Source organism: Streptomyces sp. NPDC029041 (genome assembly GCF_040637515.1).
In the GTDB taxonomy this organism is placed as follows: domain Bacteria; phylum Actinomycetota; class Actinomycetes; order Streptomycetales; family Streptomycetaceae; genus Streptomyces.
In genome coordinates this window covers 1-55,540 of the sequence record NZ_JBEZWO010000026.1, presented here as the reverse complement: position 1 = coordinate 55,540, position 55,540 = coordinate 1, and the positions used below count along the sequence as shown (strand labels likewise).

Annotated in this window: 53 protein-coding genes and 2 pseudogenes (1 of these 55 cut by a window edge); 32 read left to right on the top strand and 23 right to left on the bottom strand. The window is 72.4% G+C overall.

Translation table 11 applies throughout. The features are described 5' to 3' along the window. The 9 genes from AB0F04_RS37395 to AB0F04_RS37355 all read left to right on the top strand — a co-directional run. Positions 1-1,589: the 3' portion of an MFS transporter gene (locus AB0F04_RS37395; RefSeq protein WP_362050772.1), read on the top strand. 40 nt of this gene lie to the left of the window's left edge; 1,589 of the gene's 1,629 nt are visible here — the last part of the coding sequence; the start codon falls outside the window, past its left edge; it ends in the stop codon at positions 1,587-1,589. An 18-nt stretch (positions 1,590-1,607) separates the two neighbouring features. Continuing rightward, entirely contained in the window at positions 1,608-2,132 is a 525-nt protein-coding gene (locus tag AB0F04_RS37390) for a hypothetical protein (RefSeq protein WP_362050769.1), read from the top strand. Between the two features lie 121 nt (positions 2,133-2,253). After that, complete coding sequence (locus tag AB0F04_RS37385) at positions 2,254-2,451, top strand: hypothetical protein (RefSeq protein WP_053669428.1); 198 nt, start codon at positions 2,254-2,256, stop codon at positions 2,449-2,451. A 406-nt stretch (positions 2,452-2,857) separates the two neighbouring features. Next, positions 2,858-3,394: a DUF308 domain-containing protein gene (locus AB0F04_RS37380; RefSeq protein WP_362050826.1), complete on the top strand. Its 537-nt coding sequence runs from the start codon at positions 2,858-2,860 to the stop codon at positions 3,392-3,394. A 122-nt stretch (positions 3,395-3,516) separates the two neighbouring features. Then, complete coding sequence (locus tag AB0F04_RS37375) at positions 3,517-4,875, top strand: hypothetical protein (RefSeq protein WP_362050766.1); 1,359 nt, start codon at positions 3,517-3,519, stop codon at positions 4,873-4,875. Positions 4,876-4,878: 3 nt separating this feature from the next. Further along, positions 4,879-5,811, top strand: coding sequence for a ribonuclease BN (locus AB0F04_RS37370; protein WP_362050763.1), 933 nt, complete (start codon positions 4,879-4,881; stop codon positions 5,809-5,811). Beyond that, positions 5,808-6,275, top strand: coding sequence for an SHOCT domain-containing protein (locus tag AB0F04_RS37365; RefSeq protein ID WP_362050760.1), 468 nt, complete (start codon positions 5,808-5,810; stop codon positions 6,273-6,275). Before AB0F04_RS37370 ends, AB0F04_RS37365 begins: the two co-directional genes overlap by 4 nt. 153 nt (positions 6,276-6,428) lie before the next feature. Continuing rightward, positions 6,429-6,992: a dihydrofolate reductase family protein gene (locus AB0F04_RS37360; RefSeq protein ID WP_362050757.1), complete on the top strand. Its 564-nt coding sequence runs from the start codon at positions 6,429-6,431 to the stop codon at positions 6,990-6,992. A 128-nt stretch (positions 6,993-7,120) separates the two neighbouring features. Then, positions 7,121-7,309 (top strand): hypothetical protein, encoded by a 189-nt coding sequence (locus AB0F04_RS37355; RefSeq protein WP_362050754.1) that lies wholly within the window; start codon positions 7,121-7,123, stop codon positions 7,307-7,309. Positions 7,310-7,440: 131 nt separating this feature from the next. Here AB0F04_RS37355 and AB0F04_RS37350 read toward each other — a convergent pair whose 3' ends face one another. Beyond that, a complete protein-coding gene (locus AB0F04_RS37350; RefSeq protein ID WP_362050751.1) occupies positions 7,441-9,258 on the bottom strand; it encodes a thiamine pyrophosphate-requiring protein in 1,818 nt (605 codons plus the stop codon). Between the two features lie 402 nt (positions 9,259-9,660). Continuing rightward, positions 9,661-10,176, bottom strand: a complete 516-nt coding sequence (locus AB0F04_RS37345) for a hypothetical protein (protein WP_362050748.1) — start codon at positions 10,174-10,176, stop codon at positions 9,661-9,663. Between the two features lie 171 nt (positions 10,177-10,347). Between AB0F04_RS37345 and AB0F04_RS37340 the strand changes: the two genes are divergently transcribed. Further along, the gene (locus AB0F04_RS37340) at positions 10,348-10,734 is read left to right on the top strand and encodes a VOC family protein (protein ID WP_362050745.1); all 387 of its coding nucleotides are present in this window, start codon (positions 10,348-10,350) and stop codon (positions 10,732-10,734) included. 385 nt (positions 10,735-11,119) lie between these two features. On the opposite strand, the gene AB0F04_RS37335 is transcribed toward AB0F04_RS37340, so the two are convergent. Further along, positions 11,120-11,683, bottom strand: a complete 564-nt coding sequence (locus AB0F04_RS37335; protein WP_362050742.1) for a snapalysin family zinc-dependent metalloprotease — start codon at positions 11,681-11,683, stop codon at positions 11,120-11,122. 80 nt (positions 11,684-11,763) lie between these two features. Further along, entirely contained in the window at positions 11,764-12,414 is a 651-nt protein-coding gene (locus AB0F04_RS37330) for a LysE family translocator (protein WP_362050739.1), read from the bottom strand. 225 nt (positions 12,415-12,639) lie between these two features. On the opposite strand from AB0F04_RS37330, the gene AB0F04_RS37325 reads away from it, so the two are divergent. Continuing rightward, positions 12,640-14,034: a hypothetical protein gene (locus AB0F04_RS37325; protein ID WP_362050736.1), complete on the top strand. Its 1,395-nt coding sequence runs from the start codon at positions 12,640-12,642 to the stop codon at positions 14,032-14,034. A gap of 54 nt (positions 14,035-14,088) precedes the next feature. On the opposite strand, the gene AB0F04_RS37320 is transcribed toward AB0F04_RS37325, so the two are convergent. The 4 genes from AB0F04_RS37320 to AB0F04_RS37305 all read right to left on the bottom strand — a co-directional run bounded on the left by AB0F04_RS37320 (position 14,089) and on the right by AB0F04_RS37305 (position 16,334). Beyond that, positions 14,089-14,715: a hypothetical protein gene (locus tag AB0F04_RS37320; protein ID WP_362050733.1), complete on the bottom strand. Its 627-nt coding sequence runs from the start codon at positions 14,713-14,715 to the stop codon at positions 14,089-14,091. Between the two features lie 65 nt (positions 14,716-14,780). Continuing rightward, positions 14,781-15,605 (bottom strand): rod shape-determining protein, encoded by an 825-nt coding sequence (locus tag AB0F04_RS37315; protein WP_362050730.1) that lies wholly within the window; start codon positions 15,603-15,605, stop codon positions 14,781-14,783. Then, positions 15,602-15,976 (bottom strand): TraR/DksA C4-type zinc finger protein, encoded by a 375-nt coding sequence (locus AB0F04_RS37310; protein WP_362050727.1) that lies wholly within the window; start codon positions 15,974-15,976, stop codon positions 15,602-15,604. Before AB0F04_RS37310 ends, AB0F04_RS37315 begins: the two co-directional genes overlap by 4 nt. Before the next feature lie 46 nt (positions 15,977-16,022). After that, entirely contained in the window at positions 16,023-16,334 is a 312-nt protein-coding gene (locus AB0F04_RS37305; RefSeq protein ID WP_362050724.1) for a TraR/DksA C4-type zinc finger protein, read from the bottom strand. Positions 16,335-16,690: 356 nt separating this feature from the next. Between AB0F04_RS37305 and AB0F04_RS37300 the strand changes: the two genes are divergently transcribed. The 4 genes from AB0F04_RS37300 (at position 16,691) to secD (ending at position 21,254) form a co-directional block, all read left to right on the top strand. Continuing rightward, positions 16,691-17,644 carry a HAMP domain-containing sensor histidine kinase gene (locus AB0F04_RS37300; protein ID WP_362050721.1) on the top strand — a complete coding sequence of 318 codons (954 nt, stop codon included), beginning with the start codon at positions 16,691-16,693 and terminating at the stop codon, positions 17,642-17,644. 2 nt (positions 17,645-17,646) lie between these two features. Continuing rightward, complete coding sequence (locus AB0F04_RS37295; protein ID WP_362050718.1) at positions 17,647-18,330, top strand: response regulator transcription factor; 684 nt, start codon at positions 17,647-17,649, stop codon at positions 18,328-18,330. 44 nt (positions 18,331-18,374) lie between these two features. Then, positions 18,375-18,908 (top strand): hypothetical protein, encoded by a 534-nt coding sequence (locus AB0F04_RS37290; protein ID WP_362050716.1) that lies wholly within the window; start codon positions 18,375-18,377, stop codon positions 18,906-18,908. 78 nt (positions 18,909-18,986) lie between these two features. Further along, positions 18,987-21,254: a protein translocase subunit SecD gene (gene secD / locus AB0F04_RS37285; protein ID WP_362050713.1), complete on the top strand. Its 2,268-nt coding sequence runs from the start codon at positions 18,987-18,989 to the stop codon at positions 21,252-21,254. Here secD and AB0F04_RS37280 read toward each other — a convergent pair. From AB0F04_RS37280 to AB0F04_RS37255, 6 genes are all read right to left on the bottom strand, one after another. Further along, positions 21,244-22,488 carry a glycosyltransferase gene (locus tag AB0F04_RS37280; protein WP_362050710.1) on the bottom strand — a complete coding sequence of 415 codons (1,245 nt, stop codon included), beginning with the start codon at positions 22,486-22,488 and terminating at the stop codon, positions 21,244-21,246. The genes secD and AB0F04_RS37280 overlap by 11 nt on opposite strands. A gap of 611 nt (positions 22,489-23,099) precedes the next feature. Continuing rightward, the gene (locus AB0F04_RS37275; RefSeq protein ID WP_362050707.1) at positions 23,100-24,107 is read right to left on the bottom strand and encodes a peptidase; all 1,008 of its coding nucleotides are present in this window, start codon (positions 24,105-24,107) and stop codon (positions 23,100-23,102) included. Between the two features lie 250 nt (positions 24,108-24,357). Next, the gene (locus AB0F04_RS37270) at positions 24,358-24,843 is read right to left on the bottom strand and encodes an SRPBCC family protein (protein ID WP_053669491.1); all 486 of its coding nucleotides are present in this window, start codon (positions 24,841-24,843) and stop codon (positions 24,358-24,360) included. 159 nt (positions 24,844-25,002) lie between these two features. Then, positions 25,003-25,290 carry a zinc-ribbon domain-containing protein gene (locus AB0F04_RS37265; protein ID WP_053669450.1) on the bottom strand — a complete coding sequence of 96 codons (288 nt, stop codon included), beginning with the start codon at positions 25,288-25,290 and terminating at the stop codon, positions 25,003-25,005. A gap of 233 nt (positions 25,291-25,523) precedes the next feature. After that, positions 25,524-27,164, bottom strand: a complete 1,641-nt coding sequence (gene pgm, locus AB0F04_RS37260) for a phosphoglucomutase (alpha-D-glucose-1,6-bisphosphate-dependent) (protein ID WP_362050704.1) — start codon at positions 27,162-27,164, stop codon at positions 25,524-25,526. Positions 27,165-27,394: 230 nt separating this feature from the next. Further along, positions 27,395-27,823, bottom strand: a complete 429-nt coding sequence (locus tag AB0F04_RS37255; protein WP_362050701.1) for a hypothetical protein — start codon at positions 27,821-27,823, stop codon at positions 27,395-27,397. Positions 27,824-27,961: 138 nt separating this feature from the next. Here AB0F04_RS37255 and AB0F04_RS37250 point away from each other — a divergent pair, with 138 nt between their 5' ends. The 3 genes from AB0F04_RS37250 (at position 27,962) to AB0F04_RS37240 (ending at position 29,548) form a co-directional block, all read left to right on the top strand. Next, positions 27,962-28,111, top strand: a complete 150-nt coding sequence (locus tag AB0F04_RS37250; RefSeq protein ID WP_362050698.1) for a hypothetical protein — start codon at positions 27,962-27,964, stop codon at positions 28,109-28,111. Between the two features lie 105 nt (positions 28,112-28,216). Continuing rightward, complete coding sequence (locus AB0F04_RS37245; protein WP_362050695.1) at positions 28,217-29,089, top strand: hypothetical protein; 873 nt, start codon at positions 28,217-28,219, stop codon at positions 29,087-29,089. Positions 29,090-29,221: 132 nt separating this feature from the next. Further along, positions 29,222-29,548: an antibiotic biosynthesis monooxygenase gene (locus AB0F04_RS37240; RefSeq protein WP_031113632.1), complete on the top strand. Its 327-nt coding sequence runs from the start codon at positions 29,222-29,224 to the stop codon at positions 29,546-29,548. 67 nt (positions 29,549-29,615) lie between these two features. Here the strand turns inward: AB0F04_RS37240 and AB0F04_RS37235 are convergent, their stop codons facing one another. After that, entirely contained in the window at positions 29,616-30,968 is a 1,353-nt protein-coding gene (locus tag AB0F04_RS37235) for a diacylglycerol kinase family protein (protein WP_362050691.1), read from the bottom strand. 308 nt (positions 30,969-31,276) lie between these two features. On the opposite strand from AB0F04_RS37235, the gene AB0F04_RS37230 reads away from it, so the two are divergent. The 3 genes from AB0F04_RS37230 to AB0F04_RS37220 all read left to right on the top strand — a co-directional run bounded on the left by AB0F04_RS37230 (position 31,277) and on the right by AB0F04_RS37220 (position 34,819). Then, on the top strand, positions 31,277-31,783 hold the full coding sequence (locus AB0F04_RS37230) for an SRPBCC family protein (protein WP_362050689.1): 507 nt from the start codon (positions 31,277-31,279) through the stop codon (positions 31,781-31,783). Next, positions 31,783-32,850 (top strand): LLM class flavin-dependent oxidoreductase, encoded by a 1,068-nt coding sequence (locus AB0F04_RS37225; RefSeq protein WP_362050686.1) that lies wholly within the window; start codon positions 31,783-31,785, stop codon positions 32,848-32,850. The genes AB0F04_RS37230 and AB0F04_RS37225 overlap by 1 nt, the downstream gene beginning before the upstream one ends. 865 nt (positions 32,851-33,715) lie before the next feature. Continuing rightward, positions 33,716-34,819, top strand: a complete 1,104-nt coding sequence (locus AB0F04_RS37220; protein WP_362050824.1) for a GNAT family N-acetyltransferase — start codon at positions 33,716-33,718, stop codon at positions 34,817-34,819. Positions 34,820-34,888: 69 nt separating this feature from the next. On the opposite strand, the gene AB0F04_RS37215 is transcribed toward AB0F04_RS37220, so the two are convergent. Next, positions 34,889-35,479 (bottom strand): hypothetical protein, encoded by a 591-nt coding sequence (locus AB0F04_RS37215; protein WP_362050683.1) that lies wholly within the window; start codon positions 35,477-35,479, stop codon positions 34,889-34,891. Between the two features lie 149 nt (positions 35,480-35,628). Here AB0F04_RS37215 and AB0F04_RS37210 point away from each other — a divergent pair, with 149 nt between their 5' ends. After that, positions 35,629-38,172, top strand: coding sequence for a SpoIIE family protein phosphatase (locus tag AB0F04_RS37210; RefSeq protein ID WP_362050680.1), 2,544 nt, complete (start codon positions 35,629-35,631; stop codon positions 38,170-38,172). 63 nt (positions 38,173-38,235) lie between these two features. Further along, positions 38,236-38,979: a GAF and ANTAR domain-containing protein gene (locus AB0F04_RS37205; RefSeq protein WP_362050677.1), complete on the top strand. Its 744-nt coding sequence runs from the start codon at positions 38,236-38,238 to the stop codon at positions 38,977-38,979. Here the strand turns inward: AB0F04_RS37205 and AB0F04_RS37200 are convergent. Next, complete coding sequence (locus AB0F04_RS37200) at positions 38,951-41,116, bottom strand: SpoIIE family protein phosphatase (protein WP_362050674.1); 2,166 nt, start codon at positions 41,114-41,116, stop codon at positions 38,951-38,953. The two genes, AB0F04_RS37205 and AB0F04_RS37200, sit on opposite strands and share 29 nt — an antisense overlap. Positions 41,117-41,302: 186 nt before the next feature. Here AB0F04_RS37200 and AB0F04_RS37195 point away from each other — a divergent pair, with 186 nt between their 5' ends. Beyond that, on the top strand, positions 41,303-42,028 hold the full coding sequence (locus AB0F04_RS37195) for an ankyrin repeat domain-containing protein (RefSeq protein WP_362050671.1): 726 nt from the start codon (positions 41,303-41,305) through the stop codon (positions 42,026-42,028). Between the two features lie 22 nt (positions 42,029-42,050). On the opposite strand, the gene AB0F04_RS37190 is transcribed toward AB0F04_RS37195, so the two are convergent. Then, positions 42,051-42,233, bottom strand: a complete 183-nt coding sequence (locus AB0F04_RS37190) for a hypothetical protein (protein WP_352100185.1) — start codon at positions 42,231-42,233, stop codon at positions 42,051-42,053. 282 nt (positions 42,234-42,515) lie between these two features. On the opposite strand from AB0F04_RS37190, the pseudogene AB0F04_RS37185 reads away from it, so the two are divergent. The 7 genes and pseudogenes from AB0F04_RS37185 to AB0F04_RS37155 form a co-directional block, all read left to right on the top strand. Then, positions 42,516-43,082, top strand: a pseudogene (locus tag AB0F04_RS37185) (chitosanase); the annotation flags it as partial. Positions 43,083-43,176: 94 nt separating this feature from the next. After that, positions 43,177-44,139: a DMT family transporter gene (locus AB0F04_RS37180; protein WP_362050668.1), complete on the top strand. Its 963-nt coding sequence runs from the start codon at positions 43,177-43,179 to the stop codon at positions 44,137-44,139. A 58-nt stretch (positions 44,140-44,197) separates the two neighbouring features. Then, positions 44,198-46,459, top strand: coding sequence for an MMPL family transporter (locus tag AB0F04_RS37175; RefSeq protein WP_362050665.1), 2,262 nt, complete (start codon positions 44,198-44,200; stop codon positions 46,457-46,459). Between the two features lie 300 nt (positions 46,460-46,759). Beyond that, positions 46,760-47,356 (top strand): hypothetical protein, encoded by a 597-nt coding sequence (locus AB0F04_RS37170; protein WP_362050662.1) that lies wholly within the window; start codon positions 46,760-46,762, stop codon positions 47,354-47,356. Between the two features lie 70 nt (positions 47,357-47,426). Next, the gene (locus AB0F04_RS37165; protein ID WP_362050660.1) at positions 47,427-47,792 is read left to right on the top strand and encodes a phage holin family protein; all 366 of its coding nucleotides are present in this window, start codon (positions 47,427-47,429) and stop codon (positions 47,790-47,792) included. After that, a complete protein-coding gene (locus AB0F04_RS37160) occupies positions 47,768-48,472 on the top strand; it encodes a DUF3618 domain-containing protein (RefSeq protein WP_362050657.1) in 705 nt (234 codons plus the stop codon). Before AB0F04_RS37165 ends, AB0F04_RS37160 begins: the two co-directional genes overlap by 25 nt. 99 nt (positions 48,473-48,571) lie before the next feature. Continuing rightward, positions 48,572-49,354: a PRC and DUF2382 domain-containing protein gene (locus AB0F04_RS37155; protein WP_362050654.1), complete on the top strand. Its 783-nt coding sequence runs from the start codon at positions 48,572-48,574 to the stop codon at positions 49,352-49,354. 113 nt (positions 49,355-49,467) lie between these two features. Here AB0F04_RS37155 and AB0F04_RS37150 read toward each other — a convergent pair. From AB0F04_RS37150 to AB0F04_RS37135, 4 genes and pseudogenes are all read right to left on the bottom strand, one after another. Further along, positions 49,468-49,618, bottom strand: a pseudogene (locus tag AB0F04_RS37150) (sulfite exporter TauE/SafE family protein); the annotation flags it as partial. Between the two features lie 201 nt (positions 49,619-49,819). Continuing rightward, positions 49,820-51,844 carry a DUF1996 domain-containing protein gene (locus AB0F04_RS37145; RefSeq protein ID WP_362050652.1) on the bottom strand — a complete coding sequence of 675 codons (2,025 nt, stop codon included), beginning with the start codon at positions 51,842-51,844 and terminating at the stop codon, positions 49,820-49,822. A 251-nt stretch (positions 51,845-52,095) separates the two neighbouring features. Then, positions 52,096-52,776 carry a lytic polysaccharide monooxygenase auxiliary activity family 9 protein gene (locus AB0F04_RS37140; RefSeq protein ID WP_362050649.1) on the bottom strand — a complete coding sequence of 227 codons (681 nt, stop codon included), beginning with the start codon at positions 52,774-52,776 and terminating at the stop codon, positions 52,096-52,098. Positions 52,777-52,914: 138 nt separating this feature from the next. Next, positions 52,915-53,547, bottom strand: coding sequence for a GNAT family N-acetyltransferase (locus AB0F04_RS37135; protein WP_362050646.1), 633 nt, complete (start codon positions 53,545-53,547; stop codon positions 52,915-52,917). Positions 53,548-53,982: 435 nt separating this feature from the next. Here AB0F04_RS37135 and AB0F04_RS37130 point away from each other — a divergent pair, with 435 nt between their 5' ends. After that, positions 53,983-54,954, top strand: coding sequence for a YihY/virulence factor BrkB family protein (locus AB0F04_RS37130; protein ID WP_362050821.1), 972 nt, complete (start codon positions 53,983-53,985; stop codon positions 54,952-54,954). 13 nt (positions 54,955-54,967) lie between these two features. Here AB0F04_RS37130 and AB0F04_RS37125 read toward each other — a convergent pair whose 3' ends face one another. Then, positions 54,968-55,420, bottom strand: coding sequence for an NAD(P)H-dependent oxidoreductase (locus AB0F04_RS37125; RefSeq protein WP_344459618.1), 453 nt, complete (start codon positions 55,418-55,420; stop codon positions 54,968-54,970). Positions 55,421-55,540: the final 120 nt, after the last annotated feature.

Genomic DNA, 55,540 nt, shown 5'->3' with positions numbered 1-55,540 from the left:
AGTTCCTGATGGTCCTGGACACCTCGGTGATGAACGTGTCCATCAGTCAGCTGGTCGAGGACTTCGACACGGAGGTCACGGCCATCCAGGCCGTCATCACCCTGTACGCGCTGGTCATGGCCGCCTTCATGATCATTGGTGGCAGGCTCGGGGACATCGTGGGGCGCCGCCGCATGTTCCTGCTCGGGATGATGGTCTACGGCGTCGGATCCGCCCTCACGGCTGTGTCACCCACGCTGTGGGTCCTCATGCTGGGCTGGTCCGTCATCGAAGGGCTCGGTGCCGCCATGGTGCTGCCGGCCATGGCGGCGCTCGTCGCGGAGTCCTACCGCGGACGCGACCGGGCCATCGCCTACGCGGTCATCGGCGGGCTCGCCGGCGCGGGAATCGCCGTCGGCCCGCTGCTCGGCGGCTGGGTGACGACGTATCTGACGTGGCGGCTGGTCTTCGCCGGCGAGGTCGTGGTCGTCGTGGCGGTGCTGCTGTGCCACCGGGTGATCGCGACGCCCGCCCCGAGCGGGCCGCGCCCCCGGCTGGACGGTGTCGGTGCGCTCCTTTCCGCCGCCGGACTCGGGCTGGGCGTCCTCGGCGTGCTGCAGAGCAGCACCTGGGGATGGGTGCAGCCGCGCAACCCTCCCTTCACCGTCCTCGGCTTCGCCCCGACCCTGTTCGTCGTCGGCGCCGGGGCCGCCGTCCTGGCCGTCTTCCGGTGGTGGGAGCGGCGGCGGGAACACACCGGCGCCGATCCGCTCGTGCACCTGTCCCTGCTGGGCCGGCCCGTACTGCGGTCGGGCCTGCTGACGCTGCTGAGCCAGAATCTCATCCTGCTGGGCCTGTTCTTCGCCATCCCGCTGTACCTGCAGGTGGTGCAGGGGTTCGACGCCTTCGAGACGGGCCTGCGTCTGCTCCCGGTCTCCGCGACCATGCTCGTGACCTCGCTGTGCGCGTCCTCGCTGGGGCGCGTGATGGGGCCGCGCCGGGTGGTCCGGCTGGCCCTGACCACTCTGGTGGCGGCCATCGTGTGGCTGCTGGCCACGATCGACCCGGCCATCGACGACGCACAGTTCGCCGGTGCCATGGCCCTGCTGGGCGTGGGGGTCGGCCTGCTCGCCTCGCAGCTGGGCAACGTCGTGCAGTCCGGGGTCGGGGAGGAGGAACGCAGTGAGGCGGGAGGGCTGCAGTTCACGGCCCAGAACCTGGGCTCCGCGCTGGGCACCGCACTCATCGGGTCCCTCCTCATCGGCGCGCTGGCCCATGCCTTCACCACGCGGGTGGAAGACGACGCGCAGCTGTCGAGGGAGACCCGTGAGCAGGTCGGCGTCGCCCTGGAGGCCGGGATCACCTTCGTGCCCACCGATCAGGTGCGTTCGGCGGCCGAGCGTGCCGGGCTGCCGCCGTCCGAGGTCGACGCCGTCGCGGATTCCTACGCGTCCGCGCAGTTGCAGGGTCTGAAGGCGGCGATCCTGGCCACTGGGGGCATCGCTCTGGCGAGTTTCCTGGTCACACCGCAGCTGCCCACCGCCCGGAAGGGCCGGCCCCGCGAGCGGGGTGCCGAAACGATGGCCGGAGCCTCCGGCTCTCCCCACTGAGTCCGCAGGGAGCTGCTCATGTCCCGGACCACAACCGCTCCGACCGCCCGCAGCAAACGCCGCGCGGAGCGCCGGGCCAGCGCCGACTACACGGGTGGCGTCTACGGTTCGATGCTCGCGGCCTCCGTGGTGGCCGGCGCCGGAACTCTCGGTTCGTTCCCCCGGGCCGAGCTGGTGGTGCTGCTGCTTCTCACCGGGGTGGCGTTCTGGATCGCGCACGTGCACGGCCAGCTGTTCGGGGCGCGCCTGGCACAACAGGTGCCGGACCGCCGCCTCGTGCTGCACGTGTGCCGAGACGAGTGGCCCATCGTCAAGGCCGCGGTCCCGCCGGCCGCCGCGGTGGCGGCCAGCCCGCTCCTGGGGCTGGACGTCCGAGGAGCCCTCTGGCTCGCTCTGGGCGTCGCCGTGGCCGGCCAGATCGGCTGGTCGGTGGCGGCGGCCCGCCGTGCCGGCGCCTCGCCCCGGCTCATGGCCGTCACCGCGTCGGTCAACCTGCTGCTCGGCCTGCTCATCGTCGCCTTCAAGATCGTGCTGAAGCATTGAGCCCGGCGTCCGTCACCCGGTGGGTCACCTCCTTCGGGTGAGGTCCGGGCCGGGCCGGAGGCGGACGATGGCACAAAGGGCGCCGTCCGCCTGTCCCGGGCATCTGTGGGAGGACAAGCTCGTGCGCTATGAGATCCGCGTCGAGGGACACCTGTCGGAAACGCTGGCGAAGGCCTTCCCGGAGCTGGGCCATGTGGTGATGGCCGGCCAGACCGTCCTGTTCGGCCACGTCGTGGACGAAGCGCACCTGTACGGGCTGCTGGCTCGCTGCCAGTCACTGGGACTGCGCGTCGTGGAGATGCGGCCGGTGCCCGAGTGACGCGATCGCCCCGTGCGCCCTCTCGCCTTGCCGTTCGACGTCAACTCCCCTGCCTCGAAGATCTGCTGGCTGAGCATCAGCTCTCTGGCCGACGGCTGCTTCGAGCAACCTGCGCCGTCGCCGCGCTCGCCGGCAGATCACCCTTGGCGGGTGACCCCGGCACCCGGCGGCACGCGAGAGTCTGGAGCCGGCAGAGCCACGCACAGGCCCTGTCACACCCGTCGGAACGCCGCCCCGCAGGCGGCCCCGAAACGACCGATCGATCACGCGAGGAGGAGCCATGACCATGTCGCGTGGTCCGACACCGCTCCCCGGGCAGGAACACCGGTCCGACGCGGCAGTCCTCGCTCCGGCGTACGGCACGGCCTACGGGCTGGAACGACTGGGCCGTTCATGGACCTGGCTCATGGGCTCGGCCGTCGCGACCCTGGTGCCGGGTGTCCTGATCCTCGTCTGGCCGGAGGCGACCCTGCACGTCCTGGCCGTCCTCGTGGGGCTGTACCTGCTCGTGAACGGGGCGTTCCGGTTCGTGGCCGTCTTCGGCCGCACAGAGCACGGCGAACGGCTTCCGGGACTGCTGCTGGCCGTGGTGTACGTGCTGGCGGGAGTGCTGTGCCTGCGCAACCCGCTGCAGACGATCACCGTGCTCTCGCTGGTCACCGGCGTCGTCTGGCTGGTGTCCGGGATTCTCAGCCTCTACACGGCCATCGTCGCCGAGGACCTGCCGCACCGCGGTGTCGTCCTGGGGGCGGCGGTGCTGGGCATCGTCGCGGGGATCGTGGTGCTCGCCCTGCCCGCGGAGTCGGCCCGTGCCCTGACCCGGCTGCTCGGCCTGTGGCTCGTCCTGCTCGGCCTGGCCGAGACGGCGGTCGCCCTGGCGTGGCGGGCCGCGCTCCGAAAGACGCACACGGCGGGGCCGCACGCCCCCTCCGAGGCTGCTTGACACCCTGCCCCGGCGCGACGGAAGCGCCGCGGCTCGTGCGACGCCCCGTCCGTCATCCCGAGCTGCGACGACCGCAGCGCCGGGGGCGGCGCGCTCACGGAACCACGCGGAAAGGCGCACCCATGGACCCGGCCGCAACCCCGGACTCCCCGCACTCCGGCGAAGCCGCGAACGCGAGGCACGTCATGACCGCGGAGGAACGCGCGGAGTACGAGCGGCTGCGCCGCCACGCCGCGGTCCGCCACCGGCGGGCGCGGCGGGCCGGGGCCTCGGTTCTGCTCCTGCTGGCTCTGCTGCTCGCGCCCCTGGCCGTCGTCGCGGCCTGGGTCCACGACACGGTCACGGACACCGGCAGGTATGTGGCGACCGTCGCGCCGCTGGCATCGGCGCCACCCGTGCAGGACGTCGTGATCAACCGGATCACGGAACGCGTGGTGGAGAACGTCGACGTCCAGGCGGTGACGGACGCGCTCGCCCGGACCCTTCAGGACGCGGGAGCACCGCCCCGCGTCATCGCCGGGGCCGAGTCCCTCGAGGGTCCGCTGCGCGACGCGGTCAGGACCGCGGTGGACCGCGCCGTCACCCGCGTGATCACCGGTGATGCCTTCCAGCAGGTGTGGGAGGGCGCCAACCGCCGCTCGCACGCCGCAGTGGTGAACATGCTCACCGGCGACCGCGAGGGTGCCGTGGGGGCCGTGAACGGCACCGTGCAGCTGGATGTGGGAGAAGTCGTCGACCAGGTACAGCAGCGGCTCGTCGACGCGGGCTTCGAGAAGGCCGCCGCCATCCCGGACACCGACCGGACGGTCACCCTGTTCGAGACCGAACAGCTGGGCAAGGCGCAGGACGCGATGCGGCTGCTGGACATCGTGGGCACGTGGCTTCCGGTCCTCACCGTCGTGCTGGCCGCGCTCGCCGTATGGACCGCTCCCGCACACCGGGTCATGCTCATGATCACCGCCACCGGCGTGGGCGTGATGATGGTCGGACTGCTCGTCGCGCTGGCCCTGGTCCGGCGCGTCTATCTGGACTCGGTCCCGCCGCAGGCGCTGCCCGCCGACGCGGCCGCGACCATCTACGACACGTTCGTCCGCTTCCTGCGCGACAGCACTCTCACCTTGCTGGTCGTCTCGGTGATCATCACACTGGTGGCGTACCTGTACGGTCCGGGACGGCTGGCCCGTGGCGTCAGGACGGCGGCGGTCCGGGGCACGACGGCCACCGGCAGGGCGCTCGGGAACGCGGGCATGCGCACCGGCGCCCTGGGACGCCGGCTGGCCGACCACCGGCAGTGGATCACCGGTGGGGTGATGGCGGCCGCGGCGCTGGCCCTGGTGCTCTGGAACCACCCCACCGCCGGAGCCGTGGCGCTCGTCGTCGGCGTCGCTCTGGCCGTGCTGATCATCCTGGCGATCCTCGCGTCCGCCGCCGGACCGGCCGGCCGGACAGCGGACCAGGCCGGGCGGCGGGCGGTTCCGTGAGTCATGACCGTGAAACCCGGCCTCGGAGGCAGGACACGCGAGCGCACGACTGCGCGGGTCGCCGCGAGGCTGCGGTCCGGAACCGCAGCCCGGCTGCTGTCCCGCCTGTCCGCGCTCAACATCGTGGAGGGCTCGGTGCGGCTGGCCGCCCAGGCGTTCCTCACCGCGCTCCCGCTGCTGATGACCGTCGCGGCGTTCGCACCGGGCTGGATGCAGGACCTGCTGGCCGACTCGCTCCGGGCGGTTCTGGGCCTGCACGGCGACACTCTGGACGAGCTGCGCCGGGTCTTCTCCGCGACCGGCACGACACGGAACACGGCCGGGGCCGTGAGCGCGGTGGTGACCCTCGTGTCGGCCACTGCCTTCAGCCGGGCCCTGCAGGCGGTGTTCGAGCGCTGCTGGCGCCTGCCGCGGGCACCGATACGGACCGCCTTCTGGCGCTGGCTGCTCTGGCTGGTGGTGTGGCTGGCCTACCTCCTGCTTCAGGCACCGCTGCGCAAGGGGTTCGGCGCGGGCACGGTGACCGGGCTGGTGCTGTCCCTGATCTCAGGGACGCTGCTGTGGTGGTGGTCGCAGCATCTGCTGCTGGGCGGCCGGATCGGCTGGCGGAGCCTGCTGCCGGGGGCGCTGCTGGCCGCCACCGGAACGGTGCTGCTGAGTCTGGCCGCGCGCGTGCTGATGCCCACGGTCATGGAGCGCAGCCTGCACGAGTTCGGCCCTCTCGGTCCGGTGTTCACCTTTCTCTCCTGGCTCATCGCCGTCTTCCTCGTGGCCGTCTCGGGCCTGGCGCTCGGCGAGTACGTCGCCTCCACCCCGTGGTACCGGACCGCCGCACGTTCACCCTCGCCGGGTGAGGTCGATCGTCTTGTCCGGACCGAAGCTGGAGACAGCACCCGCCGGTGGCCCGGCGGGCGTCGAGACGGAGGAGAGAAATGAGCGCGCAGACCTATCTGGCCTACGACTACCCCCTGTTGAGTGTCTTCTGGAGCATGCTCCTGTTCTTCCTGTGGATCATGTGGTTCATCCTGCTCTTCCGTGTGGTGGTCGACATCTTCCGTGACGACGACCTGAGCGGCTGGGCGAAGGCCGGCTGGCTGGTGCTCACCATCCTGCTGCCGTTCCTGGGCGTCTTCGTCTACGTGATCGCCCGCGGCAAGAACATGGGCCGTCGTGAGATGGCCCAGGCCCGTGCTCAGCAGGAGGCCTTCGACGCCCGCATCAGGCAGGCCGCGGGCAGTGAGGGCCGGTCCAGCAGCGTCGACGAACTCGCCAGGCTGTCGGAGATCCGCGACAGCGGGGCCATCACGGACGACGAGTACCGCAGGGCGAAGGAACTCGTCCTGACCGGCCATGCTCCGGGCGGGCATTCGGGTTTGACGCCCCCCTCGTCCGGTCGTTGACGCCGAGAAAGGTCACCTGCCTCGGGAGCCGGACACACCGTCCGTCCCCGCCGGTCGCGAACTTCCCTGACGGGGGCCGGAGTCCGCGAGCCGCGGCAGGGCCTGCGGCTCCGGCGTCGTACGGTCGAACCCCGTGACCGAGGAGGACCGCCGATGCGCAGCGTGACCTATTCGATGAACGTCTCCCTCGACGGTTACATCGCCGGGCCGGACGGCGGGTTCGGGTGGACCGCGCCCGACGAGGAGGTCTTCCGCTTCTGGATCGACGAGATCCGAGGGGTCGGGGTCCACCTGCTGGGGCGCCGGCTGTACGAGACGATGCTGTACTGGGAGACCGCGGATCAGGATCGCTCGCTCGACGACTCCGAGCTCGAGTGGGCCGCGCTCTGGAATCCGCTCCCGAAAGTGGTGTTCTCCCGCACGCTGTCGGCGGTGCAGGGCAACGCCCGCCTGTGCTCGGGTGGCCTGGCGGAGGAGATCGAACGGTTGCGGGCCGAGCCGGCGGAGGGCGAGATCGCGATCGGCGGTGCGACGCTCGCCGCCGAGGCGGCCGCGTCGGATCTGATCGACGAGTACCGGGCGATGGTCTACCCCGTCCTGCTGGGCGGAGGCATCCCTTTCTTTCCTCGGCACGAGCGCCGGGTCGACCTCGAACTCGTCGAGACCCGCGCCTTCGGTTCGAAAGCCGTCTACCTCCGTCACCGCGTGGTGCGCTAGAGCACAGGGCGCCGCGACCGGACCGGTGAAGCTGCCGGGGCGTTCACCCGAACGGGCCCCTCCGTGATGTGCCGACGCTGCCCCTGCGGTGTCCTGGACTGAGCAGTCGTCCGTCCCCAGGGGGAAGCATGTACGAGATGTGCCCCGGCCTCGATGAACCCGGTACGACCTTCGTCTGGCACGTGAAGGCGAAAAACGGCACCGTTGCCCTCTGCGGCCTGACGCTGGAACCGGGCGTGACGAAGCCGGTGGAGACGGATCGGCACTGCCCTTCGTGCATGACCTCGTTCGGCCGGCTCGTCGACCAGCGCGGCTGATGTAGTGAGCGCGTAGGCCCCGTCAGCGCACCCGGTACCGCTGTGCACGCCCCGTGTTCAGGGCCGGGCCCAGGCGGGCTCCGCGCCGCTGACGGGGCTGATGCCGTCGCGGCGGGGGGTGCGGCCCCGGCTCAGGGTCCCGCACCGGGCCGGTCCTCGCGGTGCCGGTTGCCGGGCAGCATCTCCTGGACCTTGGCCTTGAAGCCCTGGCGGACCATCGCGCTGCGGTCGCTGTCGCCCTTGAGCACGGACGCCGCCGCGGCCTCGATCTGGTCGAGGGACGCGTGCGGCGGGATGGGCGGCACGGCAGGGTCGGTGCGGAAGTCGAGGACGAAGGGCCGGTCGGACGCGAGCGCCGCCTCCCACGCGCTCTGCACGTCCTGCGGCTTCTCCACCCGCATCCCGTTCAGTCCGACCGAGCGGGCGAAGTCCGCGTAGGCGACGTCGGGCAGGGACTGCGAGGGAAGGAACTGGGGGGCGCCGGACATGGCACGCATCTCCCAGGTGACCTGGTTGAGGTCCTGGTTGTTGAACACGGCCACGACCAGGCGCGGGTCCTCCCACTGCTGCCAGTACTTGGCGATCGTGATCAGCTCGGCGAGCCCGTTCATCTGCATCGCCCCGTCACCCACGAGCGCGACGGCGGGGCGGTCCCCGTGCGCGAACTTCGCTCCGATCACGTAGGGGACGCCCGGGCCCATGGTGGCGAGCGTGCCGGACAGCGAGCCGCGCATGGTGCCGCGCAGCTTCAGGTGGCGTGCGTACCAGTTGGCGGCCGAGCCGGAGTCGGCGGCGAGGATGACGTTGTCGGGCAGCAGGCCGTTCAGGGTGTGGGCCACGTACTCGGGGTTGATCGGGTCGGCGTCCACCGCGGCGCGCCGTTCCATGACCTCCCACCAGCGGGCGGTGTTCTTCTCGATCTTCTTGCGCCAGCCGTCGTGCGCGGCCGGTGTCAGGTGCGGCAGCAGCCGCTGCAGGGTCGCGCGGGCGTCACCGACGAGGTTGACCTCGAACGGATAGCGCAGACCGACCATGTGCGGGTCGATGTCGATCTGGACAGCCCGCGCCTGGCCGAACTCGGGCATGAACTGTGTGTAGGGGAAGCTGGATCCGATGACCAGCAGGGTGTCGCAGTCCTGCATCAGCTCGTACGACGGACGGGTGCCCAGGAGGCCGATCGCGCCGGTGACATAGGGCAGGTCGTCGTCGAGCGCGTCCTTGCCGAGGAGCGCCTTGGCCACTCCGGCACCGAGCCGGTCGGCGACCTCCATCACCTCCTGGCGGGCTCCGCGGGCTCCCTGCCCGATGAGCAGGGCGACCTTCTCGCCGGCGTTCAGCACCTCGGCGGCACGCTCGATGTCGGACTCCGCGGGCACCGGGGCGTAGTGGGACATGCCCAGGCTGGAGGGCACCATCTTGAAGGCGTGCCCCGGAGCGGAGTAATCGAGTTCCTGCACGTCGGCCGGGATGATGACGGCCGTCACCGAGCGGCGCGCCATGGCGGTGCGCATGGCCCGGTCGAGCACGTTGGGCAGCTGCTCGGGGACGGTGACCATCTCGCAGAAGTCGGAGGCGACGTCCTTGTAGAGGCTGAGCAGGTCGACCTCCTGCTGGTAGGAGCCACCCATCGCGCTGCGGTTGGTCTGCCCCACGATCGCGACGACGGGCACGTGGTCGAGCTTGGCGTCGTACAGGCCGTTGAGGAGGTGGATGGCGCCGGGCCCGGAGGTGGCGGCGCACACCCCCACCCGGCCGGAGAACTTCGCGTAGCCGACGGCCTCGAAGGCGGCCATCTCCTCGTGCCGGGCCTGGATGAACTCGGGCTTGTTGTCGGCCCGTCCCCAGGCGGCGAGCAGTCCGTTGATGCCGTCTCCGGGGTAGGCGAAGACGTGCTCGACCTCCCACTCGCGCAGGCGCTGCAGGAGGTGGTCGGAGACCTTCGTCGACATGGTGCTGACCTTTCGGATGGGGTGTGTGTCAGGTGTCCCGGGTGCCCGGCTGGGCCCGGCGCAGGCGTCGCGCGGCGCCGCGGGCGGCCAGGACGGCGGCTCCGGTGGTGAGGGCCGCGGCCGCCTGCGGTGATCGCCCAGCGGCCCGCGCGGGACAACTGTTCCGTTGGCGTGCCACCCCGCATCATTGCGTTCTGCAAGAGTTCGCCCTCGAGGGCGACGTCAAGATCGCCGACCGGAGAGGGGGAACGGAGACCATGACGCGCTCCCAGGGAGATCCCGACCAGGAGGCCGAGGAGGTCACGCTCGCCGTCATGGCGGCGTCCCGGCTGCTCGTCGCCATCTCCGCGCGGGCCCTGGCGTCCACCGGCAGCACGCTGCCCCAGCTGCCGCGTCCCCTGGTCAGTGCCCGGCGGCTGCCTTCACCAGGGCGACGGCCACCCCGATCGCCGCGTCCAGCAGCCCCGCCACCACCGCCGTCACCACGCCGCCGCCCATGCGCAGCCCGCCCAGACAGCCCCACAGGAAGAGCGACACCACACCCACCCCCGCCGCTGTCAGCAGCGCGGCGTGCAGGCTGAGGACGTCCAGCGCGGCCAGGGCGATCAGTACGGCCGGTCCCGCGGCGCACGACAGCAGCGGGCTGCTGACGTACAGCATGCGACGCAGCTCATGGCCCGTGGCGAGGCGGCGGTGGACGGTGCGGTGTGCCTGCTGGTCGGCGACGAGCGCGGCGAGCCACAGGCCCAGAGCGGTCGTCAGCACAGTGGCGGCGGCACCGAGGGAGCCCACCTCGCCGAGGGACAGACCGACCACCACGGCGATCATCGTGATGGTCGCGTAGATCCGCTCCTTCAGCCGGTCGGCCAGTACACCGGCCTCCGCACCGGGCGGCCCCTCCGCTCGACGGTCGTCCACCGCTGATGCACCTCACCTGTGGTCCACGCGGGCAGCCGCGATACGCGTGCGCCGGTCATCACATCAGCATGCCCCCCGAGGGTGCGGACCGGCCGCTTCCACGCCGGACGTGGAGGGGACGTTGCCGCGAACCGGTAGCGGGCAGGGCTGCGTTCGGGCAGGCTGACCTGCATGGTCTCGGTGGTGCAGAATGTGGCGATCGACTGTTCGGATGCGTACGAACTGGCTTGTTTCTGGAGTGCGGTCACCGGGTGTCCGGTGCACGAGCAGAGCAAACCGGGCGATCGGGAGACGCAGGTGATGCTGCCGGAGGGGCCCCTGCTGTACTTCAACCAGGTGCCGGAGCCCAAAACGGTCAAGAACCGCATCCATCTCTGTCTGCGTCCGACGACCTCACGCGAGGAGGAGGTCGAGCGACTGTTGACGCTGGGAGCCACTCTCGTCACCGATCGCCGGGAGCCGGACGGCGCGGGCTGGGCGGTACTGGCCGACCCTGAAGGCAACGAATTCTGCGTCCTGCGCGGCGAGTCCGACCGCGCCGCGATGTCGGACGAGTGAAACCCGGCGAATCCGCCGCCCGATGACCCGACTCGGCCGCCGGCCGGCCTCCGGCCGGATGGTCGCAAGGTGATCCACTCATTGGCGGATGCGGACGATGCCACGGTCGACCCGGACCCCGCCGTCCCGGGGTGCGCCCGCGTTCCGGATCGTGAACTGCCGGCGCACCCGAGTTCATCGAACGATCTCGGCCGCGTGCCGGATCCACCACACCGGTGCCGGCCTGCGTGGCTGCCGGGAAGCGGGCCGCGTGTGTACGTCGGAACCCGTCCGGCTCCCCTGGTACCGCACTGCGGCAGGGGAGCCGTCGGCGCTGCCACCGCCGCCGTTCGACGGCAAGCCGTCCTGCGGGACGCGGGGCCCTCTCGCCCCGGGCGTCGCCGCCTCAGTCCACGATCACCCTGGTACCCGCCACCGGGGCCCGCCCGGCCGGTGCGCCGCCGAAGTTGCCCTCGACCTCCGCCTTCTCCGCCGCGTTCGGGTACGGGTTCGTGCACGACGTGCCCGCGCTGGAACCGGACATCAGGCTGGAGCACGGTCCGGGCTTGCGATCCGGCAGGCCCAGGATGTGCCCGAGTTCGTGCGCGGAGATGCGGATCGTGTCGTACCCCTGGTCGACGGCCTGGCGCCCGATGTACACGGTGCCGTTGCCCAGGGTGGTGGGCAGCGCGCGCGGCCAGCCGTTGTCCGCGAGGACCCGTATGTTGGCGCGTTGCCCGGCAGCGACGGGCCGCAGCTCGACGGCGTCGACGCTCTCGTTCCAGATCGCCGCGCCCCGGTTGACGGCACTCTTGAACTCCGCGGCGCCACTCGCGTCATAGGTCACGACACGGGCGGCCGCAGGCCCGTCGGCCGTCGCGGGCGTGGCGGCCGCGGCCTGACCGCCCGTCAGGGACACGGACACCAGACAAGCGGCGGCGAGACCGCCGGTCAGCATGCGGACGTGCATGATCGACCTCCTTGTGGGAAAGGGCAGTCGTGCTCATGACATTCCCTAGCCCATTGCCCCGCCGCGTCACCGCTGAATCCTCAGGCGACGGCCGCCACCGAGACGCCGATGGCGATGAACAACCAGCCGGTGGTCAGCTCCCAGCGCCGGCGTGTCTTCGGCCTGGCGAGCAGGGCTCGCAGGCGCGCGGCGACCACGACGAGGGCGAACCAGTAGGCGACGCCGATGAGGATGTCCAACATGCCCAGGAAGAAGATCTGCCGCGCCATCGATCCGTCGCCGTCCACGAACTGCGGAAGGACGCTGAGGAAGAACAGGGCGGCTTTCGGGTTGAGCACGTTGGTGAGCAGCCCTTGGATGAAACCGCTCCTGAGACGTCCCTGGGCGGGCCCGCCCTCCTCCGGGGCATCAGCCGCCGCCTCGTTCGTGTGGTGCCTTTCCCGGGCGGTCCGGCGGGCGGCGAGCACGGCCCGCACACCGAGATAAACGAGGTAGGCAGCCCCCAGCAGTCGGATCGCGTCGTAGACCACGGGCGAGCGGGCGGCGATCACCGAGAGGCCGGCCGCGGCGGCCAGCATGTGCACACACAGCCCGGTCTGGGCGCCCAGTGCCGCCGCTCTGCCCTTCGAAGGGTCCTCGGCAGCCGATCTCACCACCACGAGGAAGTCCGGACCGGGCACCACGTACGCCACCAGCACCACTCCGAGGAAGCCGAGCAGGTCGACTGTCATCCGCCCTCCACTCCTGCACCCCGAAACCCCCTGCGGCCGGGGCCGATTGACACACCTCGTGCACCGGTGCCGGGTACCCCGGTGCGCGGCCCCCGGACAGCCCGGCTGCCGGAACCAGGGGTGAACGGGTGCCGGGGACGCGTGTGTTCACCGGCGTTGACCTCGCAGGCACGTCAACAGCACAATCTGCGGGCCCGCGTCATCCGCCGGCGAACAGGGGGAATCATGTGCGACACGTGTCCTGACCGCGAGACGATCAATGCCATCGCACGGAACCCGGCGGCACCGGTCGACGTACTGACCAGGCTGCTCTCGGAGCAGGCCGTCGCCGCCTGGAACACTCTGGCCTGGCGCACGCTGCCGGACGAGGTGGTCGACGCGATCGTCGTGCATCCCGATCGACGGCTGCGCTCGGCGTTCGCCGAGAACCCCTCGGTGACGCCGGAACAACGCGCCCGGCTCATCGACGATCCCGACGCGCGGGTGCGCGCGACTCTGGCCCACGGACCCGACTGGTTCCGCATTCCCGTGGAGCCGCTTCCCATCTCCGTTCAGAAGCGTCTGCTCGCCGACGAGGACGCACGGGTCCGCCGCAGCGCGGCCGACTCCCGGCACACGGCCCCGGAGCTGGTGGCCCGTCTCGCCGGCCACCAGGACGCGGACCTCCGGAGGGCGGCGTGCCGCGAGTGGGCCATGCTCTCCCCGGACACCCGCGACCGCCTCCTCCACGACCCCGTGGAGGACGTGCGCCAGGCCGCCATGCGGAGGGCCTGCCGCGACGAGGCGCGCTACACCGACCTCCTGCTCGACGCGGACCTCGACCCCTTCTCCCGGCAGGAGGTGATCCGTTACGGGGCCATGAGCACGGCGACCGCCGAACGGATCGCGGCCGACTGCGCAGAGCAGGAACGGTGCGAACTGGCGGCCAATCCCCACCTGCCCGCGCGCGTCGTCCGCAGGCTCGCCGAAGACGACGCGCACAGCGTCCGGCTGGCCGTGTCGGTCCGGCCCGAGCTGACGGAGACCGAACGGGCCGCCGTCGACATCACCATCAGCCCGTCCGACCGGCTGCACCCCGTCGAATGGGTCCGCCTCTGCGCCGATCCCGACGTGCTGCGCCGGTGCGCCCGGTCGGCCAACATCCTGCTGCGGCGCAGCGCCGCATTCAGCCCGCACCTGCCGGCCGACGCCGTCGAACTCCTCTCGCGCGACGACGACCATGCCGTGCGGCTCCTCCTGTGCGAGAACCAGTCGACCGTGGACGGCGAGGTCGTGCTGCAGACCTACCTGGACTGCCAGGTCATCACCCGGAGCGATCTGCTCGGCCACGCCAATTTCCCGCGCAGGGACGCCGGGCGGCGCTTCGCCGACGACCCGGACCCGGAGAAGAGGCGACTGGCGGGACTCGACCCGAACGCTCCGGCCGACGTGATGGTCCGGCTGCTCGCGGATCCCGACGCACGCGTGCGTGGCATGGCCGCCGCGCACCCCGCCCTGCCCGTCGACCTCGTGGTGAAGAGCTGCGACGACCCGGAGCTCGCTGCCCGGGCCCTCGGCAACCCCCGCCTCCCGGCGGCGGTCATGCACCAGCGCCTCGACACCGTGGGCATCCCGCGCTGACACCGGTACCGGTCGCAGGCCAGGGCTGTGCCGCAATGAGCGCGGCGGGTGCGGCTAGGGAGACGTCGTCCAGCGAGGGGCTGTCGTGGCCCAGGCGGATTCCCAAGCCGCCAGGTTGTGGTGCCGGATGACGCGGTGGACCGTGCCGTAGGCGACGGCTGCCGCGGCGTGGACGCCGAGGGCGGCGATCAAGGCGTAGCCCATGGCGCGGCTGCGGACCTGGTCGGAGGTCAGGGGCGAGCCCACGAGCTTCCCGTCGGTGGCGGCCCACACGCGGATGGTGCTGCCCTTGGGCAGGGCGGGCCGGGTATCGGCGTAGGCCGTGTGGGTGCGTCCGCGGGGGTCGGTGAAGCGGACCTTGGTCGGGTAGAGGGTCCGCTTCGCCTCGGCCGAGCCGGGCTCGGGGTGGCCACGGGCGTCCTCGACGAGTACGGCGGTGGTGTGGTGGCGGGTGGCTGCCTGGTGCTCGGCGGCGCGGGCGTAGTGACGGTGGGCGGCGTCGCCGACGAGGAAGAGGGCGAGGGGGGTGGCCGCCAGCACCACCAGCGTCAGGCCGAGGCCGATCCACGCCTGGACCACGTCGCTGCGCCGGCGCAGGGGGTTGCGCCGCAGGCGCCAGAACATGACCCGGGGCAGCTCCCGCGGCGGCCGTGGTGCGGGTGGGGAGGTGTGACCGGGCATGGTCCTCCTTTCGGCAGTGGACGCGCGGCGTGCGGGATGCCGACCGGTCGGGGGGCGTGCGCGGCCTAGTGGGGGTGGGTCACGGGTGGCGGGGGCGCGGTGGTCGAGGGGTGGGTGTGCGCGGCCTGCAGGAACTGCGCGGCGCCCCGGACGGCCGCGGTGTGCGGCGCCGGAACGATGCGCAGCGGCGCCTTCAGCCGGGTCGTGAGGGCGTGGGTGATCTCGGGTCGCAGGGCTCCCCCGCCGGCCAGGAGGATGCCGCGCCGCAGGGCTCCCGCGGCAAGGCGGGTGCGGTCGTCGCGGCGGATCGCGGTCAGCATCGCGACCACCGCTTCGGCGATCTGCCCGGCCGTGGCCGTCTCACCCAGGTCGCTGGTGCCCACGGCCGTCCGGTGCGCGTCGGTGACGGCGCCGTCGCACAGCAGCACCGCCTCGGTGAGGTGGGCTCCGACGTCCACCACCACCAGCGGCAGCGACATGTCGGCGTCGGCGGCCAGAGCGATGCTCCGGGCGCTGGGGACGGTCAGGACGCTGCGGGGCCGCAGCACCTCGACGGCCGCGCGGGCCCCGGTGCGGTAGGCGACGCCGTCCAGGACGGGCGTGGTGACGATGACCATGGGGCGGGTGAACCGGGGCAGCCGGTGGCCGAGCAGGCGCTCCAGCATCCGGGCACATCCCGCGGTGTCGACGATGGTGCCGCGCTGGACGGGGTACACCGCGCCGGCGCCGGGGGAGGTGACGGTGGGTGCGTCGACGACCGTGCCCCTGCCGGCGATCCACACGCGGGTGCGGGCGCTGCCCATGTCCAGCGCGACGCCGCAGCAGCGCCGGCACAGGGGCCACGGCCGGTGGCGGTCGGCGGCCCCGGACAGGTCGCGGGCGCCGGTCATGATTGTGCCTCCTTGACCTGCTGGCAGCGGGCGCAGTAGCGGGCCTGCGGCACGATCATGAGCCGTTCCCGTTCGATCGGGCGCCGGCACAGGTGGCAGGGGCCGTACGAGCCCTCGTCCAGACGAGTGAGGGCTGCCTCGACATCGGCGAGGACCATACGGGCGGAGGCGGCGAGTTTGACGCGGACCTCGATCTGCGCGGCGGCTCGCTGCCGGAGCCGGTCCTCGGTCCGGGAGGTGACGGGCCCGGCGAGCAGACGCAGTTGCTCCTGGCGGAACAGGCGCTGCTCGTGGAGGTTCTCGCGCAGCGCGGCGAGGTCGTCGGCCGACAGGTTCGTCGTGCTCTCGTCGATGGTCCGGTGGTTCACCACGTCACCCCTTTGCGGCAGGGCGTAGGAGGTCGGTTTACGGGCGGGTTCAGGCCGTGCGGCGCCGGCAGGCGACGCAGTGGCGGGTGTACGGCAGGATCTCGAGCCGTTCGGCGGGCACGGGCTTCGCGCAGCTCACACAGATTCCGTAGGTGCCGTCGTCGATGCGGGTGAAGGCTTCCTCGATCTCTGCGAGGACCCGCCGCATCGCGGTCCGCTGCGCGGACAAGAGGTGATCGTCCGGTCCGCGCTCGCTCTCGTCGAGGGCGCGCAGCTGGGCCAGCCGGGAGGTGCGGGCATGTTCCAGACGCCGGCGGGCCTCGTGCGAGTGGGGCTCGGCCCGGGTGACATCGAGCGACATGGTCGGTCCCTTTCGGCGCGGGTGCGCGGGTCGGTCATGCGCGGCGGGCGGCCCGGCGGCGTTGCCGGGCCGCCCGTCCGCTGTCGGGTGGTCCTGTGTTCTCCACCCTGACGCGGCCGGCGGCGGATACCCATCGGGCGCGGGACCCAAATGCGGCGGGACGGAAGACCCATGCGCCCGCGCTCCGGGTGTGGCGTGCCCGGGGAAATGGGGGTCAGGGCCCATGGACGGGGCCAGCGGGGAGGGGGCAGCCTGATCGGCAGGGTCGCTCAGCGCCCGGCCGCGAAGGCGGTGGGCTCCGCGATGCCCGACTGTGGAGGTGAGACCCAGGCCGTAGAAGGGGAGGCACAGGGACGGTGTCCTTGTTCTGGCGGATCTTCGCGCTCAACGCCGTGGTGCTGGGTACGGCCACGGCCCTGCTGCTGTGGGCTCCGGTGACCGTCTCGGTGCCGGTGCTGCTGACCGAGGCGGTCATCCTGGTCGGCGGTCTGGCGGTCATGCTCGTCGCGAACGCCGCGCTGCTGCGGTGGGGCCTGGCTCCCCTGGACCGGCTCACCAAGCTGATGACGACCGTCGACCTGCTGCGGCCCGGCCAGCGCCTGCCCGCGTCGGGCGGCGGCGGGGTCGCGGAGCTGATCCGTACGTTCAACGCCATGCTGGAGCGGCTGGAGCAGGAGAGGGTCGCCAGCAGCACCCGGGCCCTGCTGGCCCAGGAGGGGGAACGCCGCCGCATCGCCCAGGAACTGCACGACGAGGTCGGCCAGAGCATGACCGCGATCCTGCTGGGCCTCAAGCGCTCGGCGGACGCCGCCCCGGAGCCGCTGCGCGGGGAGCTGCAGGAATTGCAGGAGATCACCCGGGAGAGCCTGGACGAGGTCCGCCGGCTGGTGCGCCGTCTGCGGCCGGGCGTGCTGGACGACCTGGGCCTGGTGAGCGCGCTGACCTCGCTCAGCGAGGACTTCGCCACCCACACCGGGTTGCTGGTCACCCGCCGTTTCGACGCCGATCTGCCCGCCCTGGAGCCGGAGACGGAGCTGGTCCTCTACCGCGTCGCCCAGGAGTCGCTGACCAACGTCGCCCGCCATGCGGACGCCCGGCGGGTCACCGTCTCCCTGCGCCACGCCGACGACGGCGTGGTGCTGACGGTGACCGACGACGGCACCGGCATCGAGGCCCCCCGCGAAGGCGCCGGCATCCGGGGCATGCGCGAACGCGCCCTGCTCGTCGGCGGCACCCTGGAGATCACCCCGGCGCCCCGGGCCGGCACCCGCGTCCAGCTCACCGCGCCCGTCGCAAGGAAGCAGCCCTGACCATGCCCGACACCACCACGCCCGCCCCGAGGAAACCGAGCACGATCCGCATCCTGCTCGCCGACGACCACGCCCTGGTCCGCCGCGGCGTGCGGTTGATCCTCGACCAGCAGCCGGACCTCGAGGTGGTCGCCGAGGCCGGTGACGGGGCCGAAGCCATCGAGCTGGCCCGCACCCGTGATGTCGACCTGGCCGTACTCGACATCGCGATGCCGCGCCTGACCGGCCTGCAGGCGGCCCGCGAACTGGCCGTCCTCCGACCGGGCCTGCGCATCCTGATGCTCACCATGCACGACAACGAGCAGTACTTCTTCCAGGCCCTGAAGGCCGGCGCGAGCGGGTACGTGCTGAAGTCCGTCGCCGACCGGGACCTGGTCGCCGCCTGCCGGGCCGCGATGCGGGACGAACCTTTCCTGTACCCCGGCGCGGTCACCGCCCTGATCCGCAACTACCTGGGCCGGGCCCGCAACGGCCAGGAAACCCCCGACCAGATCCTCACCCCGCGCGAGGAGGAGGTCCTCAAACTGGTCGCCGAGGGTCACTCGTCCAAGGAGATCGCCGACCTGCTGTTCATCAGCATCAAGACCGTCCAGCGGCATCGGGCCAACCTGCTGCAGAAACTCGGCCTGCGGGACCGTCTCGACCTCACCCGCTACGCCATCCGCGCCGGACTGATCGAGCCCTGACCCGAGTCCCGGCACGGGCCGTCCATCACGAGGAGAGGGGCACGGTGCACCCCATCGCGCGCACGGCGCCCGTCGTCGCCCCCACTGGGCCCCGCTCCCCCGCCGCCGTGGTGCTCGCGGTCGTCGTCACCGCCGTGCTGGCCGTCCTCGGCCTCGTCACCCCGCCGCCCGGCGCACCGGGCACGGGGGCGTCCGGATACCTCACGACGGCCGACCACCTCCGGTACGGCGGGACGCCCGCGGGGGCGGATCAGCTCCGGTACGGCGGGACGCCCGCGGGGGCGGATCAGCTCCGGTACGACGGGACGCCCGCGGCGGCCGACCACCTCCGTTTCGCGGGGGCGCGCGCCGACGACGGCTGCGATGCCGCTCGCGTCGTCCGGGCAGCCACCCGTCACGATCAGACGCACGGCGAACCCCCGGCCTCCCGCGGACACTCCGGCACCTGCGACCGGAGCACGCGCCCCACTTCCTCGCCGCTTCCCGGCCCACCCGGGCGGACCCTGCGCGTGCTCGCCTCACAGCCACGCGTGGACCAGGACCAGGGTCGGGCGCCCCCGGTGTTCTCCGGCACCTGACGCCCCTTCCCCTTCACCCCGACACCCCGCAGCGGCCCACGCCGGCCGCCGCCGTGGTGTGCCTGCCGGAGGCTCCCGTTGAACCGTTCCCCGCGTGTGAGAGCGCTGCTCGCCCTCGCCGTGCTCGCCCTGTCCCTGTACATCGCCGCCACCGTGCCCGTCCGGCTCGGCCTGGACCTGCGCGGCGGGACCCAGATCGTGCTCGAAACCCGTTCCACCCCCGCGGCCGGCGCCGACCGCGCGGCCACCGACCGCACCCTCGAGGTGCTGCGCGGCCGCATCGACGCGCTCGGCGTCGCCGAACCCACCCTGCTGCGCTCCGGCGACGACCGGATCATCGTCGAACTGCCCGGTGTGCAGGATCCGAAGAAGGCCGCCGACGTCCTGGGCCGCACGGCGCAGCTCACCTTCCACCCCGTGCTCGGCACCGCGTACAAAGCCTCCGCCACCTCCGGGAAGCTGCCGGAGCGCCCCCGGGAGCGCGTCCTGCCCGACGAGTCCGGCACACCGCTGCGCCTCGGGCCCACCTCACTGACCGGCGAGGACGTCAAGGAGGCCGCCGCCCGGTTCGACCAGCAGGGCGGCGCCGGATGGCACGTGACCGTCGGCTTCGAGAGCTCCGGCCGGACCGGCTGGGCCGGCCTGACCGGCGAGGCCGCGTGCCGGGCCCCGGGCGACCCGGCACGGCGGGTCGCCATCGTCCTCGACGACAAGGTCATCTCCTCCCCGCAGGTCGACCCGTCCGTCGCCTGCGGGACCGGCATCCGCGACGGCGCCACCCGGATCACGGGCTCCTTCGGCGCCGGGGAGGCCCGCGAACTCTCCCTGCTCATCAACGGCGGGGCCCTGCCCGTGCCCGTCGAGACCGTCGAGCAGCGCACCGTCGGCCCGACTCTCGGCGCGCAGGCCATCGCCGCCGGCGCCTGGGCGGCGGTCATCGGCACCGCGCTGACGTCGCTGTTCATCATCGCCGTCTACCGGCTCATGGGGGGCCTGGCCGTTCTCTCCCTGGCCTGCTACGGCTTGATCTCCTATGCCGCCCTGGCCGCCCTCGGCGCCACCCTGACCCTGCCGGGCCTGGCGGGTTTCGTGCTGGCCATCGGCATGGCCGTGGACGCCAACGTGCTGGTCTTCGAGAGGGCGCGCGAGGAGTACGCGGTGCGCCGCCGGCCCAGTGTCCGTTCGGCGCTCACGGCCGGCTTCCGCAAGGCCTTCAGCGCGATCGCCGATTCCAACGTCACCACGCTGATCGCGGCGGCCCTGCTGTTCCTCCTCGCCTCCGGGCCGGTCCGGGGCTTCGGGGTCACCCTCGGCATCGGCGTGCTGGCCTCCATGTTCAGCGCTCTGGTCGTCAGCCGGGTGCTGGCCGAGTTCGCAGCGAACCGTCCGGGCGTACGCCGCCGCCCCGGTCTCACCGGCATCGCCGGCATCGGCGCGGTCCGCGACCGCCTCACCCGCCGCGCCCCCCTCCTGATGCGCCGCCCGCGCCGCTGGCTCGCCACCTCCGCGGCCGTGCTCGTGCTGGCCGGCTCGGGCATCGCGGTACGCGGAGTCGACCTCGGCGTGGAGTTCACCGGGGGCCGCCTCATCGAGTACAGCACCAGCGGTCCCCTCGACCCCGGCCGGGTCCGTGCCGCCCTCGCCGACGCCGGATTCCCCCGGGCGGTCGTGCAGTCCTCGGGCGACACGGGTCTGACGGTGCGTACCGATCCGCTGACCGACGCCGAGGAGGCGGAGGTCACCGGCACGCTGCGTGACCTCGACCGCCGGGCGGACAAGGTCCGCGAGGAACTGATCGGTCCCAGCCTCGGCGAGGAGCTGCGCCGAGGTGCGCTGATCGCACTCGCCGTGGCCCTCGGGGCGCAGTTCGTCTACCTCGCGGCACGATTCCGCTGGGTGCTGGGATCGGCGGCGGTCGTCGCACTGGTCCACGACGTGGTGATCCTGCTCGGGGTCTTCGCCTGGCTCGGCAAGCCCGTCGACGGAATGTTCCTGGCAGCCCTGCTCACCGTCATCGGCTACTCCGTGAACGACTCCGTCGTCCTCTTCGACCGTGTCAGGGAACTGGTCCGGCGCAGCCCCGGAGCGCCGTTCACCGGCCTCGTCGACCAGGCGATCCTGCAGACCCTGCCCCGTACGGTGAACACCGGCATCGGCGCGGCGTTCATCCTCACCGCGCTCACCGTGCTGGGCGGTTCCTCGCTCACGGACTTCGCCCTGGCGCTGCTCGTCGGCCTCGTCGTGGGGACGCACTCCTCGGTGTTCACCGCCGCTCCCCTGGCGATCGGCCTGCACCGGCGTTTCCCGCGCGCGGAGCCGTCCCGCCGGCGACGGGTCATGACGTGAGGCGGTCCAACGCGGCCAGGACCGGGTCCACGCCGTCCTCTTCGGCCAGACCGCGCGCCAACTCCTGGGCGTGGACGCGGTGGTGAGGATCGCTCGTGGCGCGGCGCAGGGCGGAGGCCAGTGAGGCTGCGGTGAGGCCCCGCAGGGGGACGGCACACGGTGCCGTCCCCAGGGCGACCAGGCGTGCCGCCCAGAAGCCGCCGTCGAACTGCACCGGTACCGGAACCGTCGGGACGCCCGCGCGCAGGACGGCGGCGGTGGTGCCGGCTCCGGCGTGGTGGACCACGGCGGCGGTACGGGGAAACAGCAGCGCGTGCGGCAGGTCGCCCACGGTGATCACGTCGGTGTCGCCGCGGGCGGCGAGGCCCGCCCAGCCCTGCTGGATGATGCCGCGCAGGCCCGCCGTCCGCAGCGCACGCACGATCTCGGCGCTGAGGTGCCCGGCATCCGGAACTGTGGCGCTGCCCAGACCGACGAACACCGGTGGGGGTCCGGCGGACAGGAACTCCTCCACGTCGCCGGGCAGTGCGCGGGTGTCGTGCGGCCACCAGTACCCGGCGACCTCCAGTCCGGGCCGCCAGTCCTTCGGGCGGGGCACCACCTGTTCGCTGAATCCGTGCAGCACGGGCCAGCGGGCTCGCTCGTGGGCCCGGCGGCCGGCGGACGGACCGCGCAGGGCCATGCCGTGCCGGGTGCGCAGCCGGTGCACGGCATGGGTGAAGACCCGGTCGACGGCACAGATCACGGCGCGTCCGCCCAGGTGGTTGCCCACCGCGCCGAGCGAGCGTCCGCCGAGCATGGGCGCGCCGAACTCGCGGGTCGGGTGCTGGGGTTGGAGGAAAAGACCGAGGCTGGGCAAGCTCAGGCCCTCGGCGATGGCGCGGCCCAGCGGTGCGACGGCCCCCGCGGCCAGGACGATGTCCGCGCCGCGGGCCGCCGCGACCAGGGCGTCGGTCATCTCCTCGGCCGCGGACCGGGCCATCGGCACCGCCCTCAGCAGCTTGCCGAGACCACTGGTGCCGGCGTGGAGATCGCGGCCGCGGTCGGAGTGGGACACGGCGTGCGGGTCGACCGGGGTCGGGTGGAAGCGCACCCCCGATCCGGCGACCAGGGGTTCGAACAGGCCGTGGGTGGCGAGCGTGACCTCGTGCCCGCCGCGGGCCAGCCCAGCGCCCAGCCCTGTGTAGGGCGCGACGTCGCCGCGCGATCCCGCCGTCATGATCACCACGCGCATGGGTTCCAGTGTGGACCGGCCGGGCCGATGACACGCGGTGCATGACCGCACGTGGACGAAAATCGCCGCTGTGGGCGTTCTCCGGCCGGTTTTTCACCTTCGGGGTGCCCAGGCGGTCGAGGAGGCGGATGGCGGCTGATCAGGGACGCACAGCCGCCCCCGAGGAGACGGCCGTGGAGGGGCGGGAAGGTTGGCCGCGTTCGGCCGGCGCGATCGGGCCGCGGGGTCACCCGGTGGGCGTTGAGGGCTCGGCGTCCGGACCGGGTTCCGAATCGTCGTGATGCGGGCCGGGCCGTCGGTGCTCCGCGGGGCCTCGGCCGGCTGCCGGTGGAAGCTCGTGGCCATCCGGTCGGGCTTGACCGTGACCACCGCCTGGGGGCGTGGCGCCCGGGAGGTGAGCCGGAGGGACGGCCAGGTCCGCAGGACGGTCGTCAGAATGATCCGGAGTTGCCCAGGGCACCCTCGGGGGATCCCGGCCACCCGTGCTCCGTGCGTCACACCCGCCCGGCTTCCGGCCCGGTCACGAGTGGTGGGACGGCTATCGGCGCAACGATCCGAGCCGCTCCTCCGCCACGACGGTGACGGAGGAGCGGCTCCCATGGAGCGCCCGATCAGGACGACTGGGCGCTCTGGTACAGGTTCTGGGCGTCCGCGCCGAAGTACGGGCCGTACATGGCGTTCGGCAGGAAGTTGTACTTGAAACTGTTCACCGAGGACTGCAGGCCGGTCCCGGTGGTCTCGCTGAACTGCGTGAACCAGGGGCCGCCGCTGGAGCCGCCGGTCATGTTGCAGGTCAGGCCGTGGTCGTTGGACAGCAGGAAGTCGCGGGTGGTGGTGCCGCTGCAGTAGATGAACTTCTCGCCGTCGTACGGCGCGGCGGCCGGGAAGCCGAAGGAGTACATGGCCTTGTTGTAACCGGTGTTGAACGCCAGACCCTGGCCGCCGACGACGTCGGTCAGCTTCTTCCCGTCCAGCGGGGCGACCACAGCCGCGCCGATGTCGTAGTTGATGTCCTCACTGGCCGTCCACTGCGGGGTGGACAGGGTCTTGGCGGCGGCCCAGGTACCGTACGGGCGCTGTCCGTCGTGGTAGCCGGGTACGAACACCCAGTTGGTGTGCCAGGCGCCCTCCAGCTTGACGCAGTGACCGGCGGTGATCACGGTGCTCTTGTTCGCGCTGGTGACGGCGTTGCCGGAGCAGGACGCGGTGCGGCCCTGATAGCTGAAGAACACCCGTCCCGCGGTCTTGGTCACCGCTCCCCCGCCGGACCAGGGTCCGCCGCCGTGCGGGAAGGCCATCGGCCCCGCGGCGGAGGCCGGCGCGCTGGGGGCCACGATCGTCGCCTTGCCCTTGCGGAGGGCCGGGGTCCTGACGTCGGAGCGGTCGACGGTCAGCAGGTCGAGCGGGGTGGCCTCGCGCATCCGCTGCGGGGTCCAGAAGGCCAGGGCGCGTTCCTGCGCCGAGGCGGTCGTCACGCCGGGGTCCGGTGCGGCACTCGCGGGTGTGGCGGTGACGCCGGTCGCCAGGAGTGCGGCGACGCCGGCCAGGGCTCCGAGGACGGAGCGGCGGACGCGGGTGCTGCCGCCGGACGGATACGGGCTGCGGAGTCGGCCTATCACGCGGTCTCCTTCTGCTGTGGGGGCCGGGCGGCGGGAAGCCCGCCCACCCGGTCAGGCAGGGGTGTCACTGCGGACGATCAGGGGGCAGCGTGCCACCGGGAGACCGAAATGGACAGGTGCATGTCATGACGTTGGCCGAAACTCCACGCCCTCACCGAGCGGGGCGGGGACATGTCGGCACAGAGGAACCCGGCCTCACCGTGGAGGCCGGGTTCGGGGGTGCCGCTGCTGCGGAAGGGTGCGGCCGGCGTCAGAGGACGGGACCGGCGCCGCCGGGGCCGCCCGGCTCGACGCGACCGCGCCACGCGCCGGATTCGACTCCGCGCTCCTCGATGTACTGCTTGAAGCGCTTCATGTCGCCCTTCACCCGGCGGTCGATCGTGCCCATCATGTCCGCCGCCTTCTCCACGGCACCACTGGGCTCGACATCCATCACGAGCTCCACCCTCGTGTGGGTGTCGTCGAGACGCTCGAAGCGGACGGAGCCCCTCTGGTGGGTGTCTCCGCTGGTCGTGCGCCACGTGACCCGCTCGTCGGCCAGCTGGTCGACGATCTCGGTGTCGAATTCGCGCCGTACTCCACCGATCTTGGTGGTCCAGTGGTTGTGGCGGTCGTCCAGCTGCCTGACCTCCTCGACGCCCTCCATGAAGTTCGGAAACTCCTCGAACTGCGTCCACTGGTTGTAGGCGGTGTGGACGGGGACGTCGACTTCCACGGTTTCCTTGATGGTGCTCATCTGACTGCCTCCGTATTCACTGATCGACTGCAGGAGGCCCATCGGCCCACTCAGGTCCGGGCCCGCGGAGGCCGAGTACCCGGGATGCTCCGGTTGCCACATCGGATGTGATCAGTGCCCGTCGTCGAGGCGCGTGCCCGGACGATCCGGCCGCCGGGATCAGAACCGGTCGTGCTGCTGCGGCTGCCCGTACGCCTGGCCGCTCGGGCCGTTCGTACTCTGGGTCTGCAGCTGCTCCGCCTGCTCCTTGGTCACCTTCTGCTCCGCGCCGCAAAAGGTGCACTGCGTCAGGTACTTCGTCGAGATGGGGAACAGCGGGACGAAGAACAGGCTGAACTTCGTGACGCGCTTCCTGAGCGTGTGTGCGGCGGGGTTTCCGCACTGACCGCACACCAGCGTCAGTATCGCCAGCTGGTAGAGATATCCCTTGGTGCCGAAGATGATCACGTGGTCGGTCCTTCCCGGTCGGATCTTCACCCAGTGTCCTGTATCGCGGGCACGTCGGGGACACGGGCCCCGCAATCGGGTGGAGTGTCCGGCGCGGGCCGGTCCGGCCGGGTGACCGCGGAGCGGAACGCTCCCGGGGCGCCGGTACGGTTCCGCGGCGACCGCGTGCGCTGTCGAGAGCGCACCGCGGCCCGGGCCACGTGAGAACGGCCCGGGCCGTGGTATGTCCGAGGTCAGCCGGACAGGGCCGTCAGCACCACGGACTTGGCCTCCTCCTGGACCCGGCCGAGGTGGTCCGGGCCGAGGAACGACTCGGCGTAGATCTTGTAGACGTCCTCGGTGCCCGAAGGGCGGGCCGCGAACCAGGCGTTGTCCGTGGTCACCTTGATGCCGCCGATGGCCGCGCCGTTCCCGGGGGCCTCGGTGAGCACCGCGGTGACCGCGTCCCCGGCCAGGCTGTCGGCGGTGACCTGCGCCGGAGAGAGCTTGGCGAGCAGGGCCTTCTCCTCGCGGGTCGCGGGGGCGTCGATGCGCGCGTACGCCGGTTCGCCGAATCGGGCGGTCAGTGCCGCGTAGTGCTCGGAGGGGGTCTTCCCGGTGACCGCGGTGATCTCGGAGGCGAGCAGCGCGAGGAGGATGCCGTCCTTGTCCGTGGTCCACACCGAGCCGTCCCGGCGCAGGAAGGACGCGCCGGCGGACTCCTCCCCGCCGAAGCCGATGGTGCCGCCCGCCAGTCCGTCCACGAACCACTTGAAACCGACGGGCACCTCGACCAGCTCGCGCCCCAGGTCGGCGGCGACCCGGTCGATCATGGCGGAGGAGACCAGGGTCTTGCCGATGCCGGTGGTGGCCGGCCAGCGGTCCCGGTGCGCGTAGAGGTAGGAGATGGCGACGGCCAGGTAGTGGTTGGGGTTCATCAGGCCCGCGTCGGGGGTGACGATGCCGTGCCGGTCGGCGTCGGCGTCGTTGCCGGTGGAGATCCGGAAGCGGTCGCGCTGCTCGATGAGCGAGGCCATCGCGTACGGCGACGAGCAGTCCATGCGGATCTTGCCGTCCCAGTCCAGCGTCATGAACCGCCAGGTGGGGTCGGTGTGGGGGTTGACCACGGTCAGGTCGAGGCCGTGCTGTTCGGCGATGCGGCCCCAGTAGGCGACCGACGCGCCGCCGAGCGGATCGGCACCGATCCGGATCCCGGCCGAACGGATCGCGTCCAGGTCGAGGACGTCCGGCAGGTCGGCGACGTAACTGCCGAGGAAGTCGTAGCGGCCGGTGGTGGGGGCCGCGAGGGCGCGGGCGTACGAGACGCGCCGTACGTCCTTCAGGCCGCCGCGGATGATCTCGTTCGCCCGGTCCTGGATCCAGGAGGTCGCGTCGGAGGCGGCGGGGCCCCCGCTGGGCGGGTTGTACTTGAACCCGCCGTCGGCGGGCGGGTTGTGGGAGGGCGTGACGACGACGCCGTCGGCGAGACCGGTGGTGCGGCCCCGGTTGTGGGCGAGGATCGCGTGCGAGACGGCCGGGGTCGGTGTGTAGCCGTCCGCGTCGTCGATCAGCACGGTCACCTCGTTGGCGGCGAACACCTCCAGTGCGGTGACGCGCGCGGGCTCGGACAAGGCGTGGGTGTCGGCGCCCAGGAAGAGGGGGCCGTCGATTCCCCGGCCGGCCCGGTACTCGCAGATGGCCTGGCTGGTCGCCGCGATGTGGTCGTCGTTGAACGCGTTCGCCAGGGACGAGCCGCGGTGTCCCGAGGTCCCGAACGTGACGCGCTGGCCCGGGTCGTCGAGGTCGGGGCGGCGCGCGTAGTACGCGGTGACCAGCCGAGCGACGTCGACGAGATCCTCGGGTCCGGCCGGACTTCCCGCTCGCTCGTGCTGCATGGGCCCGCTCCTCCACATGGGTTGATCCTTCGTGTGCGCTCCCATCTTTTCTCGTCACGGCGGGGCGGCGCGAGGGGCACGCCCCGGCGAGGGTCGGATGTGCGCCAGGCCACGTGGAAGGGGACGGTCCGGAACACGAGGAAGGCGGCGCCACGGGCCACCGGACCACCCGGTGGCGCGTCGCGCCGCCTGCTCCCCCGGTGCCGGCACGTCCATCGCGCCGGCCCTGCTCAGATCCGCCCGCCGGTGAGGCGCGTGAGGGGGCCGTGCGCGCCGCGTTCCGCACGGCGCCCGACGGCGTAGGACGCGGCGCTCAGGGCGGTGAGGCCCGCGCCGACGCCCGCGGCCACGAGCTTGCGGTGGGCGATGACCGTCCAGGCCGTCTTCGCGGTGGTGGCGACGTGGCCGGAAGCCGTGACGACAGCCTGGCGGCCCGCCTCGACGCCCTTGGCCGCGGTCTGGGCGGCCGCCTTGGCCGTCTCGGCGGAGCGCTCCGCACCCGACTTGGCCGCTGACGCCGCCTCACCGGCCTTGTCCGCGGCGCCCTTCGCGGCCTGGGAGGCAGGCGCGGTGGCCTTGTCCGCCGTGCTGCGGGCCTTGGACCCGGCGGTCCGAACGGTGCTCGCCTTCTGATTCGTGCGCTTGTTCTGTTCAGTCATGGACACCGACTTGCCTCTGACTCCGGCCGCAAACACATTCGGTCGCCGACCGTCCGGGCAGAGGTGTGCCTGAGGACCTCACCGAAGGGGTAGGCGCACTGCAGACACGTGACATCGCGACAGGAAGGAAGGTGCGTCATGGCCGGAATGCTGGACCGACTCAAGCAGTTCGCCCGGAGCCCGCAGGGGCGGCGGGCCGCCGAACAGGCACGCCGGGCCGCGGCCGACCCCCGCAAGCGGGCCCAGGCCCAGCGTCTGCTCGGCAGGCTCAAGGGCCGCCGGCACTGACCGGGAAGCCGGTTACGCCCATTGACGACTTCTCAGCCCCACAGGTGTGTTCATGCCCGGCTTGGGCACTTGGGTCGCCTCATACACCTGAGGGGAGCTGGTTCGATGAGCAGGGCGGGAAACGGCAGGCGGGTCTGTGCGTTAGGTGTCGCCGGCGTCCTGGCCGGGACGGTGCTGGTCGGCTGTGGCGACGACGACTCGGGCGACGGGGCGCAGGGCACCTCGGCGAAATCCGGCGCCGGTGCCCGGGAAGAGGGGACGCAGGCGGTGCGCTCGGCCTACGACAGGACGGCCGAGGAGGACACCGCGAAGGTGAAACTGCGGGTGCGGACCTCGGCCCAGGGCGCCTCGCAGACGGCGGACGGGCAGGGCGCCGTGGACCTGGACGACGGCGACAGCGTCATGACGCTCACGGTACAGGGACAGCAGATCGAGCAACGGGTCATCGATCAGGTCCTGTACCAGAAGCTGCCCAAGGGGCAGGCGCCGGGAGGCAAGCCCTGGATCAGGATCGACCTGGGGAAGGTCGCCGCGCAGCAGGGCGCCGGTGACGGGTCGATGAGCGATCCGGCCCAGTCGGCCGCGTATGCCAAGGCGATCACCGACAAGGACGTCACCGAGAAGGGCAAGGCCACGGTCAACGGCGTGCGGACCACGCACTACCGCGTCTCCGTCGACGTGGCCGACCTCCCCAACGGCGACACCCTGCGCAAGCAGGTCGGCCCGACCCTGCCGATGGACGTCTGGCTGGACGACGAGGGCCGGATGCGCCGTCAGCAGATCGACATGACCGTCAAGGCCCCGGAGGGAACGCAGCGGTCGTCGTCCAAGGCCTCGTCCGCGCCCGGCAAGGTCACGGTGCGCACGGTCATGGACTTCACCGACTTCGGTACCGAGGTGGAGGCGGACGAACCACCGGCCGGGCAGGTCACCGACATGACCGGCAAGGTCCTGAAGCAGGGCAAGCGGCAGAGCTGACCTGCGGCCACCTCGCCGCGGCGGCGCCGCAGGAGGTCGCTCGGGCTCCTGGGTCGACGCGTTCCGAACGCCCCCGGGGAGCGTGGGGCGGGCTCGGCCGGTGCGTGGGGACCATCAGGCAAGATGGGGCCCATGAGCGTAGTCAAGATCAACGTACTGACCGTGCCCGCCGAGCAGCGGGAGACGCTGGAGAAGCGGTTCGCCTCCCGGGCACACGCCGTGGAGAACTCCGACGGGTTCGAGTGGTTCGAGCTGCTCCGCCCGGTGGAGGGCACCGACACCTACCTCGTCTACACCCGGTGGCGTGACGAGGAGTCGTTCCAGGCCTGGATGGAGGGACCCATGAAGAGCGCGCACCAGGGCGGCGGCGAGGGCGGCGAACGGCCGAAGCCCGCGGCGAGCGGCTCGACCCTGTGGTCCTTCGAGGTGGTGCAGCAGGCCGGGCCGAAGGAGGCGTGACCGACGGCGAGACGCAGGGCCCCCCGTGCCGAAGCGGCATGGGGGGCCTCCCGCATGAGGGCGCTGCTCAGGTACGCCGGGAGCGCGCGGGGACCGCGGTGCGGCCGACCGCTGCCGCCAGCTTCCGCAGCCGGCGCCAGTCCAGCCGCGGGGGTGCCTCGGGCACTCCCGGACGGTCGCGGGGCACCCGGACGCGCAGGGCGCGGCGTGCGATGCGGCAGTGGACGGGGGCGGGCATGATGAGCGCCTCACCGTCGAGTCCCACCTCCAGCTCCGGCTGGTCGGCGTCGACGACGACGCGCTGGGCGGTCAGCACGGTGAGCCCCTCCGGGCGCGGGGACAGCAGCAGTTCGGCCGCTTCCACGGCACTGTCCACACGGACCGCGAGCACGCCCAGCCGCCCGGAGTTGAGCCGCTCGCGCCGGCCGAAGCCGAAGGGGTCGTCCATGCGGTAGGCGTTGTTGCTGACCAGGATCGCCTGCGGGTCGGCGACGATGGTGCCGTCGGCGGTGGCCGTCAGACGCGGACCGCTCTGCCGGCTGAGCAGGTCGGGAAGCCGGTCCAGGGCGGCGCCCACCTTGTCCTCCCGATAGCCGGGGCTCTGCACCACGGCCCCGTACACGCCGAACGAGGCGTTGTTGACGAACGGGTGGTCGTCGGCGAACCCGAGGTCGACGCGGAGTTCGACCCCGTCGGTCAGGGCGTCGAGGCAGCTGGCGGGGTCGTCCCGGTCCAGACCCAGGTCCATGGCGAAGTGGTTGCGCGTACCGGCGGCGATGACGAGGAACGGCAGTCCGTGTTCCGCGGCGACGGCGGCGACCAGGGCCTGGGTGCCGTCGCCGCCCGCGACGCCCAGGAGGTCGGCTCCGTCGGCCACGGCGGCTTTGGCCAGGGCGGTGACGTCCTGGTGCTGATCCGGGTCGAGCAGCACGACCTGGGCGCCCAGCGCCTCGGCCTTCTCCCGCAGGTTGAACTTCTCGACCTTGCCGCCGCCGGAACGCGGGTTGAGCAGCAGGAAGGGGCGCAGCGGCGGCGGTGTGCGGTACTCCTTGACCCGTACGGCCCGCAGGCCCGTGCTGCGCAGGGCGTAGCGGCCGCTCCAGACCGCGCCGCACCACAGGAGCAGGGACAGGAAGACCACCCAGAGCAGATTCGCGGTGGCGAAGAGGGTGATGAGGCCGACGGGCGCGACGACGGCGAGCGCTGCCGACGCGATACGGACCACTCCCCGCCGGGACAGGACCCACCAGAGCGCGGCCGCGGTCACGGCGAGGCCCGCCAGGCCCGCAACGAGCAGCAACAGCCCTCGCAGGCCGCCGGAGACGAGCGGCAGCAGGGCCGCCAGCGCGGCCGCGGCCAAGGCGCCCCGGGCGGCCCATCTCTGCCGGCGGTGAAACCGCTCGTCCATCGCCGATCCCATCTCGTCCCTCCGCTCGAAGGCCGGCACGGGCGGGCCCTGGCCCGCTCCGCCGTGACCATGGTGCCCGCCGACACGCCGGCTCGACCACCGTCGTCCTGGACGGCTCCCCCGTCGCGGTCGCGCCGGACGTGAAGATCCCGGAGGACGGAGCCACCGGTAGCGTACGCGGCCCTGCGGGCTCGGTTCCGCGCACCGGGCCACATCGGCACGTTCCCTCACCTGTTCTCAACCGGCAATCGCTTGACCTGGTGAGTCTCATTACGCAACCCTGTGGCGACAGTCCTTGTCGACGAGGAGGCCGGCACGCGATGGAGTGGACGGGCGCACGGTACGCGGACCAACCGACGGTCGAGGTGACGACGTGGGTCGCCGCCCCGCCGGGGAAGGTGTGGGCGCTGGTGTCGGATGTGACGCGGATGCCCGAGATGAGCGACGAGCTGCAGTCGGCGCGGTGGACCGGGAGTGCCGCCGGACCGGCCGTGGGGTCCCGGTTCGTCGGCCGGAACCGGCATGAGCAGTTCGGCGAATGGGAGACGACCTCGACGGTGGTCGCGTGCGATCCGGAGCGGGTGTTCGCCTGGGCGGTGGGGGATCCGGCGGAGCCGAGCGCGAAGTGGCGTTTCGGGCTGGAGCCGAAGGACGGAGGGACCGAACTGTCGCAGTGGATGCGGATGGGCCCCGGACGCTCGGGGTTGTCCTTCGCGATCGACGCCATGCCGGAGAAGGAGCAGAAGATCGTGTTCGTACGGCTGCGGGAGTTCGAGCGGGGCATGACGGCCACGCTGGAGCGGATCAAGCACCGGCTGGAGGCGTGATGCGCGCGGCGACGACCGTCGAGGCGGCGGCTCTGGGCTCCTGGTCCCGGCAGGCCGACTTCGTCGTGGAGGCGGAGAGACTGGGGCTGGACGTCTGCTGGGTGGCCGAGGCCTGGGGCTCGGACGCCCCGTCCGCCCTGGGCTTCTACGCGGCCCGCACGGAGCGGATGCTGCTCGGCTCCGGCGTCATGCAGGTCGGCACGCGCACGCCGGTCGCCCTCGCGCAGACGGCGATCACACTGTCCAACCTGTCCGGGGGGCGGTTCCTGCTGGGGCTCGGACCATCGGGTCCACAGGTGATGGAGGGCCTGCACGGGGTGCCGTTCGCCCGCCCCCTGGCCCGGGTGCGCGAGACGGTGGAGATCCTGCGGCAGGTGGTCGCGGGGGACAAGATCGCCTACTCGGGCTCCGAGTTCGGCATTCCGCTGCCCGGCGGGGAGGCGGTGCCGATGCGCCTGTCCATGCGCGCCGAGCATCCCGTTCCCGTCTACCTGGCGGCACTGTCGCCCGCCATGCTGCGGCTGACCGGCCGCGTCGCGGACGGCTGGCTCGGCACCAGCTTCGTCCCCGAGGGCGCCGCGGAGGCCTATTTCGCCCCCTTGGACGAGGGCCTGGCCGCCGCCGGCCGTGACCGCGCCGGCTTCGACGTCTGCCAGGGGGCCGAGGTCGCGTTCGCCCGGGACGAGGAGGCGCTGGCCGCCATGGTCGAGGGCCGGAAGAAGGAACTCGCCTTCAGCCTGGGCGGCATGGGGTCCGCGTCGACCAACTTCTACAACCGGGCCTACAGCCGCCAGGGCTGGGCGGAGGTCGCGTCCGAGGTCCGGCGGCGCTGGCAGGCGGGTGACCGGGACGGTGCGGCCGGCCTCGTCACCGACGAGATGGTGCTGGCCACGACGCTCATCGGCACGGAGGACATGGTGCGGCGGCGGCTGCGCGTCTGGTGCGACGCCGGTGTGAACACGGTCCGCCTCTACCCGGCAGGCGAAACCCTCGACGACCGGCTCGACACGCTCGGCAGGGCGATCGAGCTGGTCCACGGAACCGAGGCCACCGGGGCGTACGGGTGAACACCCGTGGCCGATCACCGGCCGACCCGAACAGCAGGGGGCTTTGTGCGAGCCCTGGCCGCCGTGCCGACGACCGCGCTGCGCCTGCCGGCCGGGGCGGCCCTGCACCTTGCGGAGAACCTGCGGGCGCCGAGCCGAGTGACGTGCCGGGCTTCGGCGGCTGAGCACCCGTCAGGAGGCAGCGCTCACCGTTGGATTCCGGCGGCAACCGGCCGAGTGGGACAAATCGTCACACCGGGGCTTGACGGGGCGGAGTCGCGCTCGGCCTACTGGAAGCGCAGCCGGCCGTGTCGGGGGTCTGGTCCGGTGCCGGCCCTCGTGCCGAGTCCACTCCGTACTCCCCCGCCGGAACACGGGTCAGGGGTCTGATGGCGCGGCGACCATGGGCAGCGGTGGTGGGCCTGCTGGCCTGCCTGCTGCTGCTGCAGCTCGTCGTTCCGGGGCTCGCGGGCGACGTTCGTCCGCCCGTGACGGCGGGGGACGCGAGGGCTGCGGGCGTCACGGCTGCAGGCTCCGCGTCGAGTGCCGGAACCGAAGGGGCCGAGGGGGCCGGGGAGCCGTGTCCTGATGAGGACGAGCCGTCGGTCCGGCAGCTCGCGGCGCGCAGTTCGCGGGCGACGGGGGCAGCCGGGACGAGCCCGGTCTCGGCCGGGGCGGCCGCGTTGGGCAGGGGCGGTACGGATCTGCGTCCGGCCGGAGCCGACCCGTGTCCGCGGGCGGTCGGATCCGCCCCGAGCGCCGAACGGCTGCAGACGTTCCGCTGCTGAGCGACGGCAGTACCGACAAGGGCCTGCGCCGTGCGCCCTGAGTACTGCCCTGGTGCCCAATCGCGGTGTTGTGCAGGCCTTCGTGTGTCCCCATGCCGATGACACAGGAGGCACAGTTGCCTGGAAAGCGCGTTCTCGTTCTGAGGCCTGACGAACTCGGCCCGGACGACCGGAAGATGTGGCGGGAGATCCGGACGGAGTCCGGGGCGCCGGCGAATCCCTTTCTCGATCCGGCGTTCACCGTGGCGGTGGGGCGGGTCAGGCCGGGAGCCCGAGTGGCGGTGCTGCAGGAAGACGGTTCCCCGGTGGGGTTCTTCCCCTACGAGACGGGGATGCTGGGTCGGGGCCGGGCCATCGGGCTGGGGGTGTCCGACAGCCAGGGGGCCGTGTTACGCCCCGGCATCGGGCTGGACGCCCGGCGGTTGCTGCGGGCCTGCGGGCTGTCGTCCTTCGAGTTCGACAATCTGGAAGCCGGCCAAGGGGTCTTCGTGCCGCACGCGGTCGAGGAACTCGCCTCCCCGGTCGTCGACATCGGCGGGGGCTTCACGGCGTACACGGACCATCTGCGGGCGCGGTCGCCGGGCTTCCTCAGACAGATCCTGGCCAAGGAGCGCAGGCTGGCCCGGCAGGTCGGCGAGGTGCGGTTCGTGTACGACGCCGGCGACCCGGCGGCGCTGCGGGCGCTCATGGCGTGGAAGTCGGCGCAGTACCGGCGGACCGGCCGACGGGACCGGTTCGCGCAGGAGTGGATCACCCGGCTGGTGGGGCTGCTCGGGGAGAGCGAGGAGCCGGAGTGCCGCGGCGTCCTGTCCGTGCTGTACGCCGCCGGACGCCCCGTCGCCGCGCATCTGGGGCTGCGCTCGCGCACGGTGCTGTCCTGGTGGTTCCCGGCGTACGACCGCGCCTACGCCAAGTACTCCCCCGGCCTCCTCCTGCAGTTGCGGATGCTGGAGGCCGCCGCGGGCGACGGTATCGAGACCGTCGACCTGGGCAGTGGCCCGGCCCGCTACAAGGAGTCGCTCAAGACTCGGGACCTGCGCGTGTACGAAGGGGCGGTGGTGCGGCCGGTGCCGGGCGGAGCCGCCCACTGGCTGGGCCGCGAGCCCGCCCGGGCCGCCCGTCGCTTCGTCCGCGGCCGGCCCCGGCTGGCCGGTGCCGCGGCCCGGACGCTCGAGGAACTGGGCCGGCTGCGCGTCGGCTGAGGCCGCCGCGGCCAAGACGTGGGCGCCCGGCTCCGCAGAGCCGGGCGCCGTGCGTTCGGCCCGTGGCCGTCAGCCCGTGGCGGTCCAGCTGTGGGCGACGTCCACGACGACGCGGTCCTCCAGCTGCTGCACCCGGAAGGGCAGCCGCGCGCGGACGCCCAGACCGATCTGGGTCTCCCCCTCGAAGCTGCCGGCGAACCGGGTGTCGCGGAAGGTGCGGTAGCCGGTGAGGTCCACGCCCGGCAGCGGGCGGGCCACCTGGCCGGGATACGTGGCCGCGCCGGTCTCCGGGTCGTACGCGGGCGCGGTCACCCGCACCGCGAGCACCGCGCCGCCGGACACGGGGATGTAGCGGCCCGAGCCGTCCTGGTAGAGCCTGTCGACGTACTGAACGGTGTAGCCGATGCCGCTGCCCGCGCCGGGCACGTCGACGACCATCCGGTCGAAGCAGGTGTGACGGCCGGTCCTGACGTCGGTCATCGGTGCGACGCCGGTGCCGGCGTCGGTCTTGGCGAGGCTTCCCCAGCCGGTCGGGCACGTCGTGGCCCGGGCGGTGGACTGCGGGCCGGCCACCGGTGCGGCGCCGGCCGGGACGGCCGCCACGCCCACCGTGGCGCCCACGAGTGCGAGAGTCGCGCATGCTCTTCTGATTCGTACCATTGCCGCCCCCGAGGCTTGCATGTGGCTGATGCAGGATGAGACGACCGGAGCGACCGAAAGGTTGCACTTGCCGCGCCGGAGCGCCGACCATGGCACATCCTGGTGTGAAGCGATTGGTGTCCGGTGCGTCCGTACCGGGAGGACGCGACATGGATGAGGCAGCCGCCGTACCGGACGGGCCGCGGTCAGCCGCCGGCCGGAGCCGGAACGGGGCTGAGGGCCGGATCGAGGACGCGCTGACGGACCCGCTGGTGGAGGCCGTGCGGGACCTCGACGGCTACGGCGGGCTGGTCTACCTGCGCTCCCGCGACCGGCGCTCGCTGGTGCTGGCGATGATCACCGGGGTGCCCCGTTCGCTGCTCCGGAGCTGGTGGCGGGTGCCCGTGGGCGGTGCCCTGCCCATGGCGGAGGCCTACCGGCGCGACGAGACGCTGTGGCTGCCGGACGAGCACGCCACCATGGTCCGCTTCCCCCACTTCACGGCCGGGCTCCCGTACTCCTTCGGCTCTGCCTACCAGCCCGTCCGGACCGGCGGCGAGGCGGTCGGGGTGCTGGTCGTGCTGCGCTCGGCGGCCCGCCACCCGCTGGACGGGGAAGCGGTGGGTCTCGCGCTGCGCCCCGCCGAGCGGGCCATGGAGGAACGCCTGGACCGCCTCGTGGCGGCCCTGCCGGGCCCGGAGCCCGCCGCACACCACATCGAGTACGACGACGAGCCGATCAGTGTGCGGCTGCCCACCGCGGCCGCCCACCCGGTCCGGGTCGGGCTCATCGACTGGGACCTGGACAGCGACCGCTGCGCGGCGGACGACGACGCCCTCGCGCTGCTGGGTCTGGACCGGTCGTCCTACGGCGGCACCATCGCGGACGTCGAGGCCCGTGTCAGCCCCGACGACCTGCACGAACTGCGCGAGAGCCGGCACGACGCGCTGGCCGACGGCCGGGTCAGGTCCCGGCACTTCCGGGTCCTCGACGAGTCGCGGGGCGAGGAGAAGACCGGCTACCGGCCGGTCGAGCTGTGGGGCCACCTCGTGCAGGGCGGCGCCGGATCCGCACGGATCCTCGTGGGCGCCCTCGTCGACGCGGGCGGCGGACTCACCGCGGCCGAAGCGGCCGAGCGGCTGCCCGACGGACTCTTCTCCCTGGACCAGGACGGCCGCCTGACGTACGCCAACCGTCGCTGCGAGGAACTGCTGGGCAACGGCCGGGAGGACCTCTTCGGACGCTACCCGTGGGAGGTCGTCACCTGGCTCCGCGATCCCGCGTACGAGGACCGCTACCGGGCGGCGATGCTGTCGCAGGAGCAGGTGTCCTTCCTCGTCCGGCGGCCCGACGGCAACTGGCTGAGTTTCGTGCTCTTCCCGGACGTGCACGGGCTGACCGGCCGGGTCTTCCCGACCGGGCCGCCCACCGGGGCCGAGCCGGAGCCGGGAGCCGGATCCGCCGCCGCCTCCGGCCCCACCGCCGTCGCGCCCCTGCCCGGCCCGGTGGCGGCCGCGCGGGCCGGGGCGCTCTACCACGTGGTGCAGATGGCGAGCGTGCTCACCGAGGCGGTCACCGTGCAGGACGTCTGCCGGGCCGTGTCGGAGCAGTTGCTGCCCGCCTTCGGCGCCCGGGAGCTGGCCCTGTACACCGTCCACGAGGGCCGGATGTACCTGCTGTGGGAGTCGGGCTACCCGGAGGGCTTCCTCACCCCCTTCGAGGGAGTCACCCTCGACACGCAGCTGCCCGGCGTCCACGCGCTGACCACGCGGCTCCCTCTGTTCTTCGAGTCGCCCGAGGATCTTTCCCTCGCCTATCCGGGCATCACCCTGGACCGCATGCAGGCCTGGTCGTTCCTGCCGCTGATCGCCTCCGGCCGTTCCGTGGGGTCCTGCATCCTGGGCTGGGACGCCCCGCACCGGTTCACCCCCGACGAGCGGTCCGCGCTCACCGCGCTGAGCGGCCTGGCCGCCCAGGCGATGGAACGGGCCCGGCTGTACGACTCGGAGTCCGCCGTCGCCCGCGGCCTCCAGGAGGGACTCCTGCCGCACCGGCTGCCCACCGTCGAGGGACTGCGCACCACCGGCCGCTATCTGCCCGGCACGCAGGGCATGGCCATCGGCGGCGACTGGTACGACGTGATCACCACCGGCCGTGGCGTGGCCCTGGTCATCGGGGACGTGGAGGGCCACAGTGTGGGCGCCGCCGCGGTGATGGGGCAGCTGCGCAGCGCCGTGCACGCCTTCGCGGCGAGCGAGCGCCCGCCGCAGGAGGTCATCACGCACACCAACCGGCTGCTGAGCGAGCTGGAGTCGGACGTCTTCGCCACCTGCTGCTACATCGAACTCGACCCGGCCACCGGACGGGCCCTCGCGGTGCGGGCCGGCCATCCTCCGCCGCTGCTGCGCCACCCCGACGGGCGCGCCGAGACGCTGGATCTCGCGGGCGGCGTCATGCTGGGCGTGCAGCCCGACTCGGTGTATCCCGTCACCGCACTCACCCTGTCCCCCGGCAGCGTTCTCGCCCTGTACACCGACGGGTTGGTGGAGCGGCCCGGCAGCGACATCGAGACGGGCATCGACGCGGTCCGCCACCGTCTGTCCGAGACGCCGGCGGACTCGGTGGAACATCTCGCCGACCGGCTGGTGGGCACGGCCCGGCGGGCCCGGGAGCGGCCGGACGACGTGGCGCTGCTGCTCACGGCGTACCGGTGAGTGCGGCTCGGCATTCCGGGCAGCATGCCCGGACGCCCGGATGATCCGGCGAGCAGCCGTACGATGCCCGGCGGAGTACGGTGGGCGGGACCGGCGAGCGAGGCGGTGGTTGCGGTGGACTGGCGGCGGTACGCCGAGCAGATGGCCCGGCTCGGCCGGGACCTGGCCGCGCAGGATTCGGTCCAGGCGACCCTCGACGCGATCTCGTCGTCGGCGGTGGAGCTGATCGAAGGCTGCGACGCCGCCGGGATCCTCACGGTCTCCAAGGGCCGGGCCGTGACGCTGTCCGTGTGCGGTGACATGGTGGCGGAGTCCGACCGGCTGCAGGGCGAGTTCGGCGAGGGGCCGTGCTTCGACGCAGCGCGCCGCGTGGACGGGGAGCGGCTGTTCCGGATCGCCGACATGACCCGCCCGCAGCCGTCCTGGCCCCGGTACAGCCGGGCGGCCCGCGACCTGGGGATCGGCAGCATGACCGGTGTCCTCCTCTACACCGACGAGGAGGACTTCGGTGCGCTGAACCTCTACTCGCGTCGGCCCGGGGCCTTCGGTGAGGACATCGAGGCCGCGGGCTGGCTGCTCGCCTCGCATGCCGCGGTGGCGCTCGCCACGGCCCGGACCGTGGACCAGCTGGAGCACGCGCTGGAGACCCGGCACGCCATCGGCGAGGCCATGGGGATCCTGATGGAACGCCATCAGCTGGGCGAGGACGAGGCCTTCGGTGTGCTGCGGCGCATCTCCCAGGAGCACAACCTCAAGCTGCGCGACGTGGCCCGGCGGGTCAGGGCGGACTCCCCGGACCGGGGATGACGTCTCCGCCCGGAGTGTCGCTCGGGGCGGAGGCGCGCAGCAGGAGCACCGCGATGTCGTCGGCGTGCCGTCCCGTGGGTGTGGTGTGCCGCACCAGCCGGTCGATGAGCCGTTCCAGGTCGTGGCAGTCGGCGGCGTCCAGGTGCCCGGCGAGGTCGGCGGTGGTGCGGGTGACGTCGGTGCCGGGGAGTTCGACCAGGCCGTCGGTGTAGAGGGCGAGAGTCGTGCCGGGGAGCAGGGGCACGGTGGTGACCGGGTAGTCGGTGCCGGTGTCGACGCCCAGCAGCGGGCCGGGTTCGAGGTCGAGGACACCGGCGGGGTGCCGGGCCTGGCGCAGCAGCGGCGGCACGTGTCCCGCGCTGGCGAGGGACGCCTGGCGGCGGCCCAGGTCGAGGTGGACGTAGAGGCAGGAGACGAGCAGTTCGGAGTCGAGGTCGGCCAGGAGACGGTTGGTGCGGGCGAGGACCTGGCCGGGTCCGGCACCGGCGGTTGCGTGGGCGTGGATGGCGGTGCGGACCTGGCCCATCAGGGCGGCGGCGGCGACGCTGTGGCCTTCTACGTCGCCGATCACGGCGGCCGCGCTCGTGTCGCTCAGGCGCAGCACGTCGAAGAAGTCCCCGCCGACCTCGGTGCCGTGGCCGGCGGGCAGGTAACGGGCGGCGACGTCGAGACCACGCAGGCGGGGCAGGGCCCGGGGCAGCAGGGCGCGCTGCAGTTCGTGCACGAGCCGGTGTTTGGTGTCGTAGAGCCGGGCGCGGTCGAGGGCCTGGGCGATGAGGCCGGACAGCGAGGTGAGGACGGCGCGTTCGTCGGCGGTGAAGGTGTGCGGCCGGGTGTAGGACAGGATGCAGCAGCCGACCGGCCGGCCGGAGATGATCAGGGGGAGGAACGCCCATGCCTGCTTCCCGCTGATCTGGGGTGCGTCCGGGTAACTGGCGGCCAGCTCGCCCGGGTCGGCGAAGAAGGCCGGGGTGCCGCTGGCGAGGACCTGGCCGGCGGGGGTGAGGTCGGTGTCCAGGGACAGGGCGTCGAGCCGGTCCATGACGTCGGCCGGATAGCCGTGGTGGCCGGTGATCTTCAGCCGGCCCGCGTCGACACCGGACAGCACCAGCCCCTGGGCGCCGAACGCGGGCAGGATCTGGTGGGCGATCAGTGCGACGAGGTCCCGCACGGTCACCACCTCGGTGAGTACGGCGGCCAGGTGGACGAGCTGGTAGAGACGTCCCGTCGGCGCCGCGACGGGTGGCCGCGCGCCTGCGGGCGGAGCGTGCTCGGCCGGCTCAGCGCTCGGCTGGACGCGGACGCTGATGCCGCTGGAGTCGGGGTAGAGCTGGAACGTCAGCGGCTGGTCCGGTGGGCGGAGCGCGGTGAAGGAGACGGGTGCGCGGCTGATGACCGCCGTGCGGTAGTGGTCCTCGACGGCGGGGTCGTCGAGCCAGGGCAACGAGTGCCAGGGCCGGGTGCCGAGGAGCCGGTCGGCGCCGCGGCCGAGCAGACGGGCCGCGGTGGCGGTCGCGAAGGTGATGCGGCCCTCCAGGTCGAGGGCCAGGGCACCCTCGGGGAGGCGTTCGAGGTAGTCGGCGGCGGCCAGACCGGTCTGCACGGGGTGGCGGCTGGCGTCGACGGGGACGACGCGTGGCAGATCGGGCAGGGACGGCGGCCGGGCGGCGTCGTCGAGGAGGCGTGCCATGCGGCGGGCGCTGGCGGTGATGTGACCGCGTTCGCGGGGTGTGACCCGGCGCGGCCGGCCGGCGGGCCACATCAGCACGAGACCGCCCCAGGAACGCCGCACGCCGGTCAGCGGGGCGGCGACCAGGGCGAACGGGTAGGGCAGGACGGCGGCGGCCCGGGGATACCGGCGGGCCATCTCGTCCTGGCCGGCGATGCTGACCAGCGCGTCGTCGTGGATCGCGTCGGTGACGGGAACCGGCGCGGTCAGGGGCAGCCGCTGCCACGGGGCGCTGAAGGCCACCGGAAGACCGCACAGCGCCACCAGCCGCAACACCGGCTCCGCCTCCTCGATCAGGTAGAGACCGCCGATCGAGGCGCCGGTGCCGCGCACCGTGTCGGCCAGCGCGATCCCCAGGGCATCGTCCGGCGACCCGGAGCCGCCGGGGTTCTCGTCGCTCCCGGGCATGGTGTCCTCCCGCTCCTACCCCGGACGCTACGCCTGGCGGAGCGCGGGGGCATGTCGTCCGCACGGGTGCCCGGTCTGCGCAGAGACGTGCAGGGCCGGAGGGGCGCCGGCCGTTTCGCGCGTGCTTCCGTGGGCGGGGACGTCTCCTGGCAGAATCGGGGCCCCGGACGGCATGGGGAGGCCGGCTTGCAGACGCTGACATCGCGGGACCCGCTGGCCGTCGCCGTCACGGAGGCGATCCGCAGCGGAGATCTGCCGGGGCTCGGGCGGCTGCTGGCCGAGCACCCAGGTCTCGCCACCGCACGCATCACCGAGCAGGGCGATGAGGGCAGGGGCACGCGCAGTCTGCTGCACATCGCGGCCGACTGGCCGGGGCACTTCCCGCGCGGTCCGGAGGTGGTCGCGGCCCTGGTGGCCGCCGGGGCCGATCCCGGCGCCCGTTTCGTCGGTGCGCACGAGGAGACGCCGCTGCACTGGGCGGCCAGCAACAACGACGTGCCCGTGCTGGACGCGCTCATCGCGGCGGGGGCCGACATCGAAGCGCCCGGTGCGGTGATTGGGGGCGGCACCCCGCTGGCCGACGCCCGGGGGTTCGGCCAGTGGCGCGCGGCCCTCCGGCTGATCGAACACGGCGCGCGCGTCACCTTGCAGGACGCGGCCACGCTCGGGCTGCTCGACCGGGTCCGGGCGTACGTCGAGGCGGACGAGCCGCCGTCGCCCGAGGAGATCACCAGCGCGTTCTGGGGCGCCTGCCACGGTGGGCGGCTGGCGACCGCGCAGTACCTCCACCGGCACGGCGCCGACCCCCACTGGTGCGGCTACGACGGCATGACCCCGCTCGACATCGCCGGCGCCCAGGACGCCGACGACGTCGTGCGGTGGCTGCGCGACCTGGGCACGCGCACGTCGTAGCGGCCCGCCCCGGCGGAGCGCCTCACAGGCAGTAGCGCACGAGCCATTCGTCCTGGTTGTACGCGGTGCGCGCCGGGTCGGGCACGCTGGCTGCCCGCTCCTCGACCATGTCCTCCACGCGCACCGGCTCCGGCAGTGCCCCGAAGCGTGCCCGACGGGCGGCGCTCTCCGCCTCGCTCCCCTGCTGCGACCTCGCCTCGTCCATGGCGATTCCCCTCTCCGGCTGGTCGGTCCGACCGTTCGGCCCTTGGCGGACACTGAGTTGACGTGCGAGAGGGGCCGTTGGTTCCCCCGGCGCCCGCTCAGCCGTGGAACTCGCGCTGCCTCGTTTCCGGCATGTTCGACCGCACGAACTTCCGACCGGCTTGTTTCCCTTGCGTCCTGACATTGATAGGAAACCTTCCTGTCCGTTCTGCACGGCCCACTCTTCCAACCCCCTGGCGCCGTTCGGGGCGGCCCTGGCGACCGCCCCGTTCCTGAAGCCGCCGGGTTCTGCTCCGGCACCGGCGACATGCTGGACCTCGTCGAGCTCTGCACCGCCCGCAAGCCCGGCAACGTCCTCGCCAGGTGCCTGCCGGCCCTCCGCGAGGTCGACGGCTCCGCCTCGCACGACGGACTCGACCCCGGCTTCCCCGGCGACTGGCGCCGGGCTGCACGGGACGCGGGGTTCCGGCGCGCCCAGGACGACGAGCGCGACCGCGTGTGCTTCGGCCCGGCGGTCCGGCAGGGCACAGCCGACGGAGTGCGGCTGCTGGGCCAGTTCGCCTACTACGACGCGATCGTCATGCACGGCGACGGCGGCGACCCCACGAGTTCGGGCACCATCCGCAAGCGAGCCCTGCGGACGGCGAAGCCGCCGGCGCAGGGCGGTGACGAGGTGACGTGCCTCAACGCCTTCCTGGACGCCCGGGTGTGGGCCATGAAGCAGGAGGAGGCCCACAGCGACACGAGCCGGGTGGACACGGCTCAGCGCGTCTTCCTGCGGCAGCGCAACCTGGATCTGAACACGCCGCTGGACTGGAAGGTCTACGGCGACAGCCACCACATCGGCTGACGCCACGGCCCGGGAGGGAACGGCCGATTGGTCCGGCAAGCACGTGCGGAAGTGGACCCCTTCCCGGGCCGCCCGGCTGCCTAGCGTCACTCCCATGAATGCCACGACCACGCGCGGAGCCCTGCTGGCCGCGCTCGCCTGCGTCCTCGTCGGAGGGTCCTTCACGGCCAACAGCGTGCTGGGTCAATACCCGTACGCGGGAGGCCAGTTCCTGCGCTACGGGCTGGCCTGCCTGCTGCTGGTCCCGACGGCCGTAAAGGGCGCCGCCGGCCGGCTCCGGGTCCTGACACCCCGCCAGTGGGGCCGTCTGGCCCTGCTCGCGGCGGTGGGCATGGTCGGTTTCAACCTGGCCGTCATCGCCGCCGAGCGCACGGCGGAACCCGCGGTGCCCGGCGTGTTCGTGGGCTGTGCACCGGTGGCCGTGGCCGTGCTCGTACCCCTGCTGGACGGGCGCAGGCCGCAACGGAGCGTTGTGCACGGGGCGTTGCTCGTGGCCGTCGGTGCCTTCACCGTCCAGGGGTGGGGACGCACGGACGGCGTGGGCATCGCCTTCTCCGTGTGCGCCCTGGCCGGGGAGGTCGGGTTCGCCGTACTCGCCGTTCCCGTACTGCGGCCGCTCGGGCCCGGGTTGCTGTCCGCCACGGTGTGCGCGGTCGCGGCCCTGGAGTCGGCGGCGGCAGGGCTCCTGGCCGACGGCACCGGCTGGCTGCGGCGTCCGGACGGCGTCGAGACGGCCGCGCTGCTGTGGCAGGCGGTGGTGGTCACCGTGATCGGCTTCGTGTGCTGGTACATGGGCGTGCAGCGGATCGGCGCGGAACGCGCCACCTTGTTCTCCGGTCTCATCCCGGTGGCGGCGGCCTGCACGGCACCGCTCGCCGGCACGGGTTCCTACGGGCTCGCCCAGGCGGCGGGCAGCGCGCTGGTGGGGCTCGGCGTGGCTCTCGGCTCGGGGGCGCTCAGGGGCGTGCGGCGCGACCGCCGTACCCGCAGGCGGGCCTTTCGGGGGAACGGGCGGCCCGAGTCCCGCGTGGTCCGCGTGCCTGAAACGCCGCAGTGATCCCGCGCCCCTTCAATGGACGGCACTGCCCTCCCGGCTGACACAGGAGACGACGTCCATGCCGCACAGCCGCACCGCTGAAGGGGACCGGAAGGCCGCGCGCGGAGGTGTACTGCGAAGGCTCGGCGAGTGGTGCGCACGCCACTTCGTGCTCGTCATCGTCGCCTGGCTGGTGGCCCTGGTGGCGCTGCAGGTCGTCAGCCGGGCGTTCGGCGGGGAGTACTCCGACAACTTCTCCCTGCCCCAGGCGCAGTCCCAGAAGGGCCTGGACGTGCTGAAGGCGCACGATCCGCAGGCCGGCGGCTACAGCAGCCAGATCGTGCTGCACGACGACCAGCAGGATCTCACCGCCCTGAGTTCCCCGATGTCCACGACAGTCGCCGACCTGGAGAAGCTGCCGCACGTCCTGTCGGCCCAGAACCCGCTGTCCGCGCAGGGGCCGACCTCGGGGCAGTCGCAGCAGCAGAACGTCGGGCCGCTGTCCGACGACAAGAAGACGGCGTACATCACCGTCCGCTTCGACGTGCAGCCCTCGACGCTCGGTGACGACTATCTCGACGGGGTCGACAGCGCCGTGCAGCCGCTGCGGTCGGCCGGTGCCGAGGTCGAGTACGGCGGGCCGCTCGGTGAGCTCGCCCGGCCGAACGCCGACGACCGGGTGAGCGAGCTGATCGGTTTCGGTGTCGCCGTCATCGTGCTGCTGGTCGGGTTCGGCAGTGTCATCGCCGCCGTCGTCCCCCTGCTCACCGCGCTGATCAGCGTCGTCGGCGGTCTGGCGATCCTCGGGCTGCTGGCCGCCGCGTTCACCTTCGCGACGGTCTCCCCCACGCTGGCCACCATGATCGGGCTCGGCGTGGGCATCGACTACGCCCTGTTCATGATCACCCGGCACCGGCAGAACCTCATCGACGGCGCGGACCCGGTGCGGGCCGCCGGGCAGGCCGCGGCCACCAGCGGACACGCCGTCCTCGTCTCCGGCTGCACGGTGATCATCGCGCTGGCCGGCCTGTCCGCCTCCGGGGTCGGCTTCATCGGTCTGCTCGGGCTCGCCGCCGCGGTCACCGTCGTCTCGGCCGTCATCGGCGCGCTCACCCTGGTCCCCGCGCTGCTCGGGCTCATCGGCCGGCGCATCGACCACTACCACGTGCGCCGCCCCATCGCCGAAACCGGCGCCGAGGCGGGCGACACCCCGCAGGGCACCTGGCACCGGTACGCGCAGCGGGTGGAGCGCCGGCCGCTGTGGTTCCTGTCGGCGGGCGTCGCGGTGGTCGTGGTGCTCGCGATCCCCGTGTTCTCCATCCAGCTCGGCCACATCGGCGACGGCGCCGATCCGACGTCCTTCACCGACCGGCGGGCCTTCGACCTGATGACCGACGCGTTCGGACCCGGGTCCAACGGACCGCTCACCGTCGTCATCGACCAGACGAACGTGCCCTCCTCGCAACGATCCGATCTGGCCTCGAAGGCACAGAAGACGCTCGACTCGGTGCAAGGGGCCGCCGTCGTCACGCCTCTGACGCCCACGCAGGACGGTGACGTCCTGCTCGGCACCGTCTACTCGACCAAGTCGCCGCAGAACGCCACGACCACGGACCTGACCAACCGTCTGGTCGACCGGACCCTGCCGGACGCGGTCGAGGGCACCGACGCCAAGGGCTATGTCACCGGCACGACGGCGGCCCAGGTCGACTTCCGCGACATCGTCGCCTCCCGGCTGGTCGTCATCATCCTCGTCGTGGTCGGCGTTGCGTTCCTGATCATCCTGGCCGTCTTCCGAGGGCTGCTCGTCGCCGTCAAGGCGGCCGTCCTGAACGTGCTGTCGATCGCCGCGTCGTACGGCGTGGTCGTCGCGGTGTTCCAGTGGGGCTGGGGCGGGCCCGCGCTCGGGGTGCACGGCAAGGTACCCATCGAGAGCTACGTGCCGATGATGATGTTCGCCATCATCTTCGGCCTCAGCATGGACTACGAGATCTTCCTGCTGTCCCGTGTCCACGAGGCATGGCTGCGCACCGGGGACGCGAAGGGCTCCGTGGCGCACGCGCTGGAGATCACGGCCCGGGTGATCACGTGTGCCGCGCTGATCATGGTGAGCGTGTTCGCGGCGTTCATCGTCAGCGACAACATCGTCGTCAAGATGCTCGGGCTCGGTCTGGCCGTCAGTGTGCTCATCGACGCGACCGTCGTACGCCTGCTCATGGTCCCGGCGGTGATGACGCTGCTCGGGCGGCACGCCTGGTGGATGCCACGGTGGCTGGACCGGGTGGTGCCGCACATCGACGCCGAGGGCGCGAAGGCCGGGGCGCGTCCCGCGGCTCACTGAAACGCGACTCCCCTTGCTGCCGCAACTCACCTGCGGCAGCGGCGGTTTGGGGATGACGTCGAAGCCTCACCCCAGCCCATGGACCGAAAAATTCCATTTTTACTGTTTTGGCCTATTTGACGTGGTTAACCGAGGAGGGTGCGTGCGGGGCGGCACCCGGAGGCACGAAGAGCCGGCGGCGGGCCCCCGCCCCGCACCGGACGCGCCGTAGCGCGGTGGTGGACGGCGCACGCCGTCGCCGCGGGCGGTCCGGACTCTGCCGAAAACCCCATCCCGGGCGCTGCCTGAGGGAGAGGATCCATGAGCGAGATGGCGAACGAGAGCACCGGCCGTGCCCAGCAGGCCGGGCGGACGGCGAAGCAGGAGGCGTCGGCCACGGCCGGTCAGGCCAGGGAAGGCGCGAGTCAGGTCATGGGCACCGCCACCGACCAGGTCAAGGCCGTGACCGGTGAGGCAAGGGCACAGGCCGGCGCGATGGCCGGTGACCTGCGGACGCGGGTCACCGAGGAGGCCGAGAGCCAGACACGGCGCGGAGCGCGGGTGATGCGGCAGTGGGCGGACGACCTGTCCGGTCTCGCCGACAGCGCTGACGCGGACTCACCCGCCAGGAGCCTCGTGACGCAGGCAGCGGACCGCGGTCACCGGGCCGCCGACTACCTCGACAGCCGGGGGGTGGGCGGACTGGTCGGCGACCTGCAGGACTTCGCCCGCAGACGCCCCGGCGCCTTCCTCGGCGGAGCGGTCGTGGCCGGATTCGCCGTCGGGCGCCTGGCCAAGGCCGGCAGCAAGGCAGACGGTTCCGGCTCGGGCCGGTCGGCGCGGTCGGGCACCTCCGCCTCCCACGCCCTGCCTGAGGACGCGGCGCCGCCGCAGTTGCCGGGTTACGAGGGGGCGTGAGATGTCGTCGCTCACGCCCCACGCCCCGCACCGATACGCCCCGAAGCACCGCGGTCGGGAGGACAGCTCCGTGGGGGAGCTGCTCTCGACGGTGACATCGGACGTGCAGCAGCTGCTGCGCCAGGAGGCGGAACTCGCCAAGGCCGAGATCCGGGAAGAGGCGACCAAGGCGGGCAAGGCGGCCGGGATGTTCGGCGGCGCCGGGTTCGCCGGCTACATGGTGGCCGTCTTCCTGAGCCTGGCAGCGACGTTCGCCCTGGCCAACGTCATGGACCTGGGATGGGCCGCGCTGATCGTCACCGGCCTGTGGGCGGTGATCGGCCTGATCCTCTACCGGCGGGGCCGCGCGCGGATGCGCACCGTGTCGCCGAAGCCGGAGCAGACCATGCAGACGCTGAAGGAGGACATGCAATGGGCACGGCACCCGACCAGATAAGGGCCGACATCGAGACCACGCGGGAGAGACTGTCCGAGGACGTCTCCCGGCTGGCCGACCGCGCCCGCCCCCGCCGGATGGTCCGGCGGCGCACCCGGCGTGTCCGCGGCGCTCTGCACGGGGTCAGGGAGCGGGTGATGGGCAGCGTCTCGGAGACCACCGGGCAGACCACCGACCGCACCCAGCGGGCGGCCCGGTCGGTGCAGGACACCACCGGTCAGGCAGCGGACACCGCGCGCGAGGCCGCCGGAAAGGTCGCCGGCACCGCGCGTGAAGCCGCAGGGCAGGCAGGCCAGGCGGCACGCCAGGCCCCTGAGCAGGCGATGCGGCAGACGCAGGGCAACCCGCTCGCGGCCGGCCTGATCGCCTTCGGCGCGGGACTGCTGACCGCCTCACTGCTGCCCACCTCACAGGCCGAGGAGCAGGCGGCAGAGCGGGCCGGTGAGGCCGTCGAGCCGGTGAAGCAGGCCGCGTTGGAGTCCGCGCAGCAGCTCAAGGAGGACGCCACCCGGGCCGGACGCGAGGCCGCCCAGGAGGTCAAGGACACCGCCTCCGACGCCGCCCGCGTCACCAGGGAACAGGCCGCAGAACAAGCGGGGCACGTCACCGACCAGGCCCGCCGCTCCGCACAGAGCACGGCCGAGGAGGCCCGCGGGCAGACCGGCGGCCCCGGATCGTAGGCACCTCGCCGCCCGACCGGCCGACCGGCCGCATCGGGACCAGGACACCCCGCCCCGACGGCAGGGACCTATCAATATCAACACCGCAGGAGATACAGAATGATCACCCGAGAGCAGATCGACACTGTTCTGGACCACCCTGTGTACGACGCCAGGGGCGACAAGATCGGCGATGCCAGGCACGTCTTCTTCGACGACGTCACCGGCGAGCCCGAGTGGGTCAGCGTACGGACGGGCCTGTTCGGCACGAGCGAGTCCTTCGTACCCATCCACGACGCGGCCCTCGTCGAGGACCACCTCGAGGTGCCGTACGCCAAGAACCAGGTCAAGGACGCGCCCAACGTCGACATAGACGCCGGCGGGCACCTGTCCGAACAGGAGGAGCAGCGCCTGTACCAGCACTACGGCATCGACTGGGACGCCGCCTGGCAGGACGCACAGGCCGGCACCGGCGGCCAGGCGACCGGCACCGTCGGTACCAGCGGAATCACCGACGACGCGATGACGCGGTCCGAGGAGGAGATGCACATCGGTGTCGAACGTCATGAGGCCGGCCGGGCGAGGCTGCGCAAGTACGTCGTCACCGAAGAGCAGCAGTACACCGTTCCCGTGCGCCACGAAGAGGTCCGCGTCGAGCGCGAGCCGATCACCGACGCCAACCGGGACAGGGCCATGACCGGCCCGGACATCACCGAGGCGGAGCACGACGTCACGCTCTACGAGGAACAGCCCGTGGTGGAGACCAGGGCCGTTCCGAAGGAGCGGGTCCGTCTGACCACCGAAGAGGTCACGGAGGAGGAGACCGTCACCGGCGAGGTCCGCAAGGAACGCATCGAGACCGAGGGGACCGACGAGCGCGGGGACCAGCGGCGCCGCCCCTGATCTCCACCCGAGCGCCCGGGACGGGACGGCCGAGAGCCTCTCGTCCCGGGCTCCCGCGTGCGAGCCGGGCCTGCCGGGCTCGACAAGCCCGGCTTCGGCCGGAGTGGCCGGGGTCAGCGCAGCACCGGATGGACCAGGTTGAACGGTGCCGGCCGACACGATCAGGGTGCGCAGGACGGCGGGGCCGAAGCGGCGGCCGGTCCCGGCTCCGACGAGGCCGCCGAGCGCCGATCCGGCGGCGATGAGGACGACGGCCGTTCCTTCGGCGGCCGTCGAAGGGTGCCGGGTCAGGGGGCGGGAGGCAGCGGGGCCGGACCGGGGCCCGAGCAGCGGGCCGAGGCGAGGGGCGGCAAAGGCCGAAGCAGCGGGCCGGGGGCCGGGCGAGGCCTCGGCGTGAGACGCGCGACGGCGGCGGGATCCGGTGGGATCCCGCCGCCGTTCACGGCTCACGTCCTGGCGTTGCTCTCAGCCGCGCCGCACCCGGCGCAGGACGACGAAGCCCGCGATGACCAGGACCGCGCCCGCCGCGGCCGGCCAGAGCTGCGCTCCGGTGTCGGCCAGGCCGCCCTCGCCGACCGCCTGGGGCTCGGTGCGGGAGGGGGCCGACGGGGTCGGGGCGGCACTGGTCGCCGTTCCGACGGCCTGGGACTCGCCGAGGCCGTCAGCGCCCTCGCCGTCGTCGTCCTTCGCAGCGCCGCCCTGCCCGGCGGCCTTGCCGCCGTCCGCCGAGTCGGTGGCCCTCACCTCGGGCTGTGCCGTGCCCGGGGCCGAGGACGCGTCGCCGGGCTCCGGTGTGGGGACCGGCTTGTCCGCCGGGGGCTTTTGCGCCTCGCCCTTGCCGTCGTCCCCGCCGTCGCCCTTGCCGCCGGGCTTCTGGCCGCCATTGCCGTCCTGCGGGGCCCCGGGAGCCTTCGTCGGCTCCTCCTGCGGGACCTCCGGGGTCTTGGTGGGCTCCTCCTGCGGGGCCTCGGGGGCCTTCGTCGGCTCCTCCTGCGGAGCCTCCGGCGTCTTGGTGGGCTCTTCCTCCGGCTCCTCGCCCGGTGCCGGGTCCTGCCCGCCGTCCGCTCCCGCTCCGCACGTGCGGCCGTCGTTGATGCAGTCGACCATCTCCCCCATCAGATCCTCGTCGAAGATGTTGATGAAGTCGCCGTGGTCGGTGACCGGCTTGTGCAGCTGCTCCGGGAAGGAGTCGACCGCGAACAGCGGTGTCGTACGGCCGCCGTCCTGCAGGCTCGGCGCGTCGATGTCGTAGACGATGCGCTGCACGAGCTGCGGGATGAGGCGGAAACCGGACGGGCAGTTGCCGGAGGCGTCCGCGAACGCCACATGGGTGCGGTGGTTGGCGCTGTCGATGTTGCGGCCGTCCCAGCAGCTCTGGAACTTGAAGGTCCGTACGACGTCGCTGCCCTGCGGGCACAGCGGGTACTTGTCCTTCAGCTGCCGGTCCTCGAAGCCGGTGCAGCTCCAGGACGCGTTGGCGTTGGCCGGGCCGTTGACGAACGACTTGGCGTCGCCGGTGATGATGCGCAGCAGCCGCGGCATGGCCGTGACCTTCTCACGCGGGTTGCCGACGAACGTCAGCGTGACCTGCTTCGGCGTCACGATCTCGCCGGCGTTGCCCTCGATGCCGCCGCCGGGCTTGTCCGCGTCCTGCTCCGTGGCGCCGTTCTGCAGACGCACGACGGGCCAGTAGTAGGACGACTTGTCGCCCTGGTCCTCGCAGCTGGTGCCGGCTTTCGCGAGCTCCTGGTCGCTGGCGAAGGCGTTGTTGCCCTGGTTCCCGACGTAGTCGTGGAAGTGGTGGGCGCCGTTGGTGACACCCGGCGCGGCGATGATGTTGTCGGAGTTGAACAGCCCGTTCTCGTTCACGCCGCAGCTGGTGGCGAAGGAGCCGCGGGATGCGCCGCCCTCCTCGCGGGGGTCGTTCACGTTGGGCTGGACGCTCTTGATGTCCGCGAAGTCGGCGGCGACGGGGCCGTTGCCCGCCTGTCCGCCGTTGGCGCCCTGACCCTGGCCGTTCTGCTGCCCCTGGCCCTGCTCCTGGCCGGGCTGCGGGCTTGCGGCGGCGTCCTGGCCTTCGCCCTGGGCGGGAGCCTGGTTGCCGTCCTGGAGGGTGCAGGCGGCGAGGGCGTCGAGTCCCTCGGGGCGGTCTCCCACCCGGTCGATGGCGATGGCGATGCGCTCGAGGGTCGCGGCCCGCTTCTCCTTCAGCGGGTTCACGACCGCGCTGTCGGCGAAGCCGGGGTCCTTCTGGACCTGTTGGGCCGATTCGCTCAGCCGCTGGTAGGCCTTGGCTATCTGCTCGTCCAGGAGGGCGAGTTCCTTGTCGACCTCCCCCCGCGCCTGTTCGGGGACCGAGGTCAGCTTGGCGCCGACGTCCGGGCAGTCGATCGTGGCACCCGCGGTCCGGCCCCCCGTGCCGGACCGCGTCTGGGCGGAGTCACCGCCCGAACCTCCGTCCGTGGCGGAGGCGTAGACGTTCGCGGCCATCAGGCCGCCTCCGCCCAGGATCAGTGCGAATGCGGCGAAGGTCGCGCGTCGTGGGCCTGTAGGGCGTCTTCGCGTGTTGCGTCCCAAGGGTGCTCTCCTGCGCTTGTGGCGTGCCGGGCATGAAAATCCCCTCGCCCCATACGTACGGGAGCAACCCTGTGTTCACTCACCTCGAAAACTTTCGGAAAATTCTCATGAAGCCCAAACCCGCCATGCCCCGCCGGACGCGCCGTCCGGCGGGGAGGCGCAGGTCAGCGGAAGTTCACGTCACTGCACAGGAAGTAGGTCTGGTCCATGTGCGAGGCCTGCCAGATCGTGTACACGATGTGCCGGCCGCTCCGTCCCGAAGTGCTCACGGGAATCTCGTAGTTCTGGCTGGGCGCGTACCTGCCCGTGCGCTTGACGAGCTGGAGGTCGTTCCAGGTCAGCGGCCGGGTGGTGGGGTCGAAGCCCTGCCGCGTGACGTACACCAGGAAGTAGTCGGCGCCGTGACTGGCCTGGTCGTACAGCTTCACCGTGAAGTTGCCGGTGATGTCCGTCGTCTTCCAGGCGCCGACCGTGTCCAGGGAGTTGTACCGGCCGCCCTCGGTCCGGCCGCCGCTGCACAGCTGGCCGTTGGGGACGACGGCCTGGAAGTTCCCGCCGGAGCCGTTGCGGTACAGGCCGTTCCAGTTCCACATGGCGTTGGCGTCGGCCCGCCACGCCTGCCAGCACATGGGGTCCTGCTGGGCCATGGCGGGGTTCAGGTGGTCGTTGCCCCAGCGCTGCCAGCAGCCGTAGTTGCGGGAGGCCGGGTCGACGACCGAGCCGTGGGCGACGGCGGTGCCGCTCCACGGGATGAGGCTGAGCAGCGCGGCGACCAGTGCGCTCAGGGCGAAGGTCAGGCGGGACCTGAACCTGCGGCCCCGAGAATCATGCTCATGACAATCCATGATTGCCTCTTTCGGGTGTGGGGGTGTCGTGCGTTCCATCGCATTTCGATCATGTTTCGAAGTGGGAGCGCTCCCACTGCACAGAGTGCGTCCGCCTGCCGGGGTCCGCAATGCGTGTTTGCGCCACTTCCGCATCGGTCAGAGCCGGTCGAGCTCCTTCGTGGTGCGCCCGAGGAAAGTGGCCTCGCCCGGCTCGGGGACGTCGAGCTCCTCGAAGCCCATGCGGTCGTAGAAGGCCCTGGCCCGGGTGTTGGCCGTCGACATCGCCAGATGAACGGCGGGGACCCCCGCATCCTGCAGCGCTTGCAGGAAGGTCCGCATCAGGCGGCGCCCGTACCCCCGGCCCTGCCATGCGGGCAGCAGGTCGATGTGCAGATGAGCGGGGTGGCCGGTCAGCTCGGGCAGCACCATACGCTCGGGATGGTGCAGCATGCCCGCCAACGCCTCGTCCGGGGTGCGTGGGGGACCGGGCGGTTCCGGGTACCGGTCGGCCACCAGGGGCAGCCACTCGGTACGGAAGGCTTCCGCGAAACGCGGGGTGTCGGCCGTACCGAGGATGTAGCCGACCGCCTCTCCCCGCCCGTCGTCCAGTACGAAGGCCAGTTCCGGCTCCAGGTGGACGTACGGCGCCGCGAAGGTCGCCGGGAAGACGCCCGGATCCTCGTAGTGGGGCCGGCTGTCCTCGCCGTGGTGGGCGGTGCGGACGCAGATGTCGTCCAGGGCCGGACGGTCCTCGGGGCGGTAGGGGCGGACGGTGGGTGAAGTGGTCATGGCGGCATCGTGCCCGTGGGAGCGCTTTCTCAACGCGATGTCCGGGCCGGTCTTGCATGTGTGCGGCTTAAGGGTTCGCCCCGGGGTTACCCGTCTCACATGGTGAAGCTGCATATTCCGGGACGAAAAGAACACGCCGAGTCCCAGGCCCCGCCTCCTGAAAGCCCGTCCTCAGGGCCCCGGGCGGAGCGCTGGGGGACTCCCGATGCGGACCGCCGGGAGACCCCGTCGGCGGATCGGCAGGACGCTCGTGATGCGGACCGCCGGGGAACCGCTGCGGCGGACCGGCAGCAGGCTCACGAAGCCGACCGCCGGGAAACCGATGCGGTGGACCGGCAGGGGGCTCCTGAGACCGACCGCCGGGACGATCCCGCCGCTGCGGGGCGCCGGGAGGACGCCGCCGCCGCTTTCGGGGAGCCCGGACCGGACCCCGAGGTGGAACGCGCGGCGCCGGACTCGCCGACCGACCTGCCCCGGAAGTCCTGGGTCGCGGTGCTGAAGGGCAGCGTGCGGGAGTTCAAGGACGACGAGCTGACCGACCGGGCGGCCGCACTGACCTACTACGGCGTGCTGGCCCTGTTCCCCGCCCTGCTGGTGCTGGTGTCGATGCTGGGCCTCACCGGCCGGTCGACCACGGACAAGGTGACCGAGAACGTCCGCGAGCTCGTGCCCGGCTCGGCGGGTGACATCATCACCCGGGCCGTGGACCAGTTGCAGGGCAACGCCGGCATCGGCTCGCTGATGGCGATCGTCGGTCTGGTCCTGGCGTTGTGGTCGGCGTCCGGCTACGTGGGCGCGTTCATCCGGTCGGCCAATGCCGTCTACGACATGCCCGAGGGCCGGCCGGTGTGGAAGCTGCTGCCGATGCGGGTGGGCGTGACGGTCGTGCTGCTGGTGCTGGCCGTCATCAGCTCGCTGATCGTGGTGTTCTCGGGCGGGCTGGCCCAGCAGGCCGGAGACGCCCTGGGCATCGGCGACACCGCGCTGACGGTGTGGTCGATCGCCAAGTGGCCGGTGCTGGTGCTGCTGGTCGTGCTCATGATCGCGATCCTGTACTGGGCGGCGCCGAACGCCAAGGTGAAGGGGTTCCGCTGGATCACTCCGGGCAGTTTCCTGGCCCTGCTGATCTGGATGGTCGCGTCCGCCGGCTTCGCGGTCTACGTGGCCAACTTCGCCTCGTACAACAAGACCTACGGCACGATGGCCGGTGTCATCGTCTTCCTCGTCTGGCTGTGGATCACCAACCTGGCGATCCTGCTGGGCCTGGAGTTCGACGCGGAGACGGTCCGCCAGCGGGCCATCGCCGGTGGACATCCGCCCGAGGCCGAGCCGTACACCCAGCCGCGCGACACCCGGGCGTGGGACGAGCAGGACCGGCGCCGGCTGGAGGAGACCGAAGAGACCTGACGGCGCCGCCGGTTCAGCCCATGAGTCCGGCGGCCACCGTCGCGCCCAGGTCCCAGCACCGCTCGAGGTCGCCCTTGTCCGGCTCGCCGGTCACGGTCACGGCCTCGGCGGCGCGGCGCCAGCCGAGGCCCGTCGTGACCGACTCGATGCCGCGTACCGCTCCGGTGACGTCGTTGCCGCCGTGCACCCAGTAGCCGAACGGGCGGCCGCGGGTGGCGTCCAGGCAGGGGTAGTAGACCTGGTCGAAGAAGTGCTTGAGCGCTCCTGACATGTAGCCGAGGTTCGCGGGGGTGCCGAGGAGGAAGCCGTCGGCGGCGAGGACGTCGGAGGCGGTGGCGGACAGCGCGGGCACGCGCACCACCCGGACGTTCTCGATCTCGGGGTCCGTCGCCCCGGAGACGACGGCTTCGAACATCGCCTGGCAGTGGGGCGAGGGAGTGTGATGAACGATCAGCAAGGTGGCCACGGCACCCGACCTTGCCTTCCGGGCGCCCGGCACGCAAGCGCGGGCCCCCGCCCGATGACCGCGATGTCCTGGTGCCCCTGCTTGGCCAGGTGCTCCACGCACAGGGCGCCCGTCGCGCGG

Bases quoted from the DNA above. Each gene is read 5' to 3' on its own strand.
- AB0F04_RS37355 (WP_362050754.1), top strand. From the start codon at position 7,121: ATGTACGAGATGTGCCCCGGCCTCGATGAACCCGGTACGACCTTCGTC.
- AB0F04_RS37335 (WP_362050742.1), bottom strand. From the start codon at position 11,683: ATGCACGTCCGCATGCTGACCGGCGGTCTCGCCGCCGCTTGTCTGGTG.
- AB0F04_RS37140 (WP_362050649.1), bottom strand. From the start codon at position 52,776: ATGGATTGTCATGAGCATGATTCTCGGGGCCGCAGGTTCAGGTCCCGC.
- AB0F04_RS37200 (WP_362050674.1), bottom strand. From the start codon at position 41,116: ATGCCCGGGAGCGACGAGAACCCCGGCGGCTCCGGGTCGCCGGACGAT.
- AB0F04_RS37240 (WP_031113632.1), top strand. From the start codon at position 29,222: ATGAGCGTAGTCAAGATCAACGTACTGACCGTGCCCGCCGAGCAGCGG.
- AB0F04_RS37280 (WP_362050710.1), bottom strand. From the start codon at position 22,488: ATGCGCGTGGTGATCATGACGGCGGGATCGCGCGGCGACGTCGCGCCC.
- AB0F04_RS37220 (WP_362050824.1), top strand. From the start codon at position 33,716: ATGACACAGGAGGCACAGTTGCCTGGAAAGCGCGTTCTCGTTCTGAGG.
- AB0F04_RS37325 (WP_362050736.1), top strand. From the start codon at position 12,640: ATGTGCGACACGTGTCCTGACCGCGAGACGATCAATGCCATCGCACGG.
- AB0F04_RS37235 (WP_362050691.1), bottom strand. From the start codon at position 30,968: ATGGGATCGGCGATGGACGAGCGGTTTCACCGCCGGCAGAGATGGGCC.
- AB0F04_RS37330 (WP_362050739.1), bottom strand. From the start codon at position 12,414: ATGACAGTCGACCTGCTCGGCTTCCTCGGAGTGGTGCTGGTGGCGTAC.
- AB0F04_RS37360 (WP_362050757.1), top strand. From the start codon at position 6,429: ATGCGCAGCGTGACCTATTCGATGAACGTCTCCCTCGACGGTTACATC.
- AB0F04_RS37255 (WP_362050701.1), bottom strand. From the start codon at position 27,823: ATGACTGAACAGAACAAGCGCACGAATCAGAAGGCGAGCACCGTTCGG.
- AB0F04_RS37380 (WP_362050826.1), top strand. From the start codon at position 2,858: ATGGGCTCGGCCGTCGCGACCCTGGTGCCGGGTGTCCTGATCCTCGTC.
- AB0F04_RS37305 (WP_362050724.1), bottom strand. From the start codon at position 16,334: ATGTCGCTCGATGTCACCCGGGCCGAGCCCCACTCGCACGAGGCCCGC.
- AB0F04_RS37390 (WP_362050769.1), top strand. From the start codon at position 1,608: ATGTCCCGGACCACAACCGCTCCGACCGCCCGCAGCAAACGCCGCGCG.
- AB0F04_RS37295 (WP_362050718.1), top strand. From the start codon at position 17,647: ATGCCCGACACCACCACGCCCGCCCCGAGGAAACCGAGCACGATCCGC.
- AB0F04_RS37225 (WP_362050686.1), top strand. From the start codon at position 31,783: ATGCGCGCGGCGACGACCGTCGAGGCGGCGGCTCTGGGCTCCTGGTCC.
- AB0F04_RS37180 (WP_362050668.1), top strand. From the start codon at position 43,177: ATGAATGCCACGACCACGCGCGGAGCCCTGCTGGCCGCGCTCGCCTGC.
- AB0F04_RS37145 (WP_362050652.1), bottom strand. From the start codon at position 51,844: ATGGCCGCGAACGTCTACGCCTCCGCCACGGACGGAGGTTCGGGCGGT.
- AB0F04_RS37205 (WP_362050677.1), top strand. From the start codon at position 38,236: ATGCCCGGCGGAGTACGGTGGGCGGGACCGGCGAGCGAGGCGGTGGTT.
- AB0F04_RS37350 (WP_362050751.1), bottom strand. From the start codon at position 9,258: ATGTCGACGAAGGTCTCCGACCACCTCCTGCAGCGCCTGCGCGAGTGG.
- AB0F04_RS37270 (WP_053669491.1), bottom strand. From the start codon at position 24,843: ATGAGCACCATCAAGGAAACCGTGGAAGTCGACGTCCCCGTCCACACC.
- AB0F04_RS37340 (WP_362050745.1), top strand. From the start codon at position 10,348: ATGGTCTCGGTGGTGCAGAATGTGGCGATCGACTGTTCGGATGCGTAC.
- pgm (WP_362050704.1), bottom strand. From the start codon at position 27,164: ATGCAGCACGAGCGAGCGGGAAGTCCGGCCGGACCCGAGGATCTCGTC.
- AB0F04_RS37230 (WP_362050689.1), top strand. From the start codon at position 31,277: ATGGAGTGGACGGGCGCACGGTACGCGGACCAACCGACGGTCGAGGTG.
- AB0F04_RS37250 (WP_362050698.1), top strand. From the start codon at position 27,962: ATGGCCGGAATGCTGGACCGACTCAAGCAGTTCGCCCGGAGCCCGCAG.
- AB0F04_RS37320 (WP_362050733.1), bottom strand. From the start codon at position 14,715: ATGCCCGGTCACACCTCCCCACCCGCACCACGGCCGCCGCGGGAGCTG.
- AB0F04_RS37370 (WP_362050763.1), top strand. From the start codon at position 4,879: ATGACCGTGAAACCCGGCCTCGGAGGCAGGACACGCGAGCGCACGACT.
- AB0F04_RS37160 (WP_362050657.1), top strand. From the start codon at position 47,768: ATGGGCACGGCACCCGACCAGATAAGGGCCGACATCGAGACCACGCGG.
- AB0F04_RS37375 (WP_362050766.1), top strand. From the start codon at position 3,517: ATGGACCCGGCCGCAACCCCGGACTCCCCGCACTCCGGCGAAGCCGCG.
- AB0F04_RS37245 (WP_362050695.1), top strand. From the start codon at position 28,217: ATGAGCAGGGCGGGAAACGGCAGGCGGGTCTGTGCGTTAGGTGTCGCC.
- AB0F04_RS37190 (WP_352100185.1), bottom strand. From the start codon at position 42,233: ATGGACGAGGCGAGGTCGCAGCAGGGGAGCGAGGCGGAGAGCGCCGCC.
- AB0F04_RS37175 (WP_362050665.1), top strand. From the start codon at position 44,198: ATGCCGCACAGCCGCACCGCTGAAGGGGACCGGAAGGCCGCGCGCGGA.
- AB0F04_RS37170 (WP_362050662.1), top strand. From the start codon at position 46,760: ATGAGCGAGATGGCGAACGAGAGCACCGGCCGTGCCCAGCAGGCCGGG.
- AB0F04_RS37365 (WP_362050760.1), top strand. From the start codon at position 5,808: ATGAGCGCGCAGACCTATCTGGCCTACGACTACCCCCTGTTGAGTGTC.
- AB0F04_RS37210 (WP_362050680.1), top strand. From the start codon at position 35,629: ATGGATGAGGCAGCCGCCGTACCGGACGGGCCGCGGTCAGCCGCCGGC.
- AB0F04_RS37215 (WP_362050683.1), bottom strand. From the start codon at position 35,479: ATGGTACGAATCAGAAGAGCATGCGCGACTCTCGCACTCGTGGGCGCC.
- AB0F04_RS37135 (WP_362050646.1), bottom strand. From the start codon at position 53,547: ATGACCACTTCACCCACCGTCCGCCCCTACCGCCCCGAGGACCGTCCG.
- AB0F04_RS37155 (WP_362050654.1), top strand. From the start codon at position 48,572: ATGATCACCCGAGAGCAGATCGACACTGTTCTGGACCACCCTGTGTAC.
- AB0F04_RS37315 (WP_362050730.1), bottom strand. From the start codon at position 15,605: ATGACCGGCGCCCGCGACCTGTCCGGGGCCGCCGACCGCCACCGGCCG.